This window comes from Streptomyces rapamycinicus NRRL 5491 (genome assembly GCF_024298965.1).
In the GTDB taxonomy this organism is placed as follows: domain Bacteria; phylum Actinomycetota; class Actinomycetes; order Streptomycetales; family Streptomycetaceae; genus Streptomyces; species Streptomyces rapamycinicus.
In genome coordinates, this window is sequence record NZ_CP085193.1 from 4,633,548 (window position 1) to 4,690,393 (window position 56,846).

52 protein-coding genes (2 of these 52 cut by a window edge) are annotated in these 56,846 nt (G+C 70.8%); 25 read left to right on the plus strand and 27 right to left on the minus strand.

All coding sequences use genetic code 11. The features are described from left to right. Positions 1-909, plus strand: partial view of a fumarate hydratase gene (locus tag LIV37_RS18965; protein ID WP_121824764.1) — the 3' portion only. It extends 783 nt beyond the left edge of the window; only the last 909 of its 1,692 coding nucleotides appear in the window; the start codon falls outside the window, past its left edge; its stop codon occupies positions 907-909. 556 nt (positions 910-1,465) lie between these two features. Here LIV37_RS18965 and LIV37_RS18970 read toward each other — a convergent pair. Further along, positions 1,466-1,762: an SPASM domain-containing protein gene (locus tag LIV37_RS18970; RefSeq protein WP_309471153.1), complete on the minus strand. Its 297-nt coding sequence runs from the start codon at positions 1,760-1,762 to the stop codon at positions 1,466-1,468. Between the two features lie 458 nt (positions 1,763-2,220). Continuing rightward, positions 2,221-3,315 (minus strand): chitinase, encoded by a 1,095-nt coding sequence (locus tag LIV37_RS18975; protein ID WP_121824762.1) that lies wholly within the window; start codon positions 3,313-3,315, stop codon positions 2,221-2,223. 166 nt (positions 3,316-3,481) lie between these two features. Between LIV37_RS18975 and LIV37_RS18980 the strand changes: the two genes are divergently transcribed. From LIV37_RS18980 to LIV37_RS19005, 6 genes are all read left to right on the plus strand, one after another. Further along, entirely contained in the window at positions 3,482-4,381 is a 900-nt protein-coding gene (locus tag LIV37_RS18980; RefSeq protein WP_148717827.1) for a hypothetical protein, read from the plus strand. Further along, positions 4,378-6,822, plus strand: coding sequence for a bifunctional polysaccharide deacetylase/glycosyltransferase family 2 protein (locus LIV37_RS18985; RefSeq protein WP_121824760.1), 2,445 nt, complete (start codon positions 4,378-4,380; stop codon positions 6,820-6,822). The genes LIV37_RS18980 and LIV37_RS18985 overlap by 4 nt, the downstream gene beginning before the upstream one ends. Before the next feature lie 78 nt (positions 6,823-6,900). After that, on the plus strand, positions 6,901-8,319 hold the full coding sequence (locus LIV37_RS18990; protein WP_020868727.1) for a class II fumarate hydratase: 1,419 nt from the start codon (positions 6,901-6,903) through the stop codon (positions 8,317-8,319). 86 nt (positions 8,320-8,405) lie between these two features. Continuing rightward, positions 8,406-9,107, plus strand: coding sequence for a cytidylyl-2-hydroxypropylphosphonate hydrolase (fomD, locus tag LIV37_RS18995; RefSeq protein ID WP_020868728.1), 702 nt, complete (start codon positions 8,406-8,408; stop codon positions 9,105-9,107). Positions 9,108-9,242: 135 nt separating this feature from the next. Next, positions 9,243-9,962, plus strand: a complete 720-nt coding sequence (locus LIV37_RS19000) for a class I SAM-dependent methyltransferase (RefSeq protein ID WP_020868729.1) — start codon at positions 9,243-9,245, stop codon at positions 9,960-9,962. Between the two features lie 57 nt (positions 9,963-10,019). Continuing rightward, positions 10,020-12,533: a SpoIIE family protein phosphatase gene (locus tag LIV37_RS19005; RefSeq protein WP_121824759.1), complete on the plus strand. Its 2,514-nt coding sequence runs from the start codon at positions 10,020-10,022 to the stop codon at positions 12,531-12,533. Between the two features lie 64 nt (positions 12,534-12,597). On the opposite strand, the gene LIV37_RS19010 is transcribed toward LIV37_RS19005, so the two are convergent. Next, positions 12,598-13,245: a TetR/AcrR family transcriptional regulator gene (locus tag LIV37_RS19010; RefSeq protein WP_020868731.1), complete on the minus strand. Its 648-nt coding sequence runs from the start codon at positions 13,243-13,245 to the stop codon at positions 12,598-12,600. A gap of 114 nt (positions 13,246-13,359) precedes the next feature. On the opposite strand from LIV37_RS19010, the gene LIV37_RS19015 reads away from it, so the two are divergent. From LIV37_RS19015 to LIV37_RS19025, 3 genes are read left to right on the plus strand one after another with little or no spacing between them, the layout of a single operon-like run. Further along, positions 13,360-14,271 carry a shikimate dehydrogenase gene (locus LIV37_RS19015; RefSeq protein ID WP_121824758.1) on the plus strand — a complete coding sequence of 304 codons (912 nt, stop codon included), beginning with the start codon at positions 13,360-13,362 and terminating at the stop codon, positions 14,269-14,271. Between the two features lie 2 nt (positions 14,272-14,273). Next, positions 14,274-16,085 carry a bifunctional sugar phosphate isomerase/epimerase/4-hydroxyphenylpyruvate dioxygenase family protein gene (locus LIV37_RS19020; RefSeq protein ID WP_020868734.1) on the plus strand — a complete coding sequence of 604 codons (1,812 nt, stop codon included), beginning with the start codon at positions 14,274-14,276 and terminating at the stop codon, positions 16,083-16,085. Between the two features lie 50 nt (positions 16,086-16,135). Next, positions 16,136-17,569 (plus strand): Nramp family divalent metal transporter, encoded by a 1,434-nt coding sequence (locus tag LIV37_RS19025; RefSeq protein WP_020868735.1) that lies wholly within the window; start codon positions 16,136-16,138, stop codon positions 17,567-17,569. A 58-nt stretch (positions 17,570-17,627) separates the two neighbouring features. On the opposite strand, the gene LIV37_RS19030 is transcribed toward LIV37_RS19025, so the two are convergent. Then, positions 17,628-19,862, minus strand: coding sequence for a transglycosylase domain-containing protein (locus LIV37_RS19030; protein ID WP_020868736.1), 2,235 nt, complete (start codon positions 19,860-19,862; stop codon positions 17,628-17,630). A 216-nt stretch (positions 19,863-20,078) separates the two neighbouring features. Here LIV37_RS19030 and LIV37_RS19035 point away from each other — a divergent pair, with 216 nt between their 5' ends. The 5 genes from LIV37_RS19035 (at position 20,079) to LIV37_RS19055 (ending at position 25,070) form a co-directional block, all read left to right on the plus strand. Further along, positions 20,079-21,035, plus strand: a complete 957-nt coding sequence (locus LIV37_RS19035) for an SPFH domain-containing protein (RefSeq protein WP_020868737.1) — start codon at positions 20,079-20,081, stop codon at positions 21,033-21,035. Beyond that, positions 21,032-21,331: a type II toxin-antitoxin system antitoxin gene (locus tag LIV37_RS19040; protein ID WP_020868738.1), complete on the plus strand. Its 300-nt coding sequence runs from the start codon at positions 21,032-21,034 to the stop codon at positions 21,329-21,331. Before LIV37_RS19035 ends, LIV37_RS19040 begins: the two co-directional genes overlap by 4 nt. Before the next feature lie 87 nt (positions 21,332-21,418). After that, a complete protein-coding gene (locus tag LIV37_RS19045) occupies positions 21,419-21,943 on the plus strand; it encodes a PadR family transcriptional regulator (RefSeq protein WP_020868739.1) in 525 nt (174 codons plus the stop codon). Continuing rightward, on the plus strand, positions 21,940-22,626 hold the full coding sequence (locus LIV37_RS19050) for an ABC transporter ATP-binding protein (protein ID WP_020868740.1): 687 nt from the start codon (positions 21,940-21,942) through the stop codon (positions 22,624-22,626). Before LIV37_RS19045 ends, LIV37_RS19050 begins: the two co-directional genes overlap by 4 nt. Beyond that, positions 22,623-25,070 (plus strand): ABC transporter permease, encoded by a 2,448-nt coding sequence (locus LIV37_RS19055; RefSeq protein WP_373920635.1) that lies wholly within the window; start codon positions 22,623-22,625, stop codon positions 25,068-25,070. Before LIV37_RS19050 ends, LIV37_RS19055 begins: the two co-directional genes overlap by 4 nt. 63 nt (positions 25,071-25,133) lie before the next feature. Here LIV37_RS19055 and LIV37_RS19060 read toward each other — a convergent pair whose 3' ends face one another. Beyond that, positions 25,134-26,090: a hydrogen peroxide-inducible genes activator gene (locus tag LIV37_RS19060; protein WP_020868742.1), complete on the minus strand. Its 957-nt coding sequence runs from the start codon at positions 26,088-26,090 to the stop codon at positions 25,134-25,136. Between the two features lie 138 nt (positions 26,091-26,228). On the opposite strand from LIV37_RS19060, the gene LIV37_RS19065 reads away from it, so the two are divergent. Together LIV37_RS19065 and LIV37_RS19070 are read left to right on the plus strand one after the other, a co-directional pair. After that, positions 26,229-26,783, plus strand: a complete 555-nt coding sequence (locus LIV37_RS19065) for a peroxiredoxin (protein ID WP_020868743.1) — start codon at positions 26,229-26,231, stop codon at positions 26,781-26,783. A gap of 11 nt (positions 26,784-26,794) precedes the next feature. Beyond that, positions 26,795-27,334, plus strand: coding sequence for an alkyl hydroperoxide reductase (locus tag LIV37_RS19070; RefSeq protein WP_020868744.1), 540 nt, complete (start codon positions 26,795-26,797; stop codon positions 27,332-27,334). 100 nt (positions 27,335-27,434) lie between these two features. Here LIV37_RS19070 and LIV37_RS19075 read toward each other — a convergent pair whose 3' ends face one another. The 5 genes from LIV37_RS19075 to LIV37_RS19095 all read right to left on the minus strand — a co-directional run bounded on the left by LIV37_RS19075 (position 27,435) and on the right by LIV37_RS19095 (position 33,806). Beyond that, entirely contained in the window at positions 27,435-28,967 is a 1,533-nt protein-coding gene (locus LIV37_RS19075; RefSeq protein ID WP_185057978.1) for an AI-2E family transporter, read from the minus strand. A 144-nt stretch (positions 28,968-29,111) separates the two neighbouring features. Then, the gene (locus tag LIV37_RS19080; RefSeq protein ID WP_020868746.1) at positions 29,112-29,828 is read right to left on the minus strand and encodes an aggregation-promoting factor C-terminal-like domain-containing protein; all 717 of its coding nucleotides are present in this window, start codon (positions 29,826-29,828) and stop codon (positions 29,112-29,114) included. 428 nt (positions 29,829-30,256) lie between these two features. After that, positions 30,257-31,594: a PhoH family protein gene (locus LIV37_RS19085; RefSeq protein WP_020868747.1), complete on the minus strand. Its 1,338-nt coding sequence runs from the start codon at positions 31,592-31,594 to the stop codon at positions 30,257-30,259. Between the two features lie 396 nt (positions 31,595-31,990). Then, positions 31,991-32,752 (minus strand): isoprenyl transferase, encoded by a 762-nt coding sequence (locus LIV37_RS19090; RefSeq protein ID WP_020868748.1) that lies wholly within the window; start codon positions 32,750-32,752, stop codon positions 31,991-31,993. 307 nt (positions 32,753-33,059) lie between these two features. After that, positions 33,060-33,806 (minus strand): prepilin peptidase, encoded by a 747-nt coding sequence (locus LIV37_RS19095; protein ID WP_121824757.1) that lies wholly within the window; start codon positions 33,804-33,806, stop codon positions 33,060-33,062. An 84-nt stretch (positions 33,807-33,890) separates the two neighbouring features. Between LIV37_RS19095 and LIV37_RS52600 the strand changes: the two genes are divergently transcribed. Both LIV37_RS52600 and LIV37_RS19105 read left to right on the plus strand, forming a co-directional pair. Continuing rightward, positions 33,891-34,424, plus strand: a complete 534-nt coding sequence (locus LIV37_RS52600) for a DUF192 domain-containing protein (protein ID WP_121824756.1) — start codon at positions 33,891-33,893, stop codon at positions 34,422-34,424. 105 nt (positions 34,425-34,529) lie between these two features. Next, positions 34,530-34,952 carry a cold-shock protein gene (locus LIV37_RS19105; protein ID WP_020868751.1) on the plus strand — a complete coding sequence of 141 codons (423 nt, stop codon included), beginning with the start codon at positions 34,530-34,532 and terminating at the stop codon, positions 34,950-34,952. 112 nt (positions 34,953-35,064) lie between these two features. Here the strand turns inward: LIV37_RS19105 and LIV37_RS19110 are convergent, their stop codons facing one another. From LIV37_RS19110 to LIV37_RS19165, 12 genes are all read right to left on the minus strand, one after another. Next, positions 35,065-36,327 (minus strand): SLC13 family permease, encoded by a 1,263-nt coding sequence (locus LIV37_RS19110; protein WP_121824755.1) that lies wholly within the window; start codon positions 36,325-36,327, stop codon positions 35,065-35,067. 526 nt (positions 36,328-36,853) lie between these two features. Next, positions 36,854-37,486, minus strand: coding sequence for an OmpA family protein (locus LIV37_RS19115; RefSeq protein WP_020868753.1), 633 nt, complete (start codon positions 37,484-37,486; stop codon positions 36,854-36,856). A gap of 8 nt (positions 37,487-37,494) precedes the next feature. Then, positions 37,495-38,076, minus strand: coding sequence for a hypothetical protein (locus LIV37_RS19120; protein ID WP_020868754.1), 582 nt, complete (start codon positions 38,074-38,076; stop codon positions 37,495-37,497). Between the two features lie 50 nt (positions 38,077-38,126). Further along, on the minus strand, positions 38,127-38,837 hold the full coding sequence (locus tag LIV37_RS19125) for a pilus assembly protein TadG-related protein (protein ID WP_121824754.1): 711 nt from the start codon (positions 38,835-38,837) through the stop codon (positions 38,127-38,129). An 8-nt stretch (positions 38,838-38,845) separates the two neighbouring features. Then, positions 38,846-39,010, minus strand: a complete 165-nt coding sequence (locus LIV37_RS19130; RefSeq protein WP_014054591.1) for a membrane protein — start codon at positions 39,008-39,010, stop codon at positions 38,846-38,848. 274 nt (positions 39,011-39,284) lie between these two features. After that, entirely contained in the window at positions 39,285-40,172 is an 888-nt protein-coding gene (locus LIV37_RS19135) for a DUF5936 domain-containing protein (RefSeq protein WP_020868756.1), read from the minus strand. Positions 40,173-40,211: 39 nt separating this feature from the next. Then, a complete protein-coding gene (locus tag LIV37_RS19140) occupies positions 40,212-41,150 on the minus strand; it encodes a type II secretion system F family protein (protein ID WP_020868757.1) in 939 nt (312 codons plus the stop codon). Between the two features lie 8 nt (positions 41,151-41,158). Further along, positions 41,159-42,577 (minus strand): TadA family conjugal transfer-associated ATPase, encoded by a 1,419-nt coding sequence (locus LIV37_RS19145; protein WP_020868758.1) that lies wholly within the window; start codon positions 42,575-42,577, stop codon positions 41,159-41,161. Then, positions 42,574-43,542 (minus strand): TadE/TadG family type IV pilus assembly protein, encoded by a 969-nt coding sequence (locus LIV37_RS52605; protein ID WP_373920636.1) that lies wholly within the window; start codon positions 43,540-43,542, stop codon positions 42,574-42,576. The genes LIV37_RS19145 and LIV37_RS52605 overlap by 4 nt, the downstream gene beginning before the upstream one ends. Position 43,543: 1 nt before the next feature. Further along, positions 43,544-45,289 carry a CpaE/TadZ family protein gene (locus LIV37_RS19155; RefSeq protein ID WP_020868760.1) on the minus strand — a complete coding sequence of 582 codons (1,746 nt, stop codon included), beginning with the start codon at positions 45,287-45,289 and terminating at the stop codon, positions 43,544-43,546. 16 nt (positions 45,290-45,305) lie between these two features. Beyond that, positions 45,306-46,010 (minus strand): Flp pilus assembly protein CpaB, encoded by a 705-nt coding sequence (cpaB, locus tag LIV37_RS19160; protein ID WP_020868761.1) that lies wholly within the window; start codon positions 46,008-46,010, stop codon positions 45,306-45,308. A gap of 26 nt (positions 46,011-46,036) precedes the next feature. Beyond that, positions 46,037-46,942, minus strand: coding sequence for a hypothetical protein (locus LIV37_RS19165; protein ID WP_020868762.1), 906 nt, complete (start codon positions 46,940-46,942; stop codon positions 46,037-46,039). Between the two features lie 388 nt (positions 46,943-47,330). On the opposite strand from LIV37_RS19165, the gene LIV37_RS19170 reads away from it, so the two are divergent. Together LIV37_RS19170 and LIV37_RS19175 are read left to right on the plus strand one after the other, a co-directional pair. Beyond that, positions 47,331-48,467 carry an RNA-guided endonuclease InsQ/TnpB family protein gene (locus LIV37_RS19170; RefSeq protein ID WP_020868763.1) on the plus strand — a complete coding sequence of 379 codons (1,137 nt, stop codon included), beginning with the start codon at positions 47,331-47,333 and terminating at the stop codon, positions 48,465-48,467. Between the two features lie 601 nt (positions 48,468-49,068). Further along, positions 49,069-50,079, plus strand: a complete 1,011-nt coding sequence (locus LIV37_RS19175; RefSeq protein ID WP_020868764.1) for a chitinase — start codon at positions 49,069-49,071, stop codon at positions 50,077-50,079. Positions 50,080-50,163: 84 nt separating this feature from the next. On the opposite strand, the gene LIV37_RS19180 is transcribed toward LIV37_RS19175, so the two are convergent. Continuing rightward, positions 50,164-51,054, minus strand: a complete 891-nt coding sequence (locus tag LIV37_RS19180; RefSeq protein ID WP_020868765.1) for a S1 family peptidase — start codon at positions 51,052-51,054, stop codon at positions 50,164-50,166. 126 nt (positions 51,055-51,180) lie between these two features. Between LIV37_RS19180 and LIV37_RS19185 the strand changes: the two genes are divergently transcribed. Continuing rightward, positions 51,181-52,536 carry a M14 family metallopeptidase gene (locus LIV37_RS19185; protein WP_020868766.1) on the plus strand — a complete coding sequence of 452 codons (1,356 nt, stop codon included), beginning with the start codon at positions 51,181-51,183 and terminating at the stop codon, positions 52,534-52,536. 61 nt (positions 52,537-52,597) lie between these two features. Here the strand turns inward: LIV37_RS19185 and LIV37_RS19190 are convergent, their stop codons facing one another. Further along, complete coding sequence (locus tag LIV37_RS19190; protein ID WP_020868767.1) at positions 52,598-52,915, minus strand: hypothetical protein; 318 nt, start codon at positions 52,913-52,915, stop codon at positions 52,598-52,600. 169 nt (positions 52,916-53,084) lie between these two features. Between LIV37_RS19190 and LIV37_RS19195 the strand changes: the two genes are divergently transcribed. The 3 genes from LIV37_RS19195 to LIV37_RS19205 all read left to right on the plus strand — a co-directional run bounded on the left by LIV37_RS19195 (position 53,085) and on the right by LIV37_RS19205 (position 54,600). Beyond that, positions 53,085-53,909 (plus strand): helix-turn-helix domain-containing protein, encoded by an 825-nt coding sequence (locus LIV37_RS19195; RefSeq protein WP_020868768.1) that lies wholly within the window; start codon positions 53,085-53,087, stop codon positions 53,907-53,909. Continuing rightward, entirely contained in the window at positions 53,896-54,129 is a 234-nt protein-coding gene (locus LIV37_RS19200) for a DUF397 domain-containing protein (protein ID WP_020868769.1), read from the plus strand. Before LIV37_RS19195 ends, LIV37_RS19200 begins: the two co-directional genes overlap by 14 nt. 111 nt (positions 54,130-54,240) lie before the next feature. Further along, entirely contained in the window at positions 54,241-54,600 is a 360-nt protein-coding gene (locus tag LIV37_RS19205) for a hypothetical protein (RefSeq protein ID WP_020868770.1), read from the plus strand. A 112-nt stretch (positions 54,601-54,712) separates the two neighbouring features. Here the strand turns inward: LIV37_RS19205 and LIV37_RS19210 are convergent, their stop codons facing one another. The 3 genes in view from LIV37_RS19210 to LIV37_RS19220 are tightly spaced (at most 49 nt apart) and all read right to left on the minus strand, a layout consistent with a single transcriptional unit that may run on beyond the window. Continuing rightward, the gene (locus tag LIV37_RS19210) at positions 54,713-55,024 is read right to left on the minus strand and encodes an SCO5918 family protein (RefSeq protein ID WP_020868771.1); all 312 of its coding nucleotides are present in this window, start codon (positions 55,022-55,024) and stop codon (positions 54,713-54,715) included. Positions 55,025-55,073: 49 nt separating this feature from the next. Continuing rightward, entirely contained in the window at positions 55,074-55,472 is a 399-nt protein-coding gene (locus LIV37_RS19215) for a CBS domain-containing protein (protein ID WP_121824753.1), read from the minus strand. Positions 55,473-55,518: 46 nt separating this feature from the next. Then, positions 55,519-56,846 carry the 3' portion of a DEAD/DEAH box helicase gene (locus LIV37_RS19220; protein WP_020868773.1) on the minus strand. Its footprint extends 205 nt past the window's final position, so 1,328 of the gene's 1,533 nt are visible here — the last part of the coding sequence; its start codon lies beyond the right edge, outside the window — the gene reads right to left on this strand; its stop codon occupies positions 55,519-55,521.

Below are 56,846 nucleotides of genomic sequence, written 5' to 3' on the forward strand. Positions count from 1 at the left end.
TCCCCGACCGGGCACGGCTTCCGCGACAAGGAGCTGGAGGAGAGGGTCTTCGAGCTGACGCAGAAGATCGGGATCGGCGCGCAGTTCGGCGGCAAGTACTTCTGCCATGACGTGCGGGTCGTACGGCTGCCGCGACACGGCGCCTCCTGCCCGGTCGCGATCGCGGTCTCGTGCTCCGCCGACCGCCAGGCGCTCGCCAAGATCACGCCGGAGGGCGTCTTCCTGGAGCAGCTGGAGACCGACCCGGCCCGCTTCCTGCCGGAGACGACGGACGAGGAGCTGGTCAAGGGCGCGGGCCCGGACCTGGACGCGGTCGCCGTCGACCTGGACCGGCCGATGGACGAGGTGCTGGCCGAGCTGACCAGGCACCCGGTCAAGACCCGGCTCTCGCTGACCGGCACGCTGGTGGTCGCCCGGGACATCGCCCACGCGAAGATCAAGGAGCGGCTGGACGCGGGCGAGGAGATGCCGGAGTACCTGAAGAACCACCCGGTCTACTACGCGGGCCCGGCCAAGACCCCCGAGGGCTATGCCTCCGGCTCCTTCGGGCCGACGACGGCGGGCCGGATGGACGCGTACGTCGAGCAGTTCCAGGCAGCGGGCGGCTCGAAGGTCATGCTGGCCAAGGGCAACCGCTCCAAGCAGGTCACGGACGCCTGCGCCGCGCACGGCGGCTTCTACCTGGGCTCGATCGGCGGCCCGGCGGCGCGGCTGGCCCAGGACTGCATCAAGAAGGTCGAGGTCCTCGAGTACGAGGAGCTGGGCATGGAGGCGGTCTGGAGGATCGAGGTCGAGGACTTCCCGGCGTTCATCGTGGTGGACGACAAGGGGAACGACTTCTTCAGCCCGCAGGAACCCTCTCAGCCGACCTTCACCAGCATCCCGGTGCGCGCCCCCGGGCAGGCGTAGCCGCCTGCCTCGCGCCTGCTGGCCATCGGCTGCAACTCGGCGGCCGACACTGACAGACGATCCACCACGGAGCCCCCGGCAAGCGCTGGGGGCTCTTTCGTTGGGGCAGCGGAGTGTGGAGGCCCCGCCCGTACGTCACGGATAAGACGCGCAGACGGGGCCGCTCTGGGGGTCGTACTGGTCAGCGCGGGACGTGCACAGGGGCGCTCTGTGCCCGAAGCTCGGCTAGCCGCCGCTGGTACAGGGGCCCGACAGCATGCGCCCCCCTTGCCTCACTGGGGGTGGACTGTTCGATCAGGTGATGAGCCACAGCCTTGAGGTGAGCGGCCCACGCCAATACATGCTGTTGAGCGGTCCGCCCGCATTCCTGGGGCTCACCAGGCAGGCACAGCGGAAGTTGGGGGCCTAGCTTGTTCGCTGCGTGCCGAATGTAGCGAGCAATAGTGGCCCATTCATCTTCGGTCCGCTGTATGGCATTGCTGGTGCTCTCCCATCCCCACGCCCCGAAGTCGTCCCCATGATCGTGCATGTGTGCGCTCCTGATGATCGCAGCAGGTTAAGCCGGTGTGCCGATCGTAGCCGCGCTGTCTGCCTCCCTGGGGTCACAGTGCCCGACCGATGGAACGCACGGACCGCACGGGCCGCACATGGGCAGGAACTGAGGCGGAGTGCACGACTCCGCGCCGTTTCCATGCACGACCCGGATATCGGCCAACACTTCCGCCATGCGCCGATCGCCCCAGATTTTGGAAAGCGGAGCGTCCCGCACGTTGCCGATATTCAGGAATCGGCCGAGAACGCACGGCCACACGTCGCCAGTAGGGCCGACGGCGCATTTCTCATGTGCCCGCACAGGTCGCTGATGGTCGGCACAGCGCCCTTACTCGCCCGGACAGCTCGGGTCGAAGTTGAGCGGCACGGCGATAGCTGGGAAAAGAGGACTCGCAACATTGATCTTGTCAGGTCGGGAACCGGGAACTATATGGTTCAGCTCAGGATTCGGGATCAACCTGTCGAGGTGGAGTTCCGTGACGCGCTAGGACGGAGATGGAAAATTGACTCCGACCGTCACATCAGCAAAATCAGAAATGGCATGCGCGTTAAGGCCCTACCAGACCTTCCCCGAGACGACGACGATGAATAAATGTGGTGCAGCGGAAACAGGGTGCGGGGGCCGGGGGTGGCGTAACACCTGTGGGGCGGCGGGGGCGTGGATGCGCCCCCGCCGCCCTTACCCGTCCCATCCCCAGGGGCTCCGCCCCTTCGACCCGCCAGGGGGCTCCGCCCCCTGGACCCCCGTCCAGGGCTCGGTCAGCCCCTCAGCGCCGCCTCGAAGGCGCCTGGGCGCTGGGTGACGCCGCTGCAGCGGGTGTTGGGGACGACGTTCGCGGTCGGCTCGGGGGCCGCGGCACCGGCCGTGGGGGCGGTCGGGGTGGCGGACCGGGTCATCTCCGGGGTGCACGGCTGGTCGCGTTCGGCGGACCACATCGACAGCCGTCCGATCCCCTTCTCCGCGGCGAACCGCGCCAGACCGGACGCGTCCTCCAGCGTGAAGGTCTCGCCGGTGACGTCGTTGACCCCGATCATCGGCGTCACGGCGAGGATCTTCCAGGCGGCGGCGTCGGACATGCCGAACACCTCGCGGATCCGGGCCTGGGCGGCGGTGGCCGCCTGGACGGCGTAGTCGCCCATGTCGCCGGTGTGGTCGCCGCTGTAGTTCATCGCCATGATGTTGACGCCCGAGAGGATGACCCCCTCCTGTTTGACGGCCTCCAACTGGGCCACGCCCTGCGGGGTCAGCCCGTCCGGCATGGCGGGCAGGGTGAAGGAGATGTTCAGGCCCTCGTGGGTGCGCTGGATGAGCGCGAGCGCCTGGGCGCGGCGGGCGGCCGCCTCGGCGTTGGCGAGCGCCTCGCCCTCGAGGTCGAAGTCGATCCTGTTGGCCTGGTAACGCTCGATCACCTCGGCGTAGGCGGAGGCGAGTTCGGGGACGTCGGTGCAGACGGTGGCGAGTTCGGTGCCCTCGGCGCCGCCGAAGGAGATCCGTACGTCGCCGCCGGCCCGGCGGACGCCTTCGATCCGGGTCTCCAGCCCCTGGCTCTCCAGCGAGGTGCCGCCGTCCCACACCGGGGCGCAGCCGTCGCCCGCGACGACGAAGCCCAGCGAGAATTCCTTGACCCCGCGCGACGCCGCGGCGGCCATGTCGTAGCCCGGGTCCGACCAGGCGTTGACGTACGGCACGAACTCGGCGGGCGAGCGCGCCGCGGGGTGCTGTGACGCCGGGGGCTGTGAGGGCGCGGCGTGCGGCTCGGGCGACTGCTTCTGGTGTCCCGCCCATACGGCGATGGTGGCGCAGACCACCGCGCCGGCCACGGCGATTCCGCTCATGCGGGGGCTGGCCCTCATGGCTCTGGCTCCTCCTTGTGGTCCGGTACGAGGCGCCGGGGGCCGGTGCCGCCCGTGCCGTCCTCTCGCCAAACCTCGCATATTCGGTGAAGCCTACTGAACTATGACACACCGCATGTTTGACTTATATGTCGCATGTCGTATTTTCTGCATTAGCCTCTTCCGTATGGATCCTCAGTCAGATGTGGCCGAGCGCGCGCCTTCGCGTCCCCTCCGCGCTGACGTGGCCCGGAAGGGGCCCGTGTTCGTGGACCTGTCCGGACGCCGTGGCCGACTGGTACGGCATGTGGGCGTCGTCGCGGGAGCCGCCTGCCTCGGCTATTCGGCGGTCCTGGGGTTGGGCTACGCGGGCGGTACGCCGTTCGCGCCGCAGACGCTGATCCCCGGACATCCCGTCTCCACCGAGGCGCTCGGCCAAGGGCCGAACCGCACCCCCGAGGAGCGTTCGGGGCCCTCCGAGCCGCATGAGCGGCGGGACGCGCACGCGTACGGCTACGAGGACGAGTACGGGGACGACGGATACGGGCCGACCCGCCGTCAGCACCGGCGCGAGCGGCACGCCTCGGGGCGCCCGGAGCACCGGGACGCCCGGGAGCCCGTCGCCCTGCCCCCCATCACCACCCGGCCGCGGCCCGCGCCCCCGCAGCCCGGCCCGGCCAAGGCCCCCCGCGCGGCGCCGCGGCACTCCCCCGCGGACCACCGCCCCGGCGGCCGCGAGTCCGCCGCGGGGCACCGGTCCGGCAAGCACCACAAGGCCGGCCACACGCCGTCACATCCGGCCGGTCACCAGCCCGGCAAGCGGCCCACGGGCGCCTCGCACACCCCGTCGAAGCAGCACCCCGCCGGGGCCGAGCCGCCCGCCAAGGGCTCCGGCCACCCGCAGGCCCCCGACCACACCACGCGACCCGGCCACACCACGCGGCCCGGCCACGCCGCGGCCCCGCAGAAATCCCAGTCCCAGAAGCCCCCGCAGGCCGACGCGCCCAAGCCCCCCAAGGGGCCCGCCGGAGGCGGCACCCCGGACGACGGGCCGGGCGCCCCCAACGCAGAGGACGAGACGCCGTGAGCGGCGGCAGACCGCCGAGGCTGCCGCGGCCGCGCCGCCGGCTCCCCGCGCCCCGTCAGGACGGCGCGCCCCGTACGGTGTTCCGGCTGACCGGCTCCGGCCGCCGCGCCGCGCGCCCCCGCACGGGCGGACCGGGCGCCAGGGGCAGGCTCGGGCTCGGGCTCACCGGCAAGCTCAGGTTCACGGGCAGGCTCGGGCTCACCGGCAAGCCCGGGTTCACGGGCAGGCTCGGGCTCACCGGCAAGCCCGGGTTCACGGGCAGGCTCAGGCTCACCGGCAAGCCCGGGTTCACGGGCAGGCTCAGGAGCAGGTTCCGCACCGTCAAGCTGCGCAAGCTCCGCACCCGTACCCGGATGGTGCTCGCCCTCGCGACCCTGCTCGCGCTGGTGTGCACCCTGCTGCTGGACGGCTATCTGCACGCCGAGGTCGGCAACGACGCCCGGGTGTACCGCTCACACGCCTCGCGCACGGTCCCCGACCGGCTGCGCAAAGGCGGCCCGGTGATCACCTTCGACCACCGGGGAAAGGCCACCGAGCACACCATCCCGGCCAAGACCATCGCGCTGACCTTCGACGACGGCCCGGATCCGCGCTGGACCCCGGAGATCCTCGACGTGCTGCGCCGCCACAAGGTGCGGGGGACCTTCTTCGTACTGGGCCAGATGGTGATCCGCCATCCGGAGCTGGTCCGCCGGATGCGGGCCGCGGGCCATGAGGTCGGGGTGCACACCTTCTCCCATGTCGACCTGTCGTACCAGGACAAGGGGCGCATGGACCGCGAGCTGGCACAGTCCCAGCTGGCCCTGGCCGGTGCGGCGTCCATCACCAGCTCGCTCTTCCGGGCGCCGTACGCCTCCAAGGTCCGCGCGCTGGACGACCGCACCTGGCCGGTGCAGCGGCACATCGGCTCCAAGGGCTACATCAGCGCCTTCGTGGACACCGACAGCGAGGACTGGCAGCGGCCCCCGGTGAAGGAGATCGTCCAGAACGCCACCCCCGAGGGCGGGAAGGGCGCGTCGGTGCTCTTCCACGACGCGGGCGGCAACCGCGCGCGCACGGTGAAGGCCCTGTCGCTGTACATCGAGCGGATGAAGGGGAAGGGCTACTCCTTCACCACGGTCACCGGCGCGCTGGGTGCCCACAGCGCCAACCACCCGGCCCGCGCGCTGCCGGTCTGGGAGGGCCGGGCGCTGATCTGGGCGGCCGCGCTCAGCCACAGCGCGCTGCCGTTCCTGATGGGGCTGCTGGGACTGGTGGGCTTCTCGGTGATCGGGCGGCTGCTGCTGATGGTGGTCCTCGCCTGGTGGCACCGGCGCTCCCGGGAGCGGCGGCGCTGGAGCCGGGTGCAGGAGGTCACCGATCCGGTGAGCGTGATCGTGCCCGCGTACAACGAGAAGGAGTGCATCGCCAACACCCTGAAGTCGCTGTCCGCCTCCACCCACCCGATCGAGATCCTGGTCGTGGACGACGGCTCCACCGACGGCACCGCCGAGATCGCCGAGGCCATGGGCCTGCCCAACGTACGGGTGCTGCGGCAGGCCAACGCGGGCAAGCCCGCGGCCCTCAACCGGGGCATCGCCCATGCCCGCCACGAGCTGATCGTGATGATGGACGGCGACACCGTCTTCGAGCCCACCACCATCCGCGAGCTGGTCCGCCCGTTCGCCGACTCGCGGGTGGGCGCGGTGGCGGGCAACGCCAAGGTCGGCAACCGGGGGAAGCTGATCGGCGCCTGGCAGCACATCGAGTACGTGATGGGCTTCAACCTCGACCGGCGGATGTACGACCTGCTGCGCTGCATGCCCACCATCCCCGGCGCGATCGGCGCCTTCCGCCGCCTGGCGCTGCTGGAGGCCGGGGGCATGAGCGCGGACACCCTGGCCGAGGACACCGACATCACCATCGCCCTGCACCGGGCCGGCTGGCGGGTGGTCTACCAGGAGCACGCCCGCGCCTGGACCGAGGCGCCCAGCTCCCTCGGCCAGCTGTGGAAGCAGCGCTACCGCTGGTCCTACGGCACCATGCAGGCACTGTGGAAGCACCGCCGCTCGCTCATCGACCGGGGGCCCTCGGGGCGGTTCGGGCGGGTGGGGATGCCGCTGGTGGTGCTCTTCCAGATCCTCACCCCGCTGTGCGCGCCACTGATCGACCTCTTCACCCTCTACGGGGTGATCTTCCTGGACCCGGTGCGCTCACTGCTGGCGTGGGCGGCGCTGCTGCTGGTGCAGCTGCTGGGCGCGGCGTACGCGTTCCGGTTGGACCGGGAGAACTACCGGGCATTGGCCGTACTGCCGTTGCAGCAGATCGCCTACCGCCAGTTGATGTATCTGGTGCTGCTGCACTCCTGCGTCACGGCGGCCACCGGCGCCCTGCTGCCGTGGCAGAAGCTCAAGCGCACCGGCGAGGTGGACACCCCACGGGCGCCCGAGGCCGTACGGTGACCGGGCTCACCCGTTCGGCTCAGCGGGCGCGGGAACACGGCATGGCGTGAAGACGCTGTGCTGGACGGAGGTGTCCCCATGACCAACGAGAGCCACCGCGACGACGGCCCCCAGGAGGGCTACCGCGTCGAGCACGACTCGATGGGAGAGGTCAGGGTGCCCGCACACGCCAAGTGGCGCGCCCAGACCCAGCGGGCGGTGGAGAACTTCCCCGTCAGCGGGCAGCGCCTGGAGCGGGCGCACATCCAGGCGCTGGCCCGGATCAAGGGCGCGGCCGCCCTGGTCAACGCCGAGCTGGGCGTGGTGGACAGGGACGTCGCGGGGGCGATCTCGGACGCGGCGGCCGAGGTCGCCGAGGGCCGCTGGGACGACCACTTCCCGGTGGACGTCTTCCAGACCGGCTCCGGCACCTCGTCCAACATGAACACCAACGAGGTGCTGGCCACCCTGGCGAGCGAGCGCCTGGGCCGCCCGGTGCACCCCAATGACCACGTCAACGCCAGCCAGTCCTCCAACGACGTCTTCCCCTCCTCCATCCACATCGCGGCCACCGCGGCCGTCACCGGCGATCTGATCCCGGCCCTGGCCCATCTGGCGGAGGCGCTGGAGCGCAAGGCCGCCGAGTTCGCCGAGGTGGTCAAGGCGGGGCGGACCCATCTGATGGACGCCACTCCGGTGACCCTCGGTCAGGAGTTCGGCGGCTACGCGGCGCAGGTGCGGTACGGGATCGAGCGGCTGCGCGCCTCGCTCCCCCGGCTGGCCGAGCTGCCGCTGGGCGGTACGGCGGTGGGCACCGGGATCAACACCCCGCCCGGGTTCGCCGCCGCCGTCATCGCCGAACTGACCCGTACCACCGGGCTGCCGCTGACCGAGGCCCGGGACCACTTCGAGGCGCAGGGCGCGCGGGACGGACTGGTCGAGACGTCCGGGCAGCTGCGGACGATCGCGGTCGGCCTCACCAAGATCGCCAACGATCTGCGCTGGATGGCGTCGGGCCCCCGTACCGGGCTCGCCGAGATCGCGCTGCCCGATCTCCAGCCCGGCTCGTCGATCATGCCGGGGAAGGTCAACCCGGTGATCCCCGAGGCCACGCTGATGGTCGCGGCGCAGGTCACCGGCAATGACACCACCGTCGCCACGGCCGGGGCCGCCGGGAACTTCGAGCTCAATGTGATGCTCCCGGTGATCGCCAAGAATCTGCTGGAGTCGATCCGGCTGCTGACCAATGTCTCCCGGCTGCTCGCGGACCGCACGATCGACGGGATCACCGCCAACGCCGAGCGGGCCCGGGAGTACGCGGAGTCCTCACCGTCCGTCGTCACGCCGCTCAACCGCTACCTCGGCTACGAGGAGGCGGCGAAGGTGGCCAAGCGGTCGCTGGCGGAGCGCAGGACGATCCGCGAGGTGGTGCTGGAGTCCGGCTATGTGGAGCGCGGGCTGCTGACACTGGACCAGCTGGACGAGGCGCTGGACGTCCTGCGCATGACGCATCCTTAGTCCGCGCTCCCTCTTAGCCGGGCGTTGGTCCCCGGTTTGCGTCATAGGTCACGGCGCCGCGGCCCGTGCGCACCTAAGATCTGCTCATGACAGCGGACATCGTGGGGACGACGGGGACGGCGGACATCGCCCGGTGGGCACCGGGCGACCATATTCTGTGGCGCTATCGGGCCAACGCCTCCGACCTCATCCACATCTGCCGTCCCGTGACCGTCGTCGAGGACACCGCCGAGCTGCTCGCCGTCTGGCTCGCCCCCGGCACCGTCTGCGTCAAACCGCAGCTCACCGACGGCACCGAGGTGCACCACGAGCCGCTGTCCACCCGGTACACCAAGCCGCGGACCACCGCGCTGTCCCAGTGGTTCGGCACCGGTGTGCTGAAGCTGGCCCGGCCCGGCGAGCCGTGGTCGGTATGGCTGTTCTGGGACCATGGCTGGCGGTTCCGGAACTGGTACGTGAACCTGGAGGAGCCCCTGGTCCGCCGGGACCGCGGAGTGGACTCCGAGGACCACTTCCTGGACATCGCGGTCTACGCCGACCGCAGCTGGGAATGGAAGGACGAGGACGAGTTCGCGCAGGCGCAGCGGGCCGGGCTGATGGGTCCCGAGCAGGCGGAGCGGGTCCGGGCCGCGGGGCGGGCGGCCACGGCGGCCATCGAGTCCTGGGGAGCGCCCTTCCGGGACGGGTGGGAGAACTGGCGGCCCGACCCCGCGTGGTCCGTGCCCGCGCTTCCGGCGGACTGGGGCCGTACGGACAAGAAGCACACCTCGGCACACTCGAGGTCATGAACCTCTTGTCGTGTCCCAGTGTTTCAAACGTAGGATCGTCGTCCGGAACACTGCCCATGCGGGACAGCCAGACGCCGGCGCAAGTCACGGGCGATGCGCAAGATCTGACGTAATGTCACAGGAGGGGGCGGAGTCGTGAGTGGTGAGGACGGGCACGGGGACGGTTACGAGGGCTACGAGGACTTCGACCGCCTCGCGCTGGACCGCAGCGGTCAGGCGGAGGCCTTCGACCACATCGGCGACCGCTACGACGACGCCTTTCCGCACAAGGAGGGCCAGATCGACGCCGGCCGCTGGCTGGCCGAAACGCTTCCGCCCGGCTCCCGGGTGCTCGACGTCGGCTGCGGTACGGGCCTGCCCACGGCCCGTCAGCTGGTCGACGCGGGGCACGAGGTGGTCGGGATCGACATCTCCCCGGGGATGCTCAAGCTCGCCCGGGACAATGTGCCGGAGGCCACCTTCCACCATGTGGACATCGTCGATCTGCGGGTGGGCGGCCGGTACGGCCCCGGAGGCCCCCAGGAGTTCGGCCCGTTCGACGGCATCGCCGCCTACTTCACGCTGCTGCTGCTGCCCCGCCCGGAGATCCCGTACGCACTGCGGACCCTGCACGCCGCCCTCAGACCCGGAGGGCTGCTGGGGCTGGGCATGGTGGAGGCGGACGTCGACGACTTCCTCATTCCGTTCCTCGGCAACTCGGTCCGGGTATCCGGTTATCTGCGGGACGAGCTGCGCCAGGCCGTCCGCGATGCGGGCTTCGAGATCGCCGGGGAGGACTCGCACGCGTACGCCCCGGCCAGCACGGACGTACCACCCGAGATCCAGCTCTATCTGAACTGCCGACGACGTGCCTGACACTCGGTGCGCCCACGAGACGCGGGCACACGGCCCCGGACGGATGGAAACCCACGCGTGACGGAGCACCCCACCTCCCACAACAGGCGGCAGACGGCCACCTCTGCCGCCGCCCCGGGCGCGGCCGCGCCCGACGACGCGCACGGCGCGGTCCCGGACCCGCGGACCGCCGTGCGGCAGACGGCTGCCCCCGGCCAGGAGCCGGGCGACGGCCGCCCACGTCCGGCCTACCCCACGGACGGCCCCGCCGGCCCGGCGGCCCACGACGGACCCCCGGGTCCGGCCGGGGAGCCCGCGCCCCGCGCCAGAGGGCGCGGCGCCGCCCCCGAGCGCGGCGAGGGCGCCGACCGGACGGGGCCCGCGCGCCGTGGCCGGGGCAGGAACGGCGCGGACGGGGCGGGCGGGCGTGGGAGCGCCGCCGCGGCGCGCGGTGACGGGGGCAGGGAGCGCCGGAACACGGCGGAGAGCGAGCACCCGGCGCAGCCGGAGCACGGCACACCGGAGGGCGAGCCTGTGTGGGACGCGGATCACAATGCCGCAAGAGGCGCGTCGCGCCGACCCGGAGCGAACGGCGGCACCGGCCCCGACGAGCAGCCCCCGGCCGCCCAGGGCGACGGGCGCGGCCGGGGAGCGGCGCGCCGGGGCGCCGGCGCGGGCGAACATCCGGAGCGGCCCGGCGGGGCCCACGCGGCGGCTGCGCCCGGCGGGGCCCAAGCGGCCGCCGGGTCCGGTGAGGCCCATACGGCGGCCGCCACGGCGGGCGAGGTCGGCTACAGCGCGCCGGAGGGCGGAGTGCCCACGGTGCCGCCCGCGGGCGGCTCCGCGGCCGCCGAGGCGGCCGCCGAGGCGGCCACCGCGCGGGACCGGGGCGGTGACCGGCTGCGGTTCGTGGGGGCCGCGACGCGCCGGATCGCCCGGGGCATCGACCTGGACGAGATCGTGCTGGGCCTGTGCCGGGCCACCGTGCCCACCTTCGCCGACGCGATCCTGGTCTATCTGCGCGATCCGTTGCCGGTCGGCGACGAGCGCCCGGTCGGCCCGGTGGTGCTGCGGCTGCGCCGCACCGACCGGATCCCGCTGGACCCGGACACCGACAGCGGCCGGCTTTCGCTGCTGCCCTCCCAGCCGGATCTGTCGCCCGCCGTGGGCGGCGGCCCGGCCGCCGAGCTGTGCGAGGTGGAGGCGGGCGGCCCGCTGGCCGAGGTGCTGCGCGGGGTGCGGCCGGTGTTCGGCGACTCGCAGGCCGCCCGTGCCGCGCTGCCGGAACTGCTCGGCGAGGGGCCCTCGGTGGCGACCGGTCAGCGCACCGTGCTGGCGCCGCTGCGCGGCCGCCGCCGGGTGATCGGCGCGGCCGTCTTCGTACGCCGCCCGGACCGGCCGCCGTTCGAACCGGACGATCTGCTGGTGGCGGCCCAGCTGGCCACCCACACCGCGCTCGGCGTCGACAAGGCGGTGCTGTACGGGCGCGAGGTGTACATCGCGGACGAACTCCAGCGCACCATGCTGCCCGACTCGCTGCCGCAGCCCACCGGCGTCCGGCTGGCCAGCCGCTATCTGCCCGCGGCCGAGACCGCGCGGGTCGGCGGCGACTGGTACGACGCGATCCCGCTGCCGGGCAACCGGGTGGCGCTGGTGGTCGGCGATGTGATGGGCCATTCGATGACCTCCGCCGCGATCATGGGCCAGCTGCGCACCACCGCGCAGACCCTCGCCGGGCTCGACCTGCCGCCCCAGGAGGTGCTGCACCACCTCGACGAGCAGGCCCAGCGGCTGGGCACCGACCGCATGGCCACCTGCCTGTACGCGGTCTACGACCCCGTCGCGCACCGCATCGTGGTGGCCAACGCGGGCCATCCGCCGCCGCTCCTGCTGCACCGGGGCGGCCGCGCCGAAGTGCTGCGGGTGCCGCCGGGGGCGCCGATCGGGGTCGGCGGCGTCGACTTCGAGGCGGTCGAGCTGGACGCGCCCGCCGGGGCCACCCTGATGCTCTACACCGACGGTCTTGTCGAGTCGCGGATGCGCGATGTGTGGACCGGGATCGAGCAGCTGCGGGAGCGGCTGACCGCCACCGCCCGGCTCACCGGCCCCAACCCGCCGCCGCTGGAGCCGCTGTGCGACGAGGTGCTGGACATGCTCGGCCCCGGCGACCGCGACGACGACGTGGCGCTGCTCGCGGCCCGGTTCGAGGGCATCGCGCCCAGCGATGTCGCGTACTGGTTCCTGGACCCCAAGGCGCAGACCGCCGGGCAGGCGCGCCGGCTGGCCCGCCGGGCGCTGGCCCGCTGGGACCTGGACGATCTGACGGACGCGGTGGAGCTGCTGGTCAGCGAGGTGGTGACAAACGCGGTGCGCTACGCGGAGCGGCCCATCACGCTGCGGCTGCTGCGCACCGACGTGCTGCGCTGCGAGGTCGGCGACGACGTGCCGCAGCTGCCCCGGCTGCGCCAGGCCCGGCCGTCCGACGAGGGCGGGCGCGGGCTGTATCTGGTGAACCGGATGGCGCGGCGCTGGGGCGCGACCCGGCTGTCCACGGGCAAGGTCGTCTGGTTCGAGCTCGCGATGCCGTCCTGAGCCGCCCCGCCCCCGTGTGCGACGGGTCCTGCGCCGTATGGTCGCCGTACGGTCGCAGTACGGTTCAGGACCCGGCGCGGAGGTACGCCACGACCATGTCGCCGACCATCCGGCGGTAGTGGGCGCGGCGCCCCGGGTCCAGGGGGTCGCGGCCGAAGAGGGTGCCGAAGGTGTGCTGGTTGGCCACCGGGAAGACGGCGAACGAGCTGATCATCATGTGGACGTCGACGGCGTCGGCGTCGTCCCGGAACACGCCCTGCTCGCGGCCGCGGGCGAGGATCCCGGAGATCAGGTCGATCACCGGTGTGCCGGCCTTGGCCAGCGTCTCGGACTTGGCCAGGTGCTCGGCCCGGTGGATGTTCTCGATGGACACCAGCCGGATGAAGTCGGCGTGTTCGGTGTGGTGGTCGAAGGTCAGCTCGGCCAGGTGCCGGATGGCCTCGGCGGGGTCCAGACCGGTGACGTCCACGGCCTGTTCGGCCTCGCGGATACCGGTGTAGGCGCGCTCCAGGACCTTGATGTAGAGCTGCTCCTTGCCGCCGAAGTAGTAGTAGATCATCCGCTTGGTGGTGCGGGTGAGGGCGGCTATCTCGTCGACGCGGGCCCCGGCGTAGCCGCGTTCGGCGAATTCGCGGGTCGCGACGTCCAGGATCTCGGCCTGGGTGCGGACGGCGTCGCGGAGGCGGCTGTTCTTCGGCGGCTGATCGCTCATGCTGGGGCCACTCTACGTCCAGGGGGTTCACAAGAGGGCGGTCCTGGGCCTTTACTGTCCACGCTACTAACGAACCAGTTCGTACATTAGCCGGGAAGGCGGGAGGTCGCCCGTATGCGCGGCAACACCGGGCAGTCACACGAGAACCGGGAGGGGCGGGAGTCCTGTCTGGTGGGGCTGATCGGATCCGGAGTGGGCCCCTCGCTTTCCCCCGCCCTCCACCAGCGCGAGGCCGACCGCCACGGGCTGCGGTATCTCTACCGCCTGATCGACATCGATCCGCTGGGGCTCGGCCCGGACGGGGTCGGCGAGCTGGTGCGGGCCGCCGCCCGGCTGGGCTTCGACGGGCTCAACATCACCCATCCCTGCAAGCAGACGGTGATCGGGCATCTCGACGGGCTGTCGGAGGACGCCGCGCTGCTCGGCGCGGTCAACACGGTGGTGTTCGGCGAGGACGGCCGGGCGATCGGCCACAACACCGACTGGTCCGGCTTCGCCCGCTCCTTCAGCCGCGGTCTGCCCGACGCGCCCACCGGCGAGATCGTGCTGCTCGGCGCGGGCGGGGCGGGCGCCGCCGTCGCCCATGCCCTGCTGACCGTCGGCGCCGACCGGCTGACACTGGCCGACACCGACCAGGCGCGGGCCGCCGGGCTCGCCGGGACGCTGGCGACACGGTTCGGCGCGGCCCGGGTCCGTACCGTCGCTCCCGGCGGGCTCCCGGCGGCCGTCGGCGGCGCCGACGGGCTGGTGCACGCCACCCCCACCGGGATGGCCGCCCACCCCGGGCTGCCGCTGCCCGCCGAGCTGCTGCGGGCCGGGCTGTGGGTCGCCGAGGTGGTCTACCGCCCGCTGGAGACCCCGCTGCTGGCCGCCGCCCGCGCGGCCGGCTGCCGCACCCTGGACGGGGGCGGCATGGCCGTCTTCCAGGCCGCCGACGCCTTCCGCCTCTTCACCGGCCGCGAACCCGACGCGACACGGATGCTCACCGACCTCTCCGACCTGCTCGAGCTCCCCGCCGGAGGCTGATCATGCGCAAGTCCATCGCCACCGTGTGCCTCAGCGGCACCCTCGAGGAGAAGCTCACCGCCATCGCCGCCGCCGGTTTCGACGGGATCGAGATCTTCGAGAACGACCTGCTGGCCAGCCCCCTGTCACCGGAACAGGTCCGGGACCGGGCCGCCGAACTCGGTCTCACCATCGACCTCTTCCAGCCGTTCCGCGACGTCGAGGCCGTGCCCGAGGACCTCCTGGCCCGCACGCTGCGCCGGGCCGAGAAGAAGTTCGCGGTCATGGAGCGGCTCGGGGCGGATCTGATGCTGGTGTGCTCCAGCGTCTCCCCCGCCGCCCTCGACGACGACGCCCTCGCCGCCGGGCAACTGCGGCTGCTGGCCGCACGGGCCGCCGCCCACGGCATCCGCGTCGCCTACGAGGCGCTCGCCTGGGGACGGCATGTGAACACCTACGACCACGCCTGGCGGATCGTCCGGCAGGCCGACCACCCGGCGCTCGGCACCTGCCTGGACAGCTTCCACATCCTCTCGCGCGGCTCGGACCCCAAGGGCATTGAGGAGATCCCCGGCGAGAAGATCTTCTTCCTCCAGCTCGCCGACGCCCCGCTGATGGCCATGGACGTCCTCCAGTGGAGCCGCCACTACCGCTGCTTCCCCGGACAGGGCGGCCTCGACGTGGCCGGGCTGCTGGCGCACGTGCTGCGGACCGGCTACGAGGGGCCGCTGTCCCTGGAGGTCTTCAACGACGTCTTCCGGCAGGGCGACACCGACCGCACCGCCGTGGACGCGCTGCGCTCGCTGATCGCCCTGGAGGAGACCGCGGGCCGCACCGATCTGCCCGCCCCCGTCGTCCCCACCGGCTTCGCCTTCGCCGAACTGGCTTCCACCGGCCCCGAGCTGCCCGCCCTGCTGACCGAGCTGGGCTTCGCGCGCACCGGCCGCCACCGCTCCAAGCCCGTGGAGCTCTGGGAGCAGGGCGACGCCCGTATCGTCCTCAACTCCGGCCTCGACGCCACCACCGGGCACCCCGAGCCCGCGCTCGCCGCCATCGGCCTGGAGACCCCCGACCCGGCCGCCTCCGCGGGCCGGGCGCGGGCCCTGCTCGCCCCCGTACTGCCGCGCCACCGGGCCGTGGCGGACGCCCCGCTGGACGCGGTCGCCGCGCCCGACTCCACCGAGCTCTTCTTCTGCCGCACCGAACACCCCGACCACCCCAGCTGGACCGGCGACTTCAGAGCCTGTGTCATATCCCCGCGCGCCGCCTCCGCCTCCCCCGCCGGGATCACCCATGTCGACCACGTGGCGCTCACCCAGCCCCGGCACCACTTCGACGAGGCGTCACTGTTCTACCGCGCCGTCCTGGGGCTGCGGCCGCACGAGTCCCTGGAACTGGCCGATCCGTACGGGCTGCTGCGCAGCCGGGCCGTCTCAGGCGCCGACGGCTCGGTACGGCTCGCGCTCAACGTCGCCCAGATCCGCCCGGGTTCGGGCCCGTCCGGCTCGCTGTGGCAGCACATCGCGCTGCACAGCCGGGACATCGTCGCCACCGCGCGCCGGCTGCGGGAACGCGGCGCGCCCCTGCTGCCCATTCCCGACAACTACTACGACGACCTCGAAGCGCGCCATGAGCTCGACCCCGGGCTCCATCGCACCCTGCGGGAACTCGGCCTGCTCTACGACCGGGACGACAGCGGCACCTTCCTGCACCTGTACACGGCCACCGTCGGCCGGGTCTTCTTCGAGATCGTCCAGCGGATCGACGGCTACCAGGGCTATGGCGCGGCCAACGCGCCCGTACGCCTGGCCGCCCAGCACGCCCGCACCCGCTGAACCCCCTTCCCCCGTCCGGATACGGCCTCGCCGTCCCCCGAGGAGCCGCCATGTCGTCAGCGTCGTCGACACCGTCCGCCCAGCGCCCGTCCCCCACCGCCGCCCCACCCGACTGTCTCGATCTGCCCGATCCACCACCGCTGCGCACGATGGTCGGCCCGGGGGTCGTCGCCGTCGGGATCGGCATGGCGGCGGGCGAGATCATCCTCTGGCCGTATCTGACCTCGGTCGGCGGGCTCGGGCTGCTGTGGCTGGCGGTGGTGACCCTGGCCATCCAGACGGTGATCAACCTGGAGATCGAGCGCTACACCCTGGCCACCGGGCAGACCGTGGTCGCCGGATTCTCCCGCTGGTCCAGGGCCTGGGGCATCCTGATCTGCCTGGCCGGGGCGTTCCAGTACGTCTGGCCGGGCTGGGCCACCTCCGGATCGACCGTGCTCACCTATCTGACCGGCGGCGGCGATGTCGTCTGGATCACCGTGGGCTCACTGGTGGGCTTCGGGGTGGTGCTGACCGTCTCACCGGTGGTCTACCGCACGATCGAGAAGGTCGAGCTGGTCAAGGTCATCCTGACGCTGTTCTTCCTCGCCGTCATCGCGGTCGCCGTCATCGGCTGGCACACCTGGACCACGGCGGGCGAGAAGACCGTGACCGGCGCCGGCCGGATCCCGGACGGCATCACCTTCACCATGATCCTCAGCGCGCTGGGCGCCGCCGGGGCGGGCGGGGTGCACAACCTGGTGCTCAGCAACTGGATCCGGGACAAGGGCTACGGCATGGGCGCCCATGTCCCCAAGCTGGTCTCCCCCATCACCGGCCAGTCGGAGGCGTCGGGCGCCGACCGCTACGCCTTTCCGCAGGACGAGGCCAACCTGGCCCGCTGGCGGATCTGGTGGCGGCGGGCCAACACCGAGCACATCCTGTCGTTCTTCGTGATCTGTCTGGTGACGATCGGGCTGATGAGCATGCTCGCGTACGAAACCCTCTTCGGGCGCGACGACGTGGAGAACAGCCCGGAGTTCCTGCGGCTCCAGGGCGATCTGCTGGGGCAGCAGGTGGGCGACTGGCTCAAGATCCTTTTCTTCGCGGTGGCGACGGTCTCGCTCTGGGCCGCTTCGATCGGTCTGCTCGACATCATCGGACGGGTGGTCAGCGACTTCGCCAAGCGCAACTACCTGCGCGATTCGGCCTTCTGGACCGAGGGGCGGCTGTACTTCGCGGTGGTGTGGGCCGAGGTCGCCATCGGCTCGGGGATCCTGCTGTCCGGGGTGAACCAGCCGATCGTGCTGCTGACCATCTCCACCTGCACCGCCTCCATCGTCACCCTCGTCTACACGGCGCTGCTGATCCGGCTCAACCGCCGCGATCTGCCGGCCGCCGTACGGCTGCGGGGGCCACGGCTGGGCATGATGCTGCTGGCCATCGGCTTCTACGGCTTCTTCGCCCTCGCGATGCTGAAGAGCCAGCTCGAGGAGAATTTCTGACACGACCCCAGGTCCCCGCGGTGCGGGCGCGCCCCTCGGCACGCCCGCACCGGGTTCGTCACTCCTGGTCTCTGCGCAGGAAGCCGCCGCCGTCGGCGTCACCCGAGGCCGAGCTCGACGGGTCGGGCGGGCTCGGGGAGTCGGCGTCGCCCGAGGGGGACGCCGACGACGAGGCGCTCGACGACGCGCTGGACGACGGGCTGGACGACGGGGACGAGGAGGGCGACTCGCTGTTCGACGGCGACGAGGACGGGCTGGACGACGGTGACTCCGAGGTGTCGCTCGAACTCGGCGACGGGGGCGGCTTGACCGCCGCACCCATGTCGGTGTCCAGGTCGAACTTCGAGGCCTTCTGGCCGTTCAGCGCGGACTGGGTGTACGCGGCCCAGATCCTGGCCGGGAAGTCACCGCCGTTGACGCGGCCGCCGCCCGCGGTGCCCTTGAGCGAGACCTGCTTCTTCTCGCCCTCGCCGAACATCCCGACCGAGGTCACCAGGTCGGGGGTGTAGCCGGAGAACCAGGCCGACTTGTTGTCGTCGGAGGTGCCGGTCTTGCCCGCGACGGCCTGGCCCTGCTGACGCACGGCCTGGCCGGTGCCGTCATCGACCACGCCGGTGAGCACGGAGGTGACGGAGTCGGCCGCACCGCGGCTGATCGCCTGCCCGTTGGTGGGATCGGGCAACTGAGGGCGCTCATCGCCCTTCTCGGCGGACTTCACGATCGCCGGGGTGACCTTCTTGCCGTGGTTGTCGAGGGTCGCGTAGACCCCGGCCATGTCACGCGGGCTGGCGCCCATCACGCCCAGCGACATCGCGGGGCGCACGTCGAAGCCGCCCGCGTCCTTGTTCATGCCGAGGTCGATGGCGGTGTTCTTCACCTTGTCCAGGCCCACGTCCACCGCCATCTGCGCGAAGACGGAGTTGACGGAGTTGTTCATGGCCTTCTGGACGGAGATGGGGCCGTAGGACTTGTTGTCCTCGTTCGGCGGGGCGAAGCCGGTGATCGATCCCTTGACCGGTCGCTTGCTGGTGCCGTCGTAGATGGTGCTCGCCGTGATCGGGGTGCTGTCCTGCGTGGTGGAGCCGTTCTCCAGCCCCGCGGCCAGGATCAGCGGCTTGAAGGTGGAGGCGGGCTGGTAGTCCTCGCGGGTGGCGTTGTTGTAGTAGTGCTCGGTGTAGCCGGTACCGCCGTACATCGCCACCACACCGCCGGACTCCGGGTCCACCGAAACCGCTCCGACCTGGGCGTACTTGTCGACCTTGCGCTTCTTCGGGTCCAGCTTGTCGGTCAGCTCGGTGCGGACCGCCTTCTCCAGCGCCTTCTGCTTCTTCTTGTCGATGTTGAGGGTGATCGTCCAGCCGCCTGCCTCGATCTCGTTCTCCGAGACCCCGGCCTTGATCAGCTCCTTGTTGGCGGCGTCGATGAGGTAACCCGCCTGGCCGTCGCGTCCGGGGATGGGGCGCGGTGGGACCGGCACGTCGAACTTCATGCCCTCGCGCTCGCTCTTGGACAGCCAGTCCTTCTCGACCATGTTGTTGAGGACGTAGTTCCAGCGGGCCTTCACCTGCCGCTTGCCGTTGGGGCCCGCCGCCGCCCAGTCGTACTGGCTGGGTGCCTGGAGCACCGACGCGAGATAGGCGCCCTGTGCGACGCTGAGGTCCTCGACGTCCTTGTCGTAGTACGCGCGGGCGGCCGCCTGGATGCCGTAGGCGCCGCGGCCGTAGTAGCTGGTGTTGATGTAGCCCTGGAGGATGTAGTCCTTGGACTTCTGCTGATCGACCTTGAGCGAGATCACCAGTTCCTTCAGCTTGCGGCTGACGGTCTGTTCCTGGCTCAGGTAGTAGTTCTTGACGTACTGCTGGGTGATGGTCGAACCACCCTGTTTGCCCCGGCCCAGCGCGGTGTTGATGAGACCGCGGGCGGTGCCGGTGAACGAGACGCCGGAGTCGCCGTAGAAGTCCTTGTTCTCGGCGGCGACAAAGGTGTGCTGCACCTCCTTGGGAATCTTGGACAGCGGTACGGACTCACGGTTGACGTCACCCGTCTTCGCCATGATCGTGCCGTCGCCGTACTTGTAGATGTTGGCCTCGGCCTTGGCCGCGGCGTTGGCGGGCGGAACCTCGACCAGCAGATAGAGGACGAAGAACGCCCCGACGAGCAGTACACCGAGCCCCAGGACGTACCCCAGCAGCCACTTCCAGGTGAAGAAGCGGCGTATGCCCCCCGACTTCGCCGCCTTCTTGGCTCTGCGAGCGCTCTTCTGCCGCGCGCGTCGCTCTTCCGCTCTACCCATCGCTCCCGCCGCTCCAGTCCGTAAGCCCCCCAGGCCAGCTCATGAAACTAACACCGCAACAACCCTCAAATGCCCATCGATCTAGCTTTTTCCGAAGGTGACAAAAAGCACCCACTCCAAGGGAACTGACGGCTTACGGGCCCCAAGGGTTGCCGCCGGCCCATAATGTGCTATCACTTTGCTAGACGCACCAACGAATGAAGCGGGGAGCCCTCCATGTCCGACGCCACCTCAACCGACGGCATCACCGACCAGGCCGACATACCGTCCCTCCCGGAACCGCGGGTCCGGGAGCGGCCCGCGCGCAACGTCAGCGGCGGGCTGGCCCTGCTCGGGGGCCTGGCCGGACTCGCGGGCGGCGTCGGGCTGATCCTCGCGGGCGCCGCCGTCGCCACCGAGCACAAGGGCGCCTGGTCCACGCTGCTGATCGTCTCCGGCATCGTGGTGATCATCGCCGCGATCCTCACCATGTGCGGCCTCAACACCATCGCGCCCGGCGAGGCCCGGGTGGTCCAGCTCTTCGGCCGCTACCGCGGCACCATCCGCACCGACGGGCTGCGCTGGGTGAACCCGCTCACCAGCCGCGAGAAGATCTCCACCCGGGTGCGCAACCACGAGACCGCGGTGCTCAAGGTCAACGACGCCTACGGCAACCCGATCGAGCTCGCCGCGGTCGTCGTCTGGAAGGTCGAGGACACCGCCCAGGCGATGTTCGAGGTGGACGACTTCCTGGAGTTCGTCGCCACCCAGACCGAGGCCGCGGTGCGGCACATCGCCATCGAGTACCCGTACGACGCCCATGAGGAGGGCGCCCTCTCGCTGCGCGGCAACGCCGAGGAGATCACCGAGAAGCTCGCGATCGAACTGCACGCCCGGGTCGAGGCGGCCGGGGTCCACATCATCGAATCCCGCTTCACCCACCTCGCCTACGCCCCGGAGATCGCCTCCGCGATGCTCCAGCGCCAGCAGGCGGGCGCCGTGGTGGCCGCGCGCCGGCAGATCGTGGACGGCGCGGTCGGCATGGTCGAGGCGGCGCTGGCCCGGATCGCGGAGGAGGAGATCGTGGCGCTGGACGAGGAGCGCAAGGCCGCGATGGTCAGCAATCTGATGGTGGTGCTCTGCGGGGACCGCTCCCCGCAGCCCGTTCTGAACACCGGCACGCTGTACCAGTGACGGACGAGAGCGGGCGCAAGGCACGGCAGCCGCGGCAGCGCAAGCAGATGCTGCTGCGGCTCGACCCGGCCGTCCATGACGCCCTCGCGCGCTGGGCCAACGACGAACTGCGCAGCGCCAACGCGCAGATCGAGTTCCTGCTGCGCAAGGCGCTCGCGGACGCGGGCCGGCTGCCCGGCGCGGCGCGCCCGATCCCACGCCGGGGCCGTCCGCCGCGGCGGCCCGACGGCGGCGCCGAGGGCGCGGACCCCTCCGAGGACCCGGAGGGCACCGGCCGCGAGCCGAACCGGCCCTGACCTTCGCCACACCCCTCTGACCTGCGGTAACGCGCACATCAACGCAGCTATACACTCCAGGTATACGCATGGTGTAGAGTGCTGGGCATGTCAATTGGCCACACCCTGCTCGGACTCCTCGAGGGCGGCCCGCGCCACGGCTATGACCTCAAGCGAGCCTTCGACGAAAGATTTGGACACGACCGCCCGCTGCACTACGGGCAGGTCTACTCGACCATGTCCCGGCTCCTGAAGAACGGCCTGGTGGAGGTCGACGGCATCGAGCACGGCGGTGGCCCGGAGCGCAAGCGCTACGCCATCACCGACGCGGGCATCACCGATGTGGAGGGCTGGCTCACCCAGCCCGAGAAGCCCGAGCCCTACCTCCAGTCGGTGCTCTACACCAAGGTCGTCATCGCCCTGCTCACCGGGCGGGACGCGGCCGACCTCCTCGACGTCCAGCGCGCCGAACACCTGCGGCTGATGCGCGATCTGACCCAGCGCAAGCGCGGCGGCGACCTCAGCGACCAACTCATCTGCGACCACGCCCTCTTCCATCTCGAGGCCGATCTGCGCTGGCTGGAACTCACCGCCGCCCGCCTCGGCCAACTCGCCAAGGCGGTGCGTTCATGACCCCGGCAGGCTCCTTGCTGATCGCCACGTCCCTGCACAAGACGTACGGTCACACCCCCGCCCTGGACGGTGCGGACTTCTCCATCCACCCCGGCGAGGTCGTCGCCGTCATGGGCCCCTCCGGCTCGGGCAAGTCGACGCTGCTCCACTGCCTGGCCGGGATCGTGAAGCCGGACTCCGGCTCCGTCCACTACAACGGGCGCGAGCTGACCGCCCTGTCGGACGCCGAGCGCAGCGGTCTGCGCCGCGGCGAGTTCGGCTTCGTCTTCCAGTTCGGTCAGCTCGTCCCCGAGCTGAGCTGTGTGGAGAACGTCGCGCTGCCGCTGCGGCTGAACGGCACCAAGCGCAAGGAGGCCGAGGCTCGGGCGTCGGCGTGGATGGAGCGGCTCGAGGTCGCCGATGTGGCGCACAAGCGGCCCGGCGAGGTCTCCGGCGGTCAGGGGCAGCGGGTCGCCGTCGCCCGGTCGCTGGTCACCGGCCCGCGGGTGCTGTTCGCCGACGAGCCGACCGGTGCGCTGGACTCGCTCAACGGGGAGCGCGTGATGGAGCTGCTGACCGAGGCCGCCCGGGAGTCCCGTACCGCCGTGGTACTGGTCACCCACGAGGCCAGGGTCGCCGCCTACTCCGACCGCGAGGTCGTCGTCCGCGACGGCAAGGCCCGCGATATGGCAGGGGTCCGATGAGCGGCCAGGACGCCCCGAAGGGTCCGATGAGCGGCCAGGACGCCCCGGCGGAGGAGCCCCGCTCCCGCGTCTCCGTCGCCCGCTGGGCCGCCGATCTGGCCATGGGCGGCCGGTTCGCGGTCACCGGCGGCCGGGAGAGCTGGGCCAGGACGATCATGACGGCGGTGGGCGTCGGCCTGGGAGTGGCGCTGTTGCTGCTGGCCTCCTCCGTCCCCAACATGTACCAGCAGCGCAACGAACGGGGCGACGCCCGCTCCTCGTTCACCCCCAGCGGCGAGGTGAAGCCCGGCGCCGACACACTCCGGCTCGCCAACGCGGGCACCACCTTTCGCGACCAGGACATCACGGGCGAGGTCATGGCCCCCGACGGCGACGGCACACCGCCCGTGCCGCCGGGCATCGACCGCATCCCGGCCGCCGGTGAGATGTGGGTTTCCCCGGCGCTGAAGAAGCTGCTCGAATCCGACGAGGGCAAGCTGCTCCGGGACCGTTTCCCGTACCGCACCATCGGGGTGATCGGCGACAGCGGCCTGTCCGGCCCGTCCGATCTCGCCTACTACGCGGGGATCTCCCAGAAGGCGTTCGGCCACGTCAACTCCAGCTATCACATCGACCACTGGGGCCTGACGAAGCAGAAGGACGCGGACGAGCCCCTGGACCCCGCGCTGCTGCTGCTGATCATCGTGGGCTGTGTGGTGCTGCTGCTGCCGGTGCTCATCTTCATCGCCACCGCGGCCCGCTTCGGCGGTGAACGGCGCGACCGGCGGCTGGCCGCGCTGCGGCTGGTCGGCGCGGACACCCATATGACCCGGCGGATCGCCGCCGGTGAGTCGCTCTTCGGCTCCCTCTTCGGGCTCGCCGTCGGCGCCGGACTGTTCCTGCTGGCGCGGGAGATCATCGGCAGCATCGAGGTCTGGGACATCAGCTTCTTCACCTCCGACATCGTGCCGAGCGCCCCGCTCGCCCTGGTGATCGCGGCGGCCGTGCCCGCTTCGGCCGTCATGGTCACGCTGATCGCCCTGCGCGGTATCGCCATCGAGCCGCTGGGCGTGGTCCGCAACGCCAAGCCCAAGCGCCGGCGTCTGTGGTGGCGACTGCTGCTGCCGCTGCTGGGCCTGGCCCTGCTGCTGCCGCTCGCGGGCGGCTTCGGGGCCGGCAGCGGCGGCGGTGGCGACATGAAGGCGTACCAGGCCGCGGCCGGTGCCGTCCTGCTGCTCATCGGCATCACCGCGCTGCTGCCCTGGGTCGTCGAGGCCGTGGTGGAACGGTTCGGCGGCAGGGGCTCGGTGCCCTGGCAGCTCGCCACCCGCCGGCTCCAGCTCAGCAGCGGCACCGCCTCGCGCGCGGTCAGCGGCATCACGGTCGCCGTCGCCGGGGCCATCGCGCTCCAGATGCTCTTCGCCAGCGTGGGGGCCCAGGACCGCGAGGACACCGGCCAGGACCCGAACCGCGCCCAGCTGATAGCGAACGTCCCGGTGAGCGACGGCGACCAGGCCCGCGACGCCTTCGCGCGGTACCGCGCGACCAAGGGCGTGCGCGATCTGCTCGGTGTCACCGAGGACTACGTCTCCGATGTGCGCCACAGCAAGGACGACCCGACGTCGGTTCCGGAAGAGGCCATCACCGTCGCCGATTGCCCCACGCTCCGCGAGGTGGTCCGCATCACCAGCTGCAAGAACGGCGATGTCTTCCTCATCGATTCGCAGGACTACTACGGGGAAGGGAAGGGCTTCGTCAAACCAGGCGCCAAGGTCAACCTCGCCTACCGCGACGACGGTACGCCTGACCTGCGCAAGAAGAAGCTGTGGACGATCCCCGGCTCGGCCACGAAGGTGAAGCCCCGGCAGGACCCGGTCGGAGGCGAACGCACCGGCATCTTCGCCACCCCCGGCGCCTTCGACGTCGCCGATCTGCCGGGCCCCGAGGCGGCGGCCATGATCCGGCTGGACCCGAAGGTCCCGGACGGCGTCGAGTACGTGCGCAACACCAGCATGGCGCTCTCCCCGGCGATGGATGTCATGCAGCTCTCCAGCACCTCGCAGTCGGATGAGTTCCAGGTCATCCGCAAGGCCCTGTTCATCGGCGCCACCGCGACCCTGCTGCTCATCGGGGCCAGCATGATCGTGACCACTCTGGAGCAGCTCCGCGAGCGCAAGCGGCTGCTGTCCGTCCTGGTCGCCTTCGGCACCCGGCGCACCACGCTCAGCTGGTCCGTGCTGTGGCAGACCGCGGTCCCGGTGGTGCTGGGCCTGGCGCTGTCGATCGCGGGCGGGCTGGCGCTCGGCGTGATGCTGCTGAAGATGGTCGGCCAGCCGCTGGCCGTGGACTGGTCCGGGCTCGGCACCATGACCGGCATCGGCGGCGGGGTCATCCTGCTGGTGACCCTGGTCAGCCTGCCGCCGCTGTGGCGGATGATGCGGCCGGAGGGTCTGCGGACGGAGTAGGTCCCTCCGCTGACTGCCATCGGGGGCCGTTCCCATCCGCGGGAACGGCCCCCGATGGCATGTTCAGCGGGCGACCCGTACCGGCAGCGGCCGCAGCGCCTCCCGCAGGGCCTCCGCGAACGCCTCGAACTCCTCCGTGCGCGCCGCGCCCGCCCGCATGGCCAGGGCTATCCGGCGGGCGGGCGCCGGATCGGCGAAGTCCCCCGTGGCCAGGTGGTCGTTGCGCGCGGTCTCCACCCGGAGCGCGGTACGCGGCAGCAGCGTCACCCCGAGCCCGCCCGCGACCAGCTGCACCAGGGTGGAGAGCCCGGCGGCGCTGGTGGTCACCGGAGTGCCCTCGGTGCGGCCGGCCTCACGGCAGATGTCCAGCGCCTGGTCCCGCAGGCAGTGGCCCTCGTCGAGCAGCAGCAGATCCAGCTCCTTGAGCGCCTCGCGGGGGATGTCATCGCGCCCTCCCAGCCAGTGGTCCCGCGGGGTGACCAGCACGAAGTCCTCGTCGAACAGCGGCATTTCGACCACCCCTGGCGCGCCGAGCGGCACCGCGAGCAGCAACAGATCCAGACGGCCGTGGGCCAGTCCCTCCAGCAGCGAGGCGGTCTGCTCCTCGTGCACCTGGAGATCGAGCCGGGGGTAGCGCTGTTGCACCAGCCGCAGCACGGTCGGCAGCAGATACGGCGCCACGGTCGGGATCACCCCGAGCCGCAGCACACCCGTGAACGGCGCCCGGGCCGCCTCGGCCTCCTCCAGCAGCTCCCCGACCGCCTCGAGCACGGTGCGTGCACGGACCGCCAGCCGCTCCCCCGCCGGACTGAGCAGCACCTTGCGCGTCGTACGCTCGAGCAGCTGGACACCGAGTGCCTCCTCAAGCGCCGCGACGGCGCCCGAGAGCGCGGGCTGGCTCATCCCGATGGCGGCCGCGGCATCGCGGAAGTGCAGCTGCTCCGCGACCGCGACAAAGGCCCTGAGCTGGGAAATGCTCGGCTGGCGCGGTTTGCCGGGCGATGTGGGTGATGCGGCCACTGATAGCCACCTCCAATCAACCCCACCGAGTGTAGCTATTTCACTGATCAATGCACTCTGTGCCAGGGTGGAGCCGTCCAACCCCAGGAAAACCCGGACGACCGGGTCTTTCCTATGCGAAAGCTGCAAGGAGTACGCGTGCTCACCGTCGGTGACAAGTTCCCCGAGTACGACCTGACCGCCTGCGTGTCGCTGGAGAGCGGCAAGGAGTTCGAGCAGATCAACCACAAGACCTACGAGGGCAAGTGGAAGATCGTTTTCGCGTGGCCGAAAGACTTTACTTTCGTGTGCCCGACCGAGATCGCGGCCTTCGGCAAGCTGAACGACGAGTTCGCCGACCGTGACGCCCAGGTCCTGGGCTTCTCCGGCGACTCCGAGTTCGTCCACCACGCCTGGCGCAAGGACCACCCGGACCTGCGCGACCTGCCGTTCCCGATGCTGGCCGACTCCAAGCACGAGCTGATGCGCGACCTCGGCATCGAGGGCGAGGACGGCTTCGCGCAGCGCGCCGTCTTCATCGTGGACCAGAACAACGAGATCCAGTTCACCATGGTGACGGCCGGTTCCGTGGGCCGTAACCCCAAGGAGGTCCTGCGGGTGCTGGACGCCCTGCAGACCGACGAGCTGTGCCCCTGCAACTGGAGCAAGGGCGAGGACACCCTGGACCCGGTGGCCCTCCTCTCCGGAGAGTGAGCTGATTCGCCATGGCACTCGATGAGCTGAAGTCCGCGCTGCCGGACTACGCCAAGGACCTCAAGCTGAACCTCGGTTCGGTGATCGGCAACTCGGAGCTTCCGCGGCAGCAGCTGTGGGGCACCGTGCTGGCCTGCGCGATCGCCTCGCGTTCGGCGCGCGTGCTGACCGAGCTGGAGCCGGAGGCCAAGGCCAACCTCTCGCCGGAGGCGTACACCGCCGCCAAGTCGGCGGCCGCCATCATGGCGATGAACAACGTCTTCTACCGGACCCGGCACCTCCTGTCCGACCCGGAGTACGGCAACCTGCGCGCGGGGCTGCGGATGAACGTCATCGGCAACCCGGGTGTGGAGAAGGCCGACTTCGAGCTGTGGTCGCTGGCCGTGTCCGCGATCAACGGCTGCGGAATGTGCCTCGACTCGCATGAGCAGGTGCTCCGCAAGGCGGGCGTGGACCGCGAGACGATCCAGGAAGCCTTCAAGATCGCCTCGGTGCTGCAGGCGGTCGGCGCCACCCTGGACGCCGAGGGCGTCCTGGCCGCGGGCGGCTGACCTCGGTCACATCCGAGCACGTAGAAAACCCGAAGGGCGCCCCACCGATCGGTGGGGCGCCCTTCGGCGTTCGTTCATCGGCCCATGGCACCGGACCGGATCATCGGTCCCCGCCCTCCCCGGGCGGCAGACCCGGCGGCGCGGTGGGCGCCGCACCGGAGGCAGTGGCTCCGTGCGGGCCCGGGACGGCGCGCAGGGCGTTCTCCTGGCTGTAGCCGCGCAAGTAGACGACGACCGTATTGGCGACCGCCACCAGCGGAACGGCCACCACCGCGCCGCCGATACCGCCGATCAGCGAACCGGCCGCGACCGAGAGCACCACGGCCAGCGGATGGACCCGCACCGCCCGGCCGAGGATGAACGGCTGGAGCACATGGCCCTCGATCTGCTGCACGGCGAGCACCACGATCAGCACCATCGCCCCCGTGAAGACGCCCTGGGTGACCAGCGCCACGACCACCGCGAGCGCACCGGAGACCACCGCGCCCACCAGCGGGATGAAGGCGAAGAGGAAGATGAAGACGGCCAGCGGCACGGCCATCGGCACATCGAGGAAGAACAGACCCACGCCGATGAAGATCGCGTCGATCAGCGCCACGATCACCGTGCCGCGCACATACGCGGTCAGCGTCGACCAGGCGCGCGGGCCCGCGCCCGCCACGCCCTCGCGGGCCTGGGCGGGGACCAGCTTGAGGGTCCAGTTCCAGATCTTCGGGCCGTCGTACAGCAGGAAGAGCGTGGAGAACATGGTCAGCAGGATGCCCGTCAGCACCTCGACGACGACCGTGACGCCCTCCAGCCCCGCCGAGGTGATCTGCTCGGTGTTGGCGCCGACCGCCTCGCGCAGGCTCTTGGCCACGTGGTTGATCTGCTTCTCGGTCACATGGAACGGGCTGTGCAGCAGCCAGCGCCGCAGATCGTCGATACCGGCCTGGACCTCGCCCGAGACCTCGTCGACGTTCTCCATGACCTGCCAGACCACGAACCACACGACCAGGCCCATGACGACGAAGCCGGCGATGAAGGTGAGCGCGGTGGCCAGCCCGCGCGGCACACCGCGCCGGCGCAGCCGGGTGACGGTGGGCTCCAGCAGCGCGGTGATGAGGATCGCGACGGTGAAGGACAGCACCACCAGCTGGACGGAGCTGATGACCCGCATGAGCACCCACACCGTGCCGCCGAGCACCAGCAGTCGCCAGGCCGCCTCGGCTGCCACGCGGACGCCCCAGGGCACGGCGGCCACCGGATCGGGTCTGGCGGAGACGGCGGGGGCGTAGGCGGGCGGGGCGGGCACACTGGCCGGCTGCTCCGGCCGGGCGGTTTCGCCCTCCCCCGCGGCGCCCTCGGGGCTCTCGGGGCGCTCCGGGGTCTCGGGGCCTTCCGGGCTCTTCCGGCCCGCGGCGCCCTCAGCGCTCTCGGCACCCCGCGGGCGTTCTTCGGATGGTCCGGGCCCCGGTCCGGGCCTCGGTTCAGATCCCCGTTCGGGCCCCGGTCCGGGCCCCGGTGGCGTCCGCGGGCCGGTGTCGCCGTCGCCCTCGCGCCCCCGCATCTCGGCCTGTTGGGATTCGAGCCGGTGGGCGAGCCGGGTAAGTCCGGTTCCCAGCCTGCCGACCCACTGCGGCAATTTGGACATTTCTCGTTTCCTACCCCCAGTTTCCCCCTAGGCCGTCAAGGAGACGTTACCTGCCGAGGATGCGCGAAACCCCCGACCTTGGCCGGGGGTTTCGTGAAGCGTTCGATCCTGTGCCGCTACCGGGCGGGGCCCGGTGGAACCGGCTCAGTAGTGGCCGTTGGCCTGCCAGAACGACCAAGCGTCACACGGGCTGCCGTAGCGCTCGTTCATGTAGTTCAGGCCCCACTTGATCTGGGTGGCCGGGTTGGTCTGCCAGTCGGCGCCCGCCGAGGCCATCTTGCCGGCCGGCAGCGCCTGCACCAGACCGTAGGCACCCGACGACGGGTTGGTGGCCTTGTAGTTCCAGGTGGACTCGTGGTCCACGATGTTGCTGAAGCACTGGAACTGGCCACTCGGCACGATCTGCCGCGCCATCGCCTGGACCTCGGAGATGGTGTACGAAGCCTGCTGGGGGAAGCTGGAGGAGTCACGCGTGGCCGAACGGCTCGCGACCTCCTTCTTCTCCTTCGCCTCGCGCTCCTTGGCCAGCTTCTCGGCGGCTGCCTTGTCCGCGGCGGCCTTCTTGGCCTTCGCGTCCTTGGCCGCCTGCTTGCGGGCTGACTCCTCGGCGGACTTGCGCGCCTCCGCGTCGGCCGCGGTGGACTGGACGTCCGCCTGCTGCGTCAGGGATGCGGTCTGCGCGACGGCCTGCTGCCCAGCAGGTATGTCCGCAAGGAGCGTCGAATCGGCGGCGGTCGCCTCGATCGGGTCGGACGAGCCCTGCTGCTGCTGTCCGCCCGCGGCGACGCCGACGACGGCGCCCACAGTGGTGACCGCGGTGGCCGAAGCCACTGCGAATCCCCGGACCGAAATCCGGCTCACTCGGTTTCCTTCCAGCATCGCCCGCTTAGGTGACCTCGCGGGCGCAATCGTGCCCCTGGCGCTGTCCTCCCCTTGTTCCGTCCCCGGTGGTGCGATGGGGTCGACTGGTCACGGGAGGCACGGGCCCGGTGGGGATCTCCCGCGGGAGATCCTCGAGGTGCTCGGGCGGCATACGGCGAACGCTGTTTAGTTCTGATACTGCTGTTGCTCGGTACCGCTGGGGGTACTGGTGTGCCGTATGCGGGGCCTGACAGAACCCACACACTGCCGGACGCGGAGCCCCCTAGGCAATTCCCCGCCAGGTGTGAAAGCTCACATCCTGTTTACGCCCTAGGGTTTCTGGAAATCCCCGCGCACCAAGACGCCGCGCGGCTAAGCTCATTGGCCTTTCCGCGCGGCGCCCTGTAGCCGCAAACGACTCAACCAGCTCAGATGTGGCTGTCCTCCAGCATTTCGGTCACCAGCGCCGCGATCGGCGAACGCTCGGAACGGGTCAGGGTGACATGCGCGAACAGCGGATGCCCCTTCAGCTTCTCGACCACCGCCACCACACCGTCGTACCGCCCGACGCGGAGGTTGTCCCGCTGCGCCACATCGTGGGTGAGCACCACCCGGGAGTTGGCGCCGATCCGGGACAGAACGGTGAGCAGCACGTTCCGCTCCAGCGACTGGGCCTCGTCCACGATGACGAAGGCGTCATGGAGCGAGCGGCCACGGATGTGCGTCAGCGGCATCACTTCCAGCATGCCGCGCCCCACGACCTCCTCGATCACCTCGGCGCTGGTCACCGCGGACAGGGTGTCGAAGACCGCCTGTGCCCAAGGGCTCATCTTCTCGGCCTCGGTGCCGGGCAGATAGCCCAACTCCTGGCCACCCACCGCGTACAGCGGGCGGAAGATCATCACCTTGCGGTGCTGACGCCGCTCCAGCACGGCCTCGAGACCCGCGCACAGCGCCAGCGCCGACTTGCCCGTACCGGCCCGGCCGCCCATCGAAATGATGCCGACCTCCGGGTCGAGCAGCAGGTCCAGGGCGATGCGCTGCTCCGCGCTGCGCCCGTGGATGCCGAACGCCTCGCGGTCGCCGCGCACCAGCCGCACCTGGCCGTCCGGGGTGACCCGGCCCAGCGCGTTACCGCGCTCGGACTGGAGCACCAGACCGGTGTGCACAGGGAGTCCGGCCGCCTCGGGGACGTACGCCGTCTCGGCGGCGAACAGGTCGTCCACCTGTTCGGCCGGGACGGCGAGCTCCGTCATCCCGGTCCAGCCCGAGTCGGTGATCGCCAGCTCCGCGCGGTACTCCTCGGCGAGCAGGCCCACCGAGGACGCCTTGATGCGCAGTGGCAGGTCCTTGGACACGACGGTGACGTCGTACCCCTCGGCCTGCAAGTTTCTGGCGACCGCGAGGATCCGCGAGTCGTTGTCCCCCACTTTGCCGCCGTGGTTCCGGAAGGCGGCGGGGAGGATGCCCGGGTCGGAGTGGTTGAGCTCGACACGCAGTGTGCCGCCCAGTTCCCCGATGGGGATCGGAGCGTCCAGACGGCCGTAACGGATGCGGTACTCGTCCAGCAGGCGGAGCGCCTGCCGTGCGAAGTACCCGAGCTCCGGGTGGTGCCGCTTGGCCTCCAGTTCCGTGACCACCACGACCGGCAGCACGACTTCGTGCTCGTCGAAGCGGGCCATGGCATTGGGGTCGGCCAGCAGGACGCTGGTGTCGAGGACATAGGTGCGCCGGTCGTGCTCGCGGCGTTTCTTGCTGGTCACCACGGGTGGACGAACCCCCTCGGGAGAGGTTGGGGTGCGACGGCGTCGCGGGAGTGAGGTATCCCCGCCGCAGACGGGGAACGGACCGGGCTCAGGCCCCACTGGGAGGGCCGAGCGCCGGCCCTCCGCGTCATACGCACGATCCGCACAGTCGTCCGTGTGCAAAGGGCCTCCCGGGCGAACGGCCCGATGCCGTCCGCTGGCAGTTCGACGCCCAACTGGACAGGTGGGACAGGGCGTCGACCTGGAAGGGATATTCCCTCGAACGTGCGGGGGCATGCAACGGCATATGACGGCGCGGATATGAACGTTGTGAAACCGGCGTGCCACACGGCCCGGGGCCGGACGCCGGGCGGCGTCCGGCCCCGGGCCGGTGAACTGCGGTACTACTAACGGGAACTAGTTGCCGTACCTGCGATGACGGGCGGCGTAGTCGCGCAGCGCGCGGAGGAAGTCGACCTTGCGGAAGGCGGGCCAGAAAACTTCACAGAAGTAGTACTCCGAATGGGCACTCTGCCACAGCATGAAGCCCGAGAGCCGCTGCTCACCGCTGGTGCGGATCACCAGGTCCGGATCGGGCTGCCCGCGGGTGTACAGGTGTTCGGAGATGAGGTCGATGTCGACGACCTCGGCGAGCTCCTCGAAGGAGGTGCCCTTGGTGGCGTGGTCCAGCAGCAGCGACCGCACCGCGTCGGCGATCTCCTGCCGCCCGCCGTAGCCGACGGCCACGTTGACCAGTATTCCGTCGATGTGCTCGGTGTCCCGCTCGGCCTCCTTGAGGACCGTCTGGGTGCGGGAGGGCAGCAGATCGCGGTTGCCGACGTGGTGCACCCGCCAGCGGCCGTCGGCGGCCAGGTCGCGGACCGCGCCCTCGATGATGCTCAGGAGCGGTACCAGCTCCTCCTCGGGGCGGTCCAGGTTGTCGGTGGAGAGCAGCCAGAGCGTGACGACCTCGACGTCCGTCTCGCTGCACCAGCCGAGCAGCTCCTGGATCTTGCTGGCGCCGGCCTTGTGGCCCTGCTCGGCGGTGCCGCCGGCGGCGCGGGCCCAGCGGCGGTTGCCGTCGAGGATGACTCCGATGTGCTTGGGCACCTGGTCGTGATCGAGGCGGCCTTCCACCCGGCGTGCGTAGAGCCCGTACACCAGGTCGCGCAACTTCACGTCTTCCAGCCCCTCAGTGCTTCACATGGCTCGCCATGGCAGTCCGCCCCAAGGCCGACACCCTACTGCGGGGCGGGGGGACTGGCTAACCGGGGCGACCGAATGATCGCATCCCGTCACGCTTCGTAGCCGATCGTGTGGGATACGTGCCGCCCATTTGAACCCCAGAAGCCCGAAATGGACCCGAAATAAAGCGGGCCGGTCCGTGGGGGGGAGTACGGACCGGCCCGAGGGGGGGTTTCCACCATAACGCTTCGTGAGGGGATGTCCATGCATCTCGGCGGGGCGGGCCCGCCGCGCCGAGATGTCATCCGGCGCCGAGCGCCCCCAGCACCAGTCCGGCGCCCGCTCCAAGGATCATGAACGGGCCGAAGGCCATCGCGGTCCGGCGCCCGGCCCGCCGGGTCAGCACCAGGCCCACGGCGCAGCAGGAGCCCAGCAGCAGCCCGGCGAGGGCGCCCACGAAGAGCACGTCCCAGCCGTACCAGCCGAGGGCGACCCCGAGGGTCAGCGCGAGCTTGACGTCGCCGAACCCCATCCCGCTCGGGCTGATCAGGAACAGCACCAGATACGCCCCGCCCAGCACCACGCCACCCAGCAGCGCCCGCGGCCAGGACCCGGCGCTGTGCGGAAGCAGCGCCGCCGCGCCGAGCAGCGCCGCGGCGCCGCCCGCCATGGGCAGGGTGAGGACGTCCGGCAGCCGGTTGACCGCCAGGTCCACGGCCGTGAGCAGCACCCCGAGCGGCACCAGCAGCAGCCACACGGCCAGCTCGGGGCGCGCGCCGACGGCCGCCGCCAGCCCCGCGCACACCAGCGCGGTGAGCACGGCGGCGAGCACCGGGCCGGTCCCGTAGTCCCGCTCGCCGTCCCGGCAGCCGGCGCAGCGGGCGGGGCCCAGCCAGCCGCGCGCCGGGCCGGTGAGCGCGTGCCCGCGCGGACAGGCGCCGCGCCAGGGCTCCTCCGGCTCGACGGCCAGCCGGTAGAGCGGGCGCGGTACGAGCAGCCCGGCGGCCGCGCCGTACGCGGCGGCCAGCACGATCAGCAGCGGTTGCACGGGCCGAGCCTACGGAAGCGCCCGCCCGGTGGAACACTGCCGGGACGGGCGGACGGCGTGGAACGGGCGAAGGGGGCGCGGGTCATGGGCCGCTGGCGGGACGGTACGGGGACGCTGCGCGTGGTGGGCGGCGCGGACGGCGGCCCGGGCGGCGGCTCGAACGGCGCGAAGGAGGACCCGGGGGGCGTGGCGGGCGGCGCGGGGCGTGCGGGCGGCGCGGGAGGTGCGGGCGGCGCGGGAGGTGCGGGCGGCGCGGGAGGTGCGGGCGGCGCGGGAGGTGCGGAGAGCATTCCGCTCACCATCGCCGCCTCCTACCGCGCCCGCGCCCGCGGGCTGCTCGGCCGGGACGGGCTGACCGGAGCGCTCCTGCTCACCCCCGCGAGCGGGGTGCACACCTTCCGGATGCGGTTCGCCATCGACGTCGCCTATCTGGACCGGCGGCTCACCGTCCTGGACGTCCATACCCTGCGCCCCGGGCGGCTCGGACGGCCCCGGCTGCGGTCCCGCCATGTGCTGGAGGCGGAGGCGGGCGCGTTGGAGCGCTGGGGCGTGCGGCGGGGCGTGCGCATCGTGATCGCCCCCGGCCCTTCAGCGCCGCCGCCTCCTTCTGTACGCTGACGTCTCGGTGCCATGGTTGGGGCATCCTCGATCGGTCAATGGTGGGGACACCCTCGATCGCGGTCGAGATCATCGAGGTAGAGGTATAGGGGTAGGGGTAGCACGGTGACGACCACGGGCAAGATTCTGCGTTTCGACGAGTTCCGCGGCTACGGCTTCATCGCACCGGACGACGGTGGCGAGGACGTCTTCATGCACGCCAATGACCTGCTGGACGAGAAGCACCTGTTCCAGCCCGGGTCCAAGGTGCGGTTCGTTCCCGAATACGGCGACAAGGGGCCCAAGGCCTCCGAGGTGCGCGTTGTCGAACGCGCCGCGCCGGTCGAACGCGCCGCGCCGATCGTACGGCCCTCCGCCGGTCCGGACGGCGACGACACCATGTGCGATGTGCTGTCGGCCGCCGAGTTCCGGCAGGAGCTCACGGAGGCGCTGGTCGAGGTGGGCGGCAGTCTGACCGCCGACCAGATCAAGCAGGTGCGCAGGCGGGTCATCGAGATCGCCCAGGCACACAACTGGATCGAATCCTGACAGCAGGCTGAGGGGCCGCCGCCGCGACGAACCGTCGCGGCGGCGGCCCCTCGGCTTTCGGTGCGCCTCGGCTCGGCTCTCAGCGAGCCTCAGCTTCCGGTGACGGAGAGCCTCAGCTTCCGGTGACTCTCAGCATCGCCCACATCGCCGCCGTCGCGGCCACCACGGTCGCCGGTGCGGTCAGCAGCCCCAGGCGGGTGAACACCCCCAGGTCGGAGCCGGTCTCCGGGTCGTGGCGGTGGACTATGCGCCGCCACAGCAGGGTGGCCAGGGAGCCGACATAGGTGAGGTTGGGGCCCAGGTTGACGCCGATCAGCACGGCGAGCACGGGCCCGGGGCCGCCCCCGGAGGCGATCGGCAGCAGCGCCAGCACGGCGGGCAGGTTGTTGATCAGGTTGGCCAGCACCGCCGCGACCGCCGCGATCCCCAGCAGCGCGGGCAGGCTCGCCCCGGTGGGCAGCACCTGCCCCAGCGCCCCCTGGAGACCGCCCGCCAGCACGGCCTGGACCACCACCCCGAGCGCCAGCACGAACAGGCAGAACAGCGGCCCGGTCGCGCCGATCGCCTCCCTTACGGTCGCCCGGCGGCGCCGCAGCGCCCTTACGGTGAGCACGAGAGCACCCGCCCAGGCCGCCCACTGGGGGTCCAGGCCCGCCAGCGAGGTCCCCACGAACCCGGCGAGGGTCAGCAGCAGCACGGTCACCGCGAACACCGGCACCCGGGGCCAGTCGGCGGGCGGGGGCTCGCTGGTCCCGGCGGCCAGATCGTCGGCGAAGAAGCGGCGGAAGACCAGGTACTCGATGCCGATGGTCACCACCCAGGCGGGCCCCATCAGCACGGCGAACCGGGTGAAGGAGACCCCGCCGGCCTCCAGGGCGAGCAGATTGGTGAGGTTGGAGACCGGGAGGAGCAGGGACGCCGAGTTCGACAGATGCGCGCAGGCGTACACATGCGGCCGGGACCGCGCCCCGAGCCGGGCCGCCGTGGCGAACACCACCGGCGTGAGCAGCACCACGGTGGCGTCCAGGCTCAGCACGGCGGTGACGGCGGCCGCGACGGCGAACACCCCGCCCAGGAGCCGGTCCGTACGCCCCGCGCAGGCCCGCGCCACGGCCTGCCCCGCCGCCTCGAAGAGCCCCTCGTCGGCGCACATCCGGGCCAGCAGCAGCACGGCGGCCAGAAAGCCCACGACGGGCAGCAGCTCCCGGGCCTCCGCCCAGGCCCCGGCGGGCGAGACCGCCCCGATGGCCACCACGATCCCGGCGGCAGGCACCGCCGCGACGGCTTCCGGCAGGCCCCGGGGCCGTACCACCGCGAAAGCCAGTACGCCGAGAAGCAGGGCGACGGCAAGGGTCTCGGCGACGGCGGTACTCAGAACAAACTCCGGCGAAGGGTGCGATCAACACACCCATGATGCGGCATCGGGCGCCGCGGCCACGCCCGGCCGGTTCGGGCAGGCGGCCGACGGGGCATGACGCCTGCGGCGCGCTGCTTTCCCCTCCCCGCCCCTTCCCGATACCAGGGGCTCCGCCCCTGGACCCCGGACCGGGACCCGGGCGAAGCCCCACCGCGCGGCGGAGCCGCATACCGATGCCACCGGAAGGAACGGAACCCCCGTCCGGGGTACAGGGGCGAAGCCCGGTCCGGGGTCCAGGGGCGTGGCCCGGTCCGGGGTCTGGGGCGGAGCCCCGCCCGGGGTGCAGAGGCGAAGCCCGGTCCGGAGTCCGGGGAACCCAGCCCGGAGTCCGGAGCGTGACCCGGCCCGGAGTCCGGAGCGTGACCCGGCCCGGAGTCCGGGGCGAAGCCCGGCCCGGAGTCCGTCCGGGGCCCGGGGCGGAGACCCGGTTGTGGGAGGGGCGGGGAGGGGGAGTCCGGCGGATGCCGCGCGGGGCAGCCCAGGCTCAGGCGGTCCTGGGGAAGCTGACCTCCACCCGGCGGTTGCGCTTGCGGCCCTCCTCGGTCGCGTTGTCCGCGATCGGGTACTGCTCGCCGTAGCCCCGGATCTCGTAGTTGATGGAAGGGTCCAGGTCCTCGGCGAGCGCCTGCTGCACCGCGTTGGCCCGCTGCTTGGACAGCACGATGCCGTGGCCCGCGGAGCCCAGGTCGTCGGTGAAGCCGAAGACGCGGACGCTCTTGGCGTTCTGCCGCTCCGCCTCGGAGGCGATCTCCTTGATCCGGGCCCGCGCGTCGCCGCCCAGCTTCGCGCTGTCCTTGCCGAAGAGCACCTCGGCCTGGAGGGCGAACTTCACCTTGGCATTGGTGTCCTCCCGCCGCTCGTCGCCGTCGTCCGTCTCGACCACGGACTTGATGTCCAGGACCCGGCCGGGTGCCAGCTTGGCGCCCTCGGGCATCTTCAGATCGGAGTCCTTGGCGTCGATCTTCACCGGCGGGGTGGTGTCGGCGGGCGCGCCGGGGCCGCTGTCCGCGTGGGCGGGCGGCGCCGGGGCGGTGAGGGTGACCAGGAGCGCGGTGGAGGCCAGCGCGGCCAGTACGGGGCCGCGGCGCGCGGGGCGGGTCGTCGTCTGTGGTGTCATGGCGCGGCTCACCCGGAGAGGGTGATGCTGACGGACGGCATGGTCGGGATCTGGAAGTCGATGTCCTTGACGCTCTTCGGCGGGGCGGGGAACTGGGCGAACAGCGGACGGCTCTCGTTCGGCTTGATCCCGGAGAGGCCCGTGGTGCACAGGCACTGGCCGTCGGTGTCCCGGAGGACGAGATAGCGCTTCTTGCCCTTCTCGTCGATCAGGGACGCCCCGGAGACGGACGAGAGGGACTTCACCTCGGTCTCCTTCGAGCGCCAGTCGATCGCGTTGAAGAGCCGGCTGCCGTGGTTGGTGACGGTGGCGTTGACGGTCACGAACCCGCCGTCGTCGCGCACCGCGGAGTGCAGGGTGACGACTATCCCGCCGGGCCCCTTCATCTCGCCGATGGTCTTGGAGGAATCCGCCGCGGGCTCCTGCTCGTCGCCGTCGTCCTTGCCCGCGGTCGACGTCCGGTCCGCGGCGTCGTCAGGCTTCTTGTCGCCGTCGCCGTTGCCGCACCCGGCCACGGCGAGGGCCAGGGCCGCGGCGAGCGCCGTCGCGGCGGCCCTCCTCCGGGCCTTCGTCGTGTGCCGAATGCTCATCGCTCGCTGTCCTTTGCTCTTCTGCTCTGCGTTCGCTCGTCAGTCGGCCGTCAGTCGGCCAGGTGCACGGAGAAGAGGTCCTTGGCGTCGGGGAAGAGATCGAGACGCGTCGGGTCGATGGTCAGGTCGGCTCCGTCGCAGAGGAGGTCGATGGGCGGCTTGTCGTCCTTGCCGTCGTCCTTACCACCGTCGCCGTCCTTGCCGTCGTCCTTACCGTCGTCATCCTTGCCGCCGTCGCCGCCCTTGCCGTCGCCGTCGTTGGGCCGCTCGGTCGGCTGGGCGGGCGGCGCGGCGGTACAGCGCGGGGTGACGACCGCCTTGGCCGTCGCCTCCCCGTACTGGCTCTCCGTGCCGGGGATGACGGTCTTGCCCACGGGCTTGTGCGTCTTCACGGTGACGGTGAAGGACGTCGGCAGGAAGTCGGGCCCGCGGCAGTCGGTGACATCCGCCCCGTTCTGGTCGGCGAACCACTGCGCCTGGTCACAGGCGTTGGTGCCGCCCAGTCCCCGTCCGTCCAGCAGGTCGTCCCATACGCTGCCGTTCGCGATCGCCTCCAGGAACCCCTTGCGCAGTTGGTCGCGGTAGTCCTGGGCGGCCGCGAGGGCCGCCGCGTCGGCGGCGGTCTGTCCGCCGTTGCGGGTGGCTCCGGCCTGGCCGACGGCGAAGAGGGCGAGCGCCAGGAAGAGCAGGCCCGCCACCGCCGTGATGTAGATCGGAAATGCCTGCCCCGCGTCGCTCCTGAGATCTCGGCGCGCTGTCACGGGACCGGTCAGATGCCGACGACCTGTGAAATCTTGTCGGAGATGGCGTTTGCGATCATGCTGCCGAAGTCCGTGGTCGACAGGACCAGCACGATGGCGACCACCACGGCGATGATGCCCAGGTATTCGATCGAGGTCTGTCCCCGATCGTTCCGCATGACGCGCTTCCCCATTGTGTTCCCCTCCATGGGCTGCCGTCCCTCTGTGGTCCGGCGACTCAACCCCCGTGGTGTCGCTCGCGACACGAGCAAAGTACGCCGAAACAGCCGTCTCGGAACAGTGCCCTAGGAAGCATTGCCTTCCCCGTTCACCACGTTCGAACCGTGGACGTGACGACCAACCCCGACCGCGCATCCGTCTCACCCCCTCCCGCACCGAGGAGTTCTCCGTCGACGACTGTCCCACATTCAATTGCAACCGCGAAGGAGCTTCACCTAAAAGTGACCGTCAGTCCCCGGTCACCGAGCCGAAGTCGGTACCCGAGCCGATGAAGAACCCCGCGACGAGCAACACCATGGTTCCGGGCACCATGAAGGTCGTGATGACCATGGTCGCCTTCGGCACCGCGCGGGCCGCGCGCCGCCGGGCGTTCTGTGCGTCCGTACGGCGCATGTCGTTCGCAATGGCGATCAGCGTTTCGACAATCGGAGCGCCCAGCTCCTCGCCCTGCTGAAGGGCGGTGACGAACTGCGCGACCTGTTCTGAGTCATTACGTTTACGTAGTTCCTCGAACGCCTGACGGCGGCTGACTCCCATGTCCATTTGCCGAAGCGTGATGCGAAGTTCATCCGCCCAGGGGCCCTCATACTTCTCGGCGACCCGGTCCAGGGCCTGACGGAAGCTCAACCCGGCGCTCACCACGACGGCCAGAACATCCAGAAAGTCCGGCAACGTCCGCTCGATCGCGTCCTTGCGCTCGCGCACCGCCGCCCAGATGCCCACCTCGATCCAGAACAGCCCGAACGCCACCAGCAGCAGCGCCAGCAGGACTTGACCCTTGAGCAGCATCACCAGCGCCCCGACGAAGCCGAGCGCCCCGTAGACCGCCCGCCGGGCCGCGTAGCGATCCACCGTCAGACCGCCCGGGTTGCCCGCCAGGTCGATCCGGCGGCGGACCCGGGCCACCCGCTTCTCGCCCATCAGCCGCAGCACCAGCGGGGCGTAGCGCATGCCCAGCCGGTCGACGGCCGAGCCGACCACGGTCGTCCGGCTGGAGCCGACCTCCAGGGCCACCGCCAGATCGCTGGGCAGCTTGGCCTCGCTGCGGTACAGCGTGATGCCGTAGGCGATGCCCGCCACCGCGAGACCGGCCGCCAGCGCCAGCAGCAGTGCCATCTCCCTCAAGTCCCCTCTACCTGGATTCGCTGGACTTCGTTAGACGTCGATCTTGGACATGCGGCGGATGAGGAAGAAGCCGATCCCGTACAGGCAGAAGGCCACGACCACCGCCGCCTGCCCCCAGAAGGACGAGGTCATCCGGTCCAGTGAGCCGGCCGAGATCCGGTTCATCAGCAGCAGCGTCCCGATCCCCAGCAGCGGTACGACATAGGCGGTGACGGTCACCTGCGAGAGCTGGGTGCGCACCTCCCGCCGGGTCTCCTTGCGCTCCTCCAGCGTCTGGGTGAGGTTGCGCAGCGAGCTGACCACGGTCCCGCCCGCGCGGTTGGACAGCACCAGCGTGGTGACCAGCACCACCAGCTCCCGGGAGGGCAGCCGCTCGGCCAGCTCCTCCAGCGCGTCGTCGATCGAGTGGCCGACGGCCAGCTTGGCCGCGACCTTGGCCAGCTCCTCGCCCGCCGGCGCCTCCATCTCGTCCGCCGCCATGCCGAGCGCGGTGCGCAGCGCCAGCCCGGCCTGGGTGGCGTTGGCCAGGATCCGCGACAGCTCGGGCAGTTGGTTGATGAAGCGCTCTATCCGCTTCTGGCGCTGCCAGCTGAGGAACGCGAAGGATCCCCAGACGGCGATCACCGCCGCTATCGGGCCGAAGAACGCCGCGAGGAAGGACGCCGCGATCAGCCACAGCCCGGCCGCCGCCCCCGCCGTGTAGACGAAGAACTCCCCCGGGGTGATCTCCAGGCCCGTGGCCGCCAGCCGCAGCTCCAGCTTCCGGCCCAGGGAGGTGGTGCGCAGCCGCCGGTCGACACCCGAGAAGCGGCGCGCGCGGGCGGTGCCCGGCAGCGGGCCGGTCTCCGACAGCCGGTCGATCAGCGCGCGCTGCTGCTCCTTGCCGCGGACGTAGGTGTGCACGCCCACGACGCCCAGCGCGCCGCACACCAGCGTCGCGCCGAGGGCGGCCGTCGCGAGATGGTCCATGGGCCCTGCTACCTCCGGTCCCTTGGGTCGAACGGGGGTCGGTCCTGTGGCGGCCGGCCGAACGGCGGCCGGTCGTACGGGTCGTATCCGGCCGCGCGGGTGGCCAGCTGCGCCGGGAAGGCGGCCACGCCGAAGGCGGGCGGCACCGATTCGCTGGCCATGCGCAGCCGCTCGGCGACCCGCTCCGGCAGCGGGAAGTAGCCGAACCGCCCGTGCACCACCCGGTCCGCGCCCATCGGCCGGGCGTCGAAGCGGCAGACGGTGGCGATGCGGTACGACTCGTGGCCGTGGCTGTCGAGCAGCGCGATCTCGCTGATCCGCCGCGAGCCGTCGGCGTGCCGGACGAGCTGGACGATGCAGTCCACGGCGCTGTTGATCTGGTCCCGCAGCGCCTCGTAGGGGATCGCCACGTCCGACATGGAGGCGAGCGTCTGGAGCCGCATCAGCGCGTCCTCGGCGCTGTTGGCGTGGACGGTGGCCAGCGAACCGTCATGGCCGGTGGACATGGCCTGGAGCATGTCGAGGGTCTCGCCGCCGCGCACCTCGCCGACGATGATGCGGTCGGGGCGCATCCGGAGGGAGTTGCGGACCAGGTCGCGGATGGTGATCCGGCCCTTGCCCTCGACGTTGGGCGGCCTGGACTCCAGCCGGATGACATGGCTCTGCTGGAGCTGGAGTTCGGCGGCGTCCTCGACGGTGATGATGCGCTCCCCGTCGGGGATCAGCCCGGAGAGGGCGTTGAGCAGCGTGGTCTTGCCGGATCCGGTGGGACCGGAGACCACGACGTTGAACTTGGCCCGCACCAGCGCCGCGAGCAGCATCAGCATCTGCTCGTCCAGCGTGCCCATGCCGATCAGCTCATGGAGGGTGTAGGCGCGGGGGAAGCGGCGGATGGTGAGCGTGGCGCCGGTGAGGGCGAGCGGCGGGATGATCACGTTGACCCGCTCACCGGAGGGGAGCCGGGCGTCGACCATCGGATTCGACTCGTCCACGCGGCGGTTGACCGTGGAGACGATGCGTTCGATGGTCTGCATCAGCTGCTCTTCGGAGGCGAAGCGGACGGGGACCAGTTCGACCCGGCCGGCGCGCTCCACGAAGATCTGGTCCGGGCCGTTGACCATGATCTCGGTGATGGAGGCGTCCTCGAGGAGCGGTTCGAGCACCCCGAGGCCGAGCGCCTCGTCCACCACCCGGCGGATCAGCTGGGAGCGCTCGCTGGTGGACAGCACCGGGCCCTCGCGGCTGATGATGTGGCCGAGCACGCGCTCCAGCCGGGAGCGGCGCTCGGCGGTGGAGAGCGAGGACATCTCGGCGAGGTCGATCTCCTCAAGCAGCTTGGCGCGGTAGGCGGAGACGAGGTGCCCGTCCTGGCGCCCGCTGTCCTCGCCCGGCCCCTCTGGCGCGGTGATCCGGGACCGCAGGCTCATCGTTCGCCTCCCAACGCGGCCGACGCCAGGTCGCCCGTGCCGCCGTCTCCGTCGTCGCAGGGCATGGTGGCGCTCTTCTCGGCGCTGCCGAAGTCGAAGCCGGGGATGACGGAGGGGATCTCCACGGTCGCGGTGGCCTGCGCCTCCCCGCCCCCGCAGCCCCCGCTGCCGATGCTCGCCCCGTCGGCCAGCCACCCGCTGATCGCCGCCTTCCCGGCGGCCTGCGGGCTGGTCCGGGGCTCGTCCAGCGACGCCGTCCGCGCGGCCGCCCGCGCCGCGGTCCCGGCCTGCTGCGCGGCGTACGCGGCGATGCCCAGCTGCACGGCGGCGAGCGCGACGAGGATGAGGACCGGCAGGAACCCGAGGAACTCGATGGACGCCGACCCGGCGTCGCCCCGCCCCCGACGCGCCGCGCCGGGACACCGACCCGCCCGGCCCGAGCCCACCGCCGGGCGGCGGCGCCTGGCGGTGCCGGGCCGTTGCCCCACCAGTCCGAAGATCCCGTCGGGCAGCCCCCGAGCCCACGCCCGTCCGCCAGGCGACGCTGCCATCCCCGGGCGCTCGGCCGTGCGGCCGTACGCACGCGATGAGTCGGCGACCACGTGGCGCGCCACCGCCCCGGCGGCCACCCGGACGGCTCGTGGCACGGCCGCCTCCCAGCGGCCCCACCGCTCGGTGGCCTCCGCGGCACCGCGGAGGTCCGCCGATGCTGAGCCCCGGTCCCCGAGCCGCACGGTGGCGGGCGCGGGACGGCCCCGCTGGGCCGTCGCTCCGCCCCGGCGCGTGGCGATGGCGCGGACCGACGACGCCTCCCCGGCCGCGGCGCGCCTCCGCGAGGAACCGACCGCCTCGGGACGCCGCCGTGCGGCGGCCGGGGAGGCGGCCGTTCCCGGGCCGGCGGCGCGGCGGGGCACCGTCTCGGGGGCTCCGGGGACGATCCGCATGCGTACGCGGCGAGAGGTCATCTCACTCTCCTCCGCCCGCCAGGTCGGTCTCGTCCGCCGCGCCCGCCGTGCCGGTGACCGTCCAGGGGAAGTCGGCGGCGCCCGGGAAGAGGATCGGGACGTGGAGCTTGACGGTGGCCTTGTAGACCGTGCCGTCCCCGCCGCCGCAGTCGATGTCGGCGGTCCAGGAGCCGGGGATGTCCTTGGCCGCCGCGTCCTGGCAGGCGCCCGCGCCCTTGGCGGCGCCCGCGCGGGCTCCCTTGTCGGCGGAGTTGCCCGCCAGCGAGTACGTGTAGCCCACCAGCACCAGCTGCCAGATGACCGCGAGCACGATCAGCGCCAGCGGCAGAACGCCGAGGAACTCGACCGTCACCTGGCCGCGGTCGCCACCGCCCCGCTTGCGCAGGAAGCCCCTGGTGGACGACGGGGCGATCTCGTTCAGCGCGTCGGTGCCGTCGCCCACGCTGCCCTGCGCCGGGTCGCCGCCCGCCTCTATGGCGTGGCGCCGCCGCAGCCCCGGCAGTACGCGCTCGCCGCCGCCCCCGGCCGCGTGGCCGCCCCGGTGGGTGGCGCGGCGGCCACCGCCCGGGGGTGCCGCCTCCACCAGGCCCAGCTCACCGGCCAGCCCCCACAGGGCCTGTTTGACGGCCGACTTGGCGTCCAGGTCGTGCATCCGGCCCGAGTCGACGGCGGGCTGCAGCTCCTTGAAACCGGCCGGGATCGCCGTGCGCGCCACCGTCGTACCGGTGGCCCGCTGGACCAGCTGCGGCTGGATCTCCGCGCTGCGGGTGTGCCGGTTGACCACGGTCACGGTCTCCTCCGCCTTGCGGATCTGGAGCCGGTCCCACAGCCGGACCATGCGCTTGGCGGCGCGCACCGCGACCACGTCCGGGGTGGTCACCAGCAGCGCGATGTCCGCGAGCTCCACGGCGGCCGCGCCCGCGGAGGTCATCTGCGTACCGCAGTCGACGATCACGATCTCGAAGCGCGACCGCAGCGCGCCGATGACCTGCCGGGCGGTGCGGTCGGTCACCTCCTCGCCGCGCTCGCCCTCGCCCGGCGCGAGCAGCAGCCCGAGCCCGGTCTGGTGGGTGAACACCGCGTCCTGGAGCACCCGCGGCGAGATGTCGTTGATCTGCGCCAGGTCGGCGATCGAGCGCCGGAACTGGACGTCGAGGTAGGAGGCGATGTCCCCGGACTGGAGGTCCATGTCGACGAGCGCGACCTTACGGCCCGCGGCCCGCGCGGCGAGCGCGAGCTGTACGGCGGTCACGGTGGTGCCCACCCCGCCCTTGGCGCCCGCGACCGCGACCAGCTTGCCGCCGGGCCCGGCGGCCAGCGGATCGCCGCCGCCCCCGAGATGGCGCCGCACGCCCGTGGCCCACTGGGCGGCGCCCTGCACGCGGGCGGCCAGCTCCTCGTACCCCAGCGGTATCCCGGCGATGCCGCGGGCCCCGGCGTCCATGGCGGCCGAGTAGAGCGCGGGTCCCGCGTCGGCGGTCACCAGCACCACGCCCACCGCCGGGAAGCGCAGCGCGATCTCGCGGATCAGCTCCAGCGCCGGGGCCGGACCGATGCGCTCGTGGACGAGGACGACCTCCGGCAGTTCCTCCAGGGACGCGGCGGCCAGCGAGGCGAGGGTGTCGAGCAGCAGGGTCGAGTCGCCCACCGGCGCCGACGGTTCGACACCGGGCAGCTGGCCGAGCAGCCCGCTGAGGGAGTGGCCGGCGTCGGGGTCGCCGACGGCCGGCAGAATTCTGATCGTCACCGCGGCACCTCCTCACTCATTTGTCGCCGTCGAGGGTGTAGGTGCGGTCGTCGGGGTCTATGGAGGGCCCCCCGCCGGGCGCGACCAGCGCGAGCCGCACATGCGAGGCGAAGGATTCGGCGTACGCGACGCGCTGGGCGTTCCTGGTGTCGAGCGCGAAGGTGATCGGCACGGCCTCGTCGATCCGCCGCTTGTCGTCCTGGTCGGGCTCCAGGGCGGTGATCTTGCCGAGGTCGAGCACCTCGGCGCCCGCGACGATCAGCTTGGAGACCGGCTTCTCGCCCTGGGTGTTGCCCTCGAAGGTGGCGAAGATGTTGACCCGCGCCCCCGGGGTGATCTTGCCCGCGACACCGGTCGCCGCGTCGACCATGATCGCGATCTCCTGCTGTCCGGGCTTCAGGGCGGGCCGGCTCACGATCATGTCGCGCTGGAGCAGCGACCCCTTGGTCAGCTGGGTCACCGCGATCTTCCCGCGTAGCTCGTCGAGATCGGTGACGGCGGTGGAGGGCACATAGCGCTTGGGCATCGAGACCTTCTCGAACTCCCCCGCCTCCAGCGCCTTGTACGGCTTGACGTCCGAGGTGAGCTTGTAGGCCGTGGTCTCGGGGCCGACCTTGGACTCCACGTCGTTGACGACGGAGAGGACTCCGGCGAAGGCGCCGACGGCGCACAGGACCGACAGGAGCAGCAGGATGACTCCGCGGCGCTGGCGTGAATTCATGGGTCGCACAACCTCGTTCGGGGACGTTACCGGCTGGTCAGGGCGGGACGTTGGGACGTGAGCAGTGCGGGGATCTCATCGCCGCGGGCCACCGGGCAGGAGCAGAAGGCACAGCGGTCACCGATGAGTTCGAAGCCGCACCAGTGGCATTCCTCTCTCCGTACGGAGGCCACGAGCTGGTAGAGGACCGAGAGGTCGGGGATGGCAGCGGCGAACTCGATCAGCTTCGGAGTGCCCCACCAGCGCGCCGACTCGGCGGGCAGCGGCACCTCTTCCACGCCGCGTACGCCCCAGGCGGGGGCGAGGCTGCCGGTGACCCAGTCGTCGTGGCCCGCGCCGCCGCCCCCGTAGCCATGGCTGCTGAGCTGGCCCCGGGCGATCGTCATGGCGGTGGCGTACCCGGGGGCGGGCAGCTCGGTCGCGCCGCCGACCTTGACCAGGTGCGGGGTGGGGTGGGCGAGCACCCCGAAGTGGGCGCCGGGCACCCAGGACTTGACGTGCGAGGTGAGGCTGACCGGGACCCGGTCAAGCTTGGCGACGCTGCCCAGCAGGGCGCCCGCGTGGATGTAGTGGGAGAGCAGCCGGGCGGCACACGCCAGCACGCCGGGGCTGAAGTCGGATATGGACAGCTGGCGCAGCTGACGGGCTAATACGGCGACGGCCAGCGGGGGCAGTTCGAGCGGCAGCAGCGCCATCCGGTCGCTCTCCAGGACGGAGCGCACGGTGTGGAGCCTGCGGATCACGGCCGCGGGGGTCGCGGCGGGGTAGAGCACGACGAGGTAGCCCTGCTGGTCGAGGAGGGTCCCGACCTCGGCGAGGGCGTCGTCGAGTGACTGTGCGTCCGGCGGGCGGAGCACTACGGCCGACGGGGTCTGCCCGTCGGGCGGCGGAAGCACCAGCTCACGGCCGGTGACTGCTATCGCGGTGGGCACGTCGGCTACCCCGTCTCACATCGGCGCCGAACGGCGGCGGCCGCAGGTCGTTACTGCCCCTGTCTCTTACTGCCCCTGTCCTGGTGCGTCGTCACTTTATCCACGAAAACGGCGTGAGAGAACAGTTCCTCTGGGTTACGCGTCCGGGTCCGCTGGGTGACGAGTGCGGGGACCGCTCCGGAGGGCGGGCGTCCTCTTGGAAACCCCAATGCCAACCACGGGTGACATCCCGGCTTCAAGTCCGGGTCCAACCGGGCAGTGCTCGCTGGAGGACAAGTCGCGTCGGCACTCGCTCCGAAGCGCGACTGCGTCATGTAGAGAACGTGCAGCATCCGCCAGTTCCGTTCTCCGCACACCTTCCCGTAAGCCCCTCCGTATCGTCGCTTACATGCAGCTTCGTTACACATTCCGCATCGAGCCGAACTTCGGCCAGCGGATCGCGCTGGAGCGGGCGTTCGGCTGCGCACGGGTGGTGTGGAACGACTGCCTGCAGGCACGGCGGGACGCGCACGCCGCCGGTCTGCCGTACCCGACGTCGGCGCAGTTGTCGAAGCGGTTCATCACGAATGCGAAGCAGACCGCGGAGCGGGCATGGCTGAAGGAAGTCTCTGCCGCAGTACTGCAACAGTCTCTGCGGGACTTGGAGGCTGCGTACTCCAACTTCTTCGCAAGCATCAAGGGCACCCGGAAAGGACCGAAAGTCGGTGAGCCGCGTCTGAAGACCAAGCGGGACCGTCGACAGGCGGTGAGGTTCACTGCCAATGCCCGCTGGTCGATCACGACGGACGGCAAGCTGAGCCTTCCCAAGATTGGTCCCATACGGGTGCGCTGGTCTCGTGCACTGCCTTCCGCGCCGACCACGGTGACCGTGGTCAAGGACGCCTCCGGCCGATACTTCGCATCGTTCGTGGTGTCCGTCGCCCCGGCCAGGAAGGTCGATGCCTCGGTTCCCGGCGCCGGGGACCAAGGCATCGACCTTGGATTGACGCACTTCGCGGTTATGGCCGACGGGTCCCGCATACGGGCACCTCGGTTTCTGCGCAAGGCTGAGAAGAAACTGCAGCGGGAGCAGCGTCGCTTGTGCCGCAAGGCCAAAGGCTCTCGGAATCGTGACAAGCAACGGGTCAGAGTGGCCAAGGCACATGCCAAGGTGGCCAACGCGCGCAGGGACTTTCAACACAAGCTCTCCACCAGGCTGATCCGCGAGAATCAAACGGTCAGTGTGGAGACTTTGAGCGTGAAGAGCCTGGCGCGTACGCGGCTGGCGAAGTCCGTGCACGACGCGGGTTGGTCTGCGTTCGTGGCCATGCTGGAGTACAAGGCCGTCCGGTACGGGCGCACCCTGACCAAGGTGGACCGGGCCTTCCCGTCCTCCCAGATGTGTTCCGCCTGCGGGCACCGCTATGGCCCCAAGCCCCTGCACATTCGAGCATGGACCTGCGACCGATGCGGCGCCCGCCACGACCGCGACCACAACGCGGCGCAGAACGTGAGAGACGAAGGACGGCGCATCCGCGCCGCATAGGACAGCACCACCCACCCCCGGGCCGGGGGCCCTTGCCGGGTGACCAGCAAGGTAAGCGCCTGTGGAGCGCACGTGAGACCAGGCCATGCCCGGCAGCGCGCACAACACCCGCCAGCGCGGGACGGAAGCAGGTACCCAGCTCAAGGCGAACCGTGGCAACGGGCGCCAGTGAGGGAATCGCCCACGCGCATGTGGGCGAGGAGGCCAATGGCAGAACTTCGACAACTGGCATGGCACAAGTGATCAGCGATGGCCAGGACAGTGGCCGTCATGGCGGCCACCATCACCACGGCCCCGCCGCACCGGCGCTGTCACCAGATGCGGCGCCGCGCAACCCAGGATTGCAGGTTGCGCCTGGTCAAACAGGGTTGGCCCCGGAGCCCGCGGCCTGCCATAGCTCTGGCCGACCAGTGCGCCGGTAGCGGACCGAGGCCCGCTACCGGTCCCCCTCCACATGCCACGCTCACCCGAATGCCCGGCAAGAATGGGGCTAGGGGTTGACAACGGCATTGGTCTGGACCACCTTATACGCACGCCACAGGGGCCCCTGAACGCGCACTCGCACCACCTCCCCCACATCCCCCCACGTACGGAGGCTGTCGTGGTACGCGCACAGTTCACCAAGCGGCTGCTCGGAGCCGCCGCAGTCGTCGCCCTCGCCGCAGGAGGGCTCATATCCGCCGGCTCGGCCAACGCGTCCGAGGACCATCCGGACGCGAAGCAGCACGCCGCCGCCGTCCCCGAGCACGCCGTCACCGGCTACTGGCAAAATTTCGACAACGGCGCGACGAAGCAGAAGCTCTCGGACGTCCCGGACGACTACGACATCATCGCCGTGGCCTTCGCGGACGCCACCGGCTCCCCCGGAGCGGTCGACTTCAAGCTCGACCCCGGCACCGGCTACAGCGACGAGCAGCAGTTCAAGGACGACATCAAGGCCAAGCAGGCGGCCGGGAAGTCCGTGATCGTCTCCGTCGGCGGCGAGAAGGGCTCCATCTCGGTCAGCGACGACGCCTCCGCGGACGCCTTCGCCTCCTCCATCACCGGCCTGATGGACAAGTACGGCTTCAACGGCGTCGACATCGACCTCGAGAACGGCGTCAACTCCACCTACATGACCAAGGCCCTCAAGGCCATCCACGACAAGAAGAGCGATGTCGTGGTGACCATGGCGCCGCAGACCATCGACATGCAGTCGGCGTCCACCGAGTACTTCAAGACCGCCCTGGCGATCAAGGACTTCCTGACGGTCGTCAACATGCAGTACTACAACAGCGGCTCGATGCAGGGCTGTGACGGCAAGGTCTACTCACAGGGCTCGGTCGACTTCCTGACCGCCCTCGCCTGCATCCAGCTCGAGAACGGTCTCGACCCGTCCCAGGTGGGCATCGGAGTGCCCGCCTCCACCAGCGGCGCGGGCTCCGGCTACGTCGAGCCGGGCGTGGTCAACGACGCCCTGGACTGCCTCGCCAAGGGCTCCGGCTGCGGCTCCTTCAAGCCGTCCAAGACCTACCCCGGCATCCGTGGCGCGATGACCTGGTCCACCAACTGGGACGCGGCCAGCGGGAACGCCTGGTCGAAGGCGGTCGGCCCGCACGTCCACGGGCTGTAGGCCCTCAAGGTACGAACGACAGTTCGACGTACGCCGGTGCGCCCCGCTCACGCCATGCGGGGCGCACCGGCGCAGCGATGTCCGCTACGGCTTGGGCAGCACACACCCCGCCAGGTTCAGGTCGATCTTGTTGCCGGTGGTCACGCACTTGGTGATGCCGTAGGTCTCCTGGGCGTAGTTGATGCCCTTCCGCACCGTGACCGCCCCGTTCTCGTCCACCTCGCACGGGTTGTTGAGGGTGCAGCGGCCGCCGTCTTCGTTGCCCGTGTTGTTGACGGCCACGACCTTGCCGGACGTCGGGTCGACGACGGGGGAGCCCGACGTTCCGCCGATCGTGTTACAGGCGGAGGTGTAGCGGACCGAGTCCTTCCAGGTCCAGTCCCCCTCCTTAAGCCGATATGCAAATCCGTCGATATTGCAGGAGTAGATCTTCTTCCAGTAGCCGGAGACCACATTGATGGCGGAGCCCTTGGTCGGGTGGCTGTCCGACAGCTGCAGTGCCTTGATGCCGTACGACGACTGGATCTGGGCGTACGTGGACGTCAGCTGGTACAGCGAGATGTCGGTGTCGGTCATCGTCGCGTACGCGACCTTGCTGGCCCGTACGGTGCCGGCGCTGCCACCCGAAGCGGTCAGCAGGGTGAAGCTCCGGCTCGACGGCTTGTCGACGATCACCTCTCCCGCGCCGGGGAAGCCGCTCTCCAGGCAGTGGCCGTTGGAGAGCACGAGCGCGGGGTCGCTGTCGGCCGAGCCCGGTGTGCGGACGACGGAGCCGGAGCAGTTGCTCAGCGCCACCGTGCCCGCGAAGTCGACCGCCCTCGGGGCCTTGGCGGAGACCTTGGCGGGGGCCTCGGCAGGGGCCTTGACGGAGACCTTGGCGGGGGACGCGGCCGTCGCGGGCGCCGCGCCCGCGCCGACGAGGGTCGCGCCGCCCAGTAACAGGGCCGAGAGCGCACCGACGAGAGATCTGTTCATGCGGGGGGTTCCTTCCCTCGATGAGAGATTCCTTCGGCTTCGACCATTTCCCACCCTTGCGCATGTCATGCGCATGGCCGAACACTGGCGCAGCAGTCGCTCGCCCCTTACCCCCCAGGAGATGTCATGCGACGTCGCATCAGCGGTAGACGGGCCACCGCCCTCACCGCCTTGCTCACCCTCGCACTCGCCGCACCCATGGCAGCTCAGGCCGACGATCCCGCTCCACGGCCCGGCACCGACCGCACCGCATCACCCACTGCCCAGGCCGCCGCCGACCAGGGCGTGCGGCAGTACGAGGTCTCCGGCCCCGCCACCAAAGCCGACCGCTCCGCGGTCGCCGCCACCGGGGTGTCCATCGACGAGGTGGACGCCCGCTCCCTGGTCGTCACCGCCGACCCGGCGCAGGCCAAGCGGGTGCGCGCGCTCGGCTACCGGCTCACCGCGCTCCAGGGCCCGCCCGACCGCGCCGAGGGCAGATCAGCCAAGCCGTTCGACTTCCCGTCGGCCGATGCGAAGTACCACAACTACGCCGAGGCGAACGCCGAGATCAACGCGGCGGTGGCCAAGTATCCGTCGATCCTCAGCAAGCGCGTCATCGGAAAGTCGTACGAGGGTCGCGACATCGTCGCCCTCAAGATCAGCGACAACGTGGCCACGGACGAGAACGAGCCCGAGGTCCTCTTCACCGCCCATCAGCACGCCCGTGAGCACCTTACGGTGGAGATGGCGCTCTATCTGGTGCGGCAGTTCACCGAGGGCTACGGCAGCGACTCCCGGATCACCAATGCCGTCAACGGCCGGGAGATCTGGATCGTCCCGGATGTGAACCCGGACGGCGGCGAGTACGACATCGCCACCGGCTCCTACCGCAGCTGGCGCAAGAACCGCCAGCCCAACTCCGGCTCCTCGTCCGTGGGCACCGACCTCAACCGCAACTGGGACTTCAAGTGGGGCTGCTGCGGCGGCTCCTCCGGCTCGCCCGGCTCGGAGACCTACCGCGGCCCCCGCGCCGCCTCCGCCCCCGAGGTGAAGGTCGTCGCCGACTTCGCCCGCAGCCGCGTCGTCGGCGGCAAGCAGCAGATCAAGGCCGCGATCGACTTCCACACCTACAGCGAACTGGTGCTGTGGCCGTTCGGCTGGACGTACGACGAAACCACCACCGGCATGACGCGGGACGACTACGACGCCTTCGCCGCGGTCGGCAAGAAGATGGCCGCGAGCAACGGCTACACCCCCGAGCAGTCGAGCGAGCTCTACATCACCGACGGCGCGATCGACGACTATCTGTGGGGCACCCAGAAGGTCTTCGCCTACACCTTCGAGATGTACCCGACCTCCTCCGGCGCCGGCGGCTTCTACCCGCCCGACGAGGTCATCGACCGCGAGACCAGCCGCAACCGCGACGCGGTGCTCCAACTCGTGGAGAACGCGGACTGCATGTACCGCTCGATCGGCAAGGAGGCGCAGTACTGCGCCTGAGCCGGGTCCGTATGGCACGCCAGGCGCCGTCCCGGCGGTATCCCCGCCGGGACGGCGCCCCTCACGATCCCTCGTCCGGATCGTCGCCTTCGCCGTACGAGGGCAGGCGGGCGCCCCTGCTCTCGGCGACCCGCAGCACATCGCGCAGCGCCTCACACAACCGGTCCGCGAGGTAGCGCAGTTCTCGTCTGTCCGCCTTGGGGGCGTCCAGCAGTGCTCGGGCGTGCCGGAGGAGTTCGGTCCCCATGGACATCTGTACGGCCTCGATCGCGTCCGCACGTCGGCTCAGCGGGCTGTTCCCGTCGTCCGACGCCAGATAACACGGCTTCCCCTCGGGGTCGGTCCACGGCAGCAGGCGCAGCCCGGTCATCACGCTCATCAGCTCCGTTCAGCTGGTGGGCCACGCCCTCGGGCCGGTGCACCCCGGTCGCGAGGGTCCTGCGTCTCTTCACGCTGTGTGGCGTTTGCTTCACAGAGTGGAGGTGATTCTGGCTACGCTGCTAGGAGGGCGGGTCTGACAGCACAGGTTTCAACTCAGGGAGTCAGCCATGGAGATGGATCGGAGGCCACGCACCCCGAGGGAGAAGTACGGGGAGGAGTTGAGGATCCGGCGCACAGCGGCCGACATGACACAGGAGGCGCTGAGTGAGCGCGTGGTGTGCTCGCCCACGCTGATCAGCCATTTCGAGGCGGGCAGGCGGTTGCCGAAGCCCGACGACGCGGCGCGGATCGACCGGGCACTGGGGACGGACGGGTTCTTCGCGCGGTGGCTGGAGGATCTGGAGTCGAAGTTCGCCGACCACTTCGCGGCCGTGGCCGAACTGGAGCAGCAAGCCACAGTGATCCAGCAGTTCGCGCTGTCGCTGGTTCCGGGCGTGCTTCAGACCGACGACTACGCGCGCGCTCTCTTCCGCGCCTATCGGCCGAACTACACGGCCGAGGAACTTGACGAGGCGGTTGTCATCCGGACTAAACGCCGCCGTATGCTCGACGGACCCGCTCAGCCCGTCGTCTGGACGCTGCTCGACGAGGCCGTCATCCGGCGGCGCGTCGGCGGCTCACAGGTCATGGCCGAGCAGTTGCGCAGGATCGGGGACATGGCCGAGGCGGGACGAATCCGGCTGCACGTACTGCCGTACGACGTGGGGGCGCATGCGCTCCTGGAAAGTCTGCTCACGCTCATGAGCTTCCCGGACTCCGCTCCGGTGGGTTACGTCGAAGGCTTTCTCACCGGCAACTTGATGGACGATCCTGCGCTGGTGGCCGCCAGCCAGACCGCCTACTCTCTGGCCCTGAGCGACGCGTTGTCACAGCAGGAGTCACTGGCCCTCATCAAGGCGGCAGCGGAGGAACACGCACATGGTCAGCAGTGAGCACACCGTCTCAGACGCGTCCACCCTCACCGGGTGGCACAAGTCCAGCTACAGCGGAGGAAGTACGCCCCAGGGCGAATGCCTCGAAGTAGCACATGGCCACACCACCGTGCCCGTCCGCGACAGCAAATACCCGCACGGCCCGGCACTCATATTCGGGCCGTCCGCGTGGTCGGCGTTCGTCTCCGCCGTCAAGCTCGGGAAGTTCCCCACCACCTGAGCCACCCAACAGTGTGGTTCGCGCCGTCCTCGTCTGCGCAGTTCGATCTCGCATGTCGCACCAGCGCCACCACTCAGGCGGACCGAGCGGCGTTGATTAGAATCGCTTCTCATGTCGAAGCCTGACGAACTGCTTGTCGATGTCGCGACCTTGGTGGAGTCCGGGCACAGCAACCAGATGACTCTGACTGTGGTCGCCGGTGGTGCTGTCATCACGGGTCGGCTGGCTCCCGAAGCTGTCTGGCGGCAGCGGGTATCCGAGGTCCTGGCGGACTCGGCCAGTCTCAATAGATTCTCTTCTGTCTTCACCGCTACGACGTGTGAGGAGAAGACGCCCACGCATCTGCATTTCCATGTGGCGCGGATTCTGCAGGGCACGGTGGGGATCCCGGAGACAGGCGGGATGTACCGCGTGGCGATCGATGACGTCAGCGCTTGGACCGTTGGCGACTTCAGCTACTCCGACCAGTGAGATACGACGCTGCGAGTTAACGGACCGCGCGGCAACGCGGCGAGGGTCCGACCGGCACGTGTCGGTCGGACCCTCACTGTTGTTCTGGTGGCGGCTCGCACCCCCTCGTCGGTCAGACGGCGGCAGGTGCGCCGAGCATCGCGGAAGCCTGCTGGAATGGGCTGGGGACGCGCTTGGGCGCGGCGGTCTGGCGGAGGCCGGGGCAGGTGAAGCCGAGCTGGGTCATGGCCCGGAGAACTTCACCGGCGCTGAAATCGCGGCGGTCCTGGCGCGTGATGACCTGCCCGACCTGCTTGACCGGGTAGGTGCGGCGGCCGATGATCACGGATTCACCGATGACCTGTTCGGGCTTGACGCCCTTCATGGATTCCAGAACGCCGCTCTTGGTGAGGTCGAACGGGAAGCGGGCGATGATACAGCGCATGATGCCTCACAGGGAGAAGAAGGGGATAGTTCTACCGCGGTAAGGCGGTTCAGCGGGCGAGGACGCCCCGTGCGCTGTCCTGGTCTTCGACGACCGGCAGTGCGGCGAGTCGGCGGTCCAGGGCTGCGTGCTCGGCTTCGGCGGTCGTGGTCACGGGTGAGGTGAACGGCCCACCGCCGTCGAGGATGTCGCGCAGTTGGACCCGGTCCGTGTACGCGGGGGTGTCACGGACCGCGGTGAGCTGGGCCTGGGTGACCAGTTGGGTGCACAGGCCGTCGTTGTCGCAGACGAACAGGTGCCCGGTGCGGGCGCCGGCCATGACGGACAGGGCGACTTCGATGGTCATGTCGTCGCAGACTTGCAGTGCGCCCGCGTCCATGGCATCCGCGGCAGTCTGGTGTGCTGGGGAGACGTTCGTCGAGCGGGGCTGCATCTGAACCAGCGTCAAAAGGTGCCTCCGGCAGTGGTGGGTCAGTTTCCTGATCACGGAGTTTCTAGGCCGCCGCCGCGTCGAAGGAGGTCTGTCGTACGGTCCTGCGTCGGGCAGCCGAGGCGGGGCCGCGTCGGCCGCGTGAGGATGCGCTGCGCTTGCGCTTCTCGGCCGCCGGCGCGGTGATCGTGACGGGGATGCCGGAGGGTGCCTGGGCGCCGGTGATCTGACTCAGGGCCTCTTCGCCGAGGCGGATCTGGGTGGTCTGGGGCACAATGCCGGCGGCGGTCATGAGGCGGGTCATGTCGCGGCGCTGGTTGGGGGTGACCAGGGTGACGACGCTGCCCGACTCGCCGGCCCGCGCGGTGCGGCCGCCGCGGTGAAGGTAGTCCTTGTGGTCGGTCGGCGGGTCGATATTGACGACGAGGTCGAGGTCGTCGACGTGGATACCGCGGGCGGCGACGTTCGTGGCCACGAGCACGGTGACGTGTCCCGTCTTGAACTGGGCCAGGGTCCGGGTGCGCTGGGGCTGCGACTTGCCGCCGTGCAGGGCGGCGGCCCGCACTCCGCTGTTCAGCAGGTCCTGCGTGAGCCGGTCGACGCCGTGCTTGGTGTCCAGGAACATGATCACCCGGCCGTCGCGGGCCGCGATCTCGATGGTCGTGCGGTGCTTGTCCGCGCCCTGCACGTGGAGCACGTGGTGCTCCATCGTGGTGACGGCGCCCGCCGACGGGTCGACGGAGTGGACGACGGGGTCGGTGAGGTAGCGGCGGACCAGGCGGTCGACGTTGCGGTCGAGGGTGGCGGAGAACAGCATCCGCTGGCCCTCGGGGCGCACCTGGTCCAGGAGCGCGGTGACCTGAGGCATGAAGCCCATGTCGGCCATCTGGTCGGCCTCGTCCAGGACGGTGATCGCGACCTGGTTCAGCCGGCAGTCACCACGGTCGATGAGGTCCTTGAGCCGGCCCGGCGTGGCCACGACGACTTCGGCGCCGCCCCGCAACGCGCCCGCCTGCCTGCCGATCGACATTCCGCCGACGACGGTGGCCAGGCGCAGCTTCACCGAGCGGGCGTAGGGGGTGAGTGCGTCGGTCACCTGCTGGGCCAGCTCACGCGTCGGGACGAGGACCAGGGCCAGCGGCTGGCGGGGCTCGGCGCGCTGTCCGGCGGTGCGGGCCAGCAGAGCCAGGCCGAAGGCGAGGGTCTTGCCGGATCCGGTGCGCCCGCGTCCCAGGGCGTCGCGGCCCGCGAGGGTGTTGGGCAGGGTCGCACCCTGGATCGGGAACGGGACGCTCAGGCCCTGCGCGGTCAGCGCGGCCAGCAGCCGGGCGGGCATGTCGAGGTCGGCGAAAGCCTCGACCGCGGGCAGCGCGGGAGTGATCGTCTTCGGCA

What these genes read in the sequence shown, in the direction of transcription:
- LIV37_RS19050 (WP_020868740.1), top strand. Translation starts at nt 21,940, where the DNA reads ATGACCCCGGCAGGCTCCTTGCTGATCGCCACGTCCCTGCACAAGACG.
- LIV37_RS19180 (WP_020868765.1), bottom strand. Translation starts at nt 51,054, where the DNA reads ATGAACAGATCTCTCGTCGGTGCGCTCTCGGCCCTGTTACTGGGCGGC.
- LIV37_RS19210 (WP_020868771.1), bottom strand. Translation starts at nt 55,024, where the DNA reads ATGCGCTGTATCATCGCCCGCTTCCCGTTCGACCTCACCAAGAGCGGC.
- LIV37_RS19020 (WP_020868734.1), top strand. Translation starts at nt 14,274, where the DNA reads ATGCGCAAGTCCATCGCCACCGTGTGCCTCAGCGGCACCCTCGAGGAG.
- LIV37_RS19120 (WP_020868754.1), bottom strand. Translation starts at nt 38,076, where the DNA reads ATGAGCATTCGGCACACGACGAAGGCCCGGAGGAGGGCCGCCGCGACG.
- LIV37_RS18980 (WP_148717827.1), top strand. Translation starts at nt 3,482, where the DNA reads ATGGATCCTCAGTCAGATGTGGCCGAGCGCGCGCCTTCGCGTCCCCTC.
- LIV37_RS19190 (WP_020868767.1), bottom strand. Translation starts at nt 52,915, where the DNA reads ATGAGCGTGATGACCGGGCTGCGCCTGCTGCCGTGGACCGACCCCGAG.
- LIV37_RS19130 (WP_014054591.1), bottom strand. Translation starts at nt 39,010, where the DNA reads ATGGGGAAGCGCGTCATGCGGAACGATCGGGGACAGACCTCGATCGAA.
- LIV37_RS19035 (WP_020868737.1), top strand. Translation starts at nt 20,079, where the DNA reads ATGTCCGACGCCACCTCAACCGACGGCATCACCGACCAGGCCGACATA.
- cpaB (WP_020868761.1), bottom strand. Translation starts at nt 46,010, where the DNA reads ATGAATTCACGCCAGCGCCGCGGAGTCATCCTGCTGCTCCTGTCGGTC.
- LIV37_RS19070 (WP_020868744.1), top strand. Translation starts at nt 26,795, where the DNA reads ATGGCACTCGATGAGCTGAAGTCCGCGCTGCCGGACTACGCCAAGGAC.
- LIV37_RS19115 (WP_020868753.1), bottom strand. Translation starts at nt 37,486, where the DNA reads ATGACACCACAGACGACGACCCGCCCCGCGCGCCGCGGCCCCGTACTG.
- LIV37_RS19185 (WP_020868766.1), top strand. Translation starts at nt 51,181, where the DNA reads ATGCGACGTCGCATCAGCGGTAGACGGGCCACCGCCCTCACCGCCTTG.
- LIV37_RS19045 (WP_020868739.1), top strand. Translation starts at nt 21,419, where the DNA reads ATGTCAATTGGCCACACCCTGCTCGGACTCCTCGAGGGCGGCCCGCGC.
- LIV37_RS52600 (WP_121824756.1), top strand. Translation starts at nt 33,891, where the DNA reads ATGGGCCGCTGGCGGGACGGTACGGGGACGCTGCGCGTGGTGGGCGGC.
- LIV37_RS19205 (WP_020868770.1), top strand. Translation starts at nt 54,241, where the DNA reads ATGTCGAAGCCTGACGAACTGCTTGTCGATGTCGCGACCTTGGTGGAG.
- LIV37_RS18975 (WP_121824762.1), bottom strand. Translation starts at nt 3,315, where the DNA reads ATGAGGGCCAGCCCCCGCATGAGCGGAATCGCCGTGGCCGGCGCGGTG.
- LIV37_RS19200 (WP_020868769.1), top strand. Translation starts at nt 53,896, where the DNA reads ATGGTCAGCAGTGAGCACACCGTCTCAGACGCGTCCACCCTCACCGGG.
- LIV37_RS19055 (WP_373920635.1), top strand. Translation starts at nt 22,623, where the DNA reads ATGAGCGGCCAGGACGCCCCGAAGGGTCCGATGAGCGGCCAGGACGCC.
- LIV37_RS19195 (WP_020868768.1), top strand. Translation starts at nt 53,085, where the DNA reads ATGGAGATGGATCGGAGGCCACGCACCCCGAGGGAGAAGTACGGGGAG.
- LIV37_RS19015 (WP_121824758.1), top strand. Translation starts at nt 13,360, where the DNA reads ATGCGCGGCAACACCGGGCAGTCACACGAGAACCGGGAGGGGCGGGAG.
- LIV37_RS19140 (WP_020868757.1), bottom strand. Translation starts at nt 41,150, where the DNA reads ATGGACCATCTCGCGACGGCCGCCCTCGGCGCGACGCTGGTGTGCGGC.
- LIV37_RS52605 (WP_373920636.1), bottom strand. Translation starts at nt 43,542, where the DNA reads ATGACCTCTCGCCGCGTACGCATGCGGATCGTCCCCGGAGCCCCCGAG.
- fomD (WP_020868728.1), top strand. Translation starts at nt 8,406, where the DNA reads ATGACAGCGGACATCGTGGGGACGACGGGGACGGCGGACATCGCCCGG.
- LIV37_RS18990 (WP_020868727.1), top strand. Translation starts at nt 6,901, where the DNA reads ATGACCAACGAGAGCCACCGCGACGACGGCCCCCAGGAGGGCTACCGC.
- LIV37_RS19170 (WP_020868763.1), top strand. Translation starts at nt 47,331, where the DNA reads ATGCAGCTTCGTTACACATTCCGCATCGAGCCGAACTTCGGCCAGCGG.
- LIV37_RS19135 (WP_020868756.1), bottom strand. Translation starts at nt 40,172, where the DNA reads ATGGCACTGCTGCTGGCGCTGGCGGCCGGTCTCGCGGTGGCGGGCATC.
- LIV37_RS19030 (WP_020868736.1), bottom strand. Translation starts at nt 19,862, where the DNA reads ATGGGTAGAGCGGAAGAGCGACGCGCGCGGCAGAAGAGCGCTCGCAGA.
- LIV37_RS19025 (WP_020868735.1), top strand. Translation starts at nt 16,136, where the DNA reads ATGTCGTCAGCGTCGTCGACACCGTCCGCCCAGCGCCCGTCCCCCACC.
- LIV37_RS19010 (WP_020868731.1), bottom strand. Translation starts at nt 13,245, where the DNA reads ATGAGCGATCAGCCGCCGAAGAACAGCCGCCTCCGCGACGCCGTCCGC.
- LIV37_RS19075 (WP_185057978.1), bottom strand. Translation starts at nt 28,967, where the DNA reads ATGTCCAAATTGCCGCAGTGGGTCGGCAGGCTGGGAACCGGACTTACC.
- LIV37_RS19145 (WP_020868758.1), bottom strand. Translation starts at nt 42,577, where the DNA reads ATGAGCCTGCGGTCCCGGATCACCGCGCCAGAGGGGCCGGGCGAGGAC.